The 57,671-nt window shown below is 33.8% G+C and carries 46 protein-coding genes and 5 tRNA genes (1 of these 51 running past the window's edge); 42 read left to right on the top strand and 9 right to left on the bottom strand.

Going from position 1 to position 57,671, the window contains the following annotated elements:
• On the top strand, window positions 1-681 hold the 3' portion of the coding sequence (locus tag LBV24_RS00255) for an O-antigen translocase (RefSeq protein ID WP_224476602.1). 612 nt of this gene lie to the left of the window's left edge; the window shows 681 of its 1,293 coding nt (coding positions 613-1,293); the start codon falls outside the window, past its left edge; its stop codon occupies window positions 679-681.
• Here the strand turns inward: LBV24_RS00255 and LBV24_RS00250 are convergent.
• Window positions 662-1,816, bottom strand: a complete 1,155-nt coding sequence (locus LBV24_RS00250) for a glycosyltransferase (protein ID WP_224476601.1) — start codon at window positions 1,814-1,816, stop codon at window positions 662-664. The two genes, LBV24_RS00255 and LBV24_RS00250, sit on opposite strands and share 20 nt — an antisense overlap.
• A gap of 25 nt (window positions 1,817-1,841) precedes the next feature.
• Here LBV24_RS00250 and LBV24_RS00245 point away from each other — a divergent pair, with 25 nt between their 5' ends.
• A complete protein-coding gene (locus tag LBV24_RS00245; protein ID WP_224476600.1) occupies window positions 1,842-2,936 on the top strand; it encodes a glycosyltransferase in 1,095 nt (364 codons plus the stop codon).
• Window positions 2,937-2,938: 2 nt separating this feature from the next.
• Window positions 2,939-3,349 carry a sugar 3,4-ketoisomerase gene (locus LBV24_RS00240; protein WP_224476599.1) on the top strand — a complete coding sequence of 137 codons (411 nt, stop codon included), beginning with the start codon at window positions 2,939-2,941 and terminating at the stop codon, window positions 3,347-3,349.
• Here the strand turns inward: LBV24_RS00240 and LBV24_RS00235 are convergent.
• A complete protein-coding gene (locus tag LBV24_RS00235; RefSeq protein ID WP_224476598.1) occupies window positions 3,329-4,270 on the bottom strand; it encodes a glycosyltransferase family 2 protein in 942 nt (313 codons plus the stop codon). The two genes, LBV24_RS00240 and LBV24_RS00235, sit on opposite strands and share 21 nt — an antisense overlap.
• Before the next feature lies 1 nt (window position 4,271).
• The gene (locus LBV24_RS00230; protein ID WP_224476597.1) at window positions 4,272-5,159 is read right to left on the bottom strand and encodes a capsular polysaccharide export protein, LipB/KpsS family; all 888 of its coding nucleotides are present in this window, start codon (window positions 5,157-5,159) and stop codon (window positions 4,272-4,274) included.
• Between the two features lie 452 nt (window positions 5,160-5,611).
• Between LBV24_RS00230 and LBV24_RS00225 the strand changes: the two genes are divergently transcribed.
• Entirely contained in the window at window positions 5,612-6,508 is an 897-nt protein-coding gene (locus LBV24_RS00225; RefSeq protein ID WP_224476596.1) for a 2OG-Fe(II) oxygenase, read from the top strand.
• On the opposite strand, the gene LBV24_RS00220 is transcribed toward LBV24_RS00225, so the two are convergent.
• Entirely contained in the window at window positions 6,505-7,188 is a 684-nt protein-coding gene (locus LBV24_RS00220; RefSeq protein WP_224476595.1) for a cell division ATP-binding protein FtsE, read from the bottom strand. The two genes, LBV24_RS00225 and LBV24_RS00220, sit on opposite strands and share 4 nt — an antisense overlap.
• Before the next feature lie 210 nt (window positions 7,189-7,398).
• Between LBV24_RS00220 and LBV24_RS00215 the strand changes: the two genes are divergently transcribed.
• From LBV24_RS00215 to LBV24_RS00205, 3 genes are read left to right on the top strand one after another with little or no spacing between them, the layout of a single operon-like run.
• Window positions 7,399-10,422 carry a tetratricopeptide repeat protein gene (locus LBV24_RS00215; RefSeq protein ID WP_224476594.1) on the top strand — a complete coding sequence of 1,008 codons (3,024 nt, stop codon included), beginning with the start codon at window positions 7,399-7,401 and terminating at the stop codon, window positions 10,420-10,422.
• 40 nt (window positions 10,423-10,462) lie between these two features.
• A complete protein-coding gene (locus LBV24_RS00210) occupies window positions 10,463-12,190 on the top strand; it encodes a TonB-dependent receptor (RefSeq protein ID WP_224476593.1) in 1,728 nt (575 codons plus the stop codon).
• A gap of 57 nt (window positions 12,191-12,247) precedes the next feature.
• Window positions 12,248-12,922: a hypothetical protein gene (locus tag LBV24_RS00205; RefSeq protein WP_224476592.1), complete on the top strand. Its 675-nt coding sequence runs from the start codon at window positions 12,248-12,250 to the stop codon at window positions 12,920-12,922.
• On the opposite strand, the gene LBV24_RS00200 is transcribed toward LBV24_RS00205, so the two are convergent.
• Complete coding sequence (locus tag LBV24_RS00200) at window positions 12,898-13,599, bottom strand: class I SAM-dependent methyltransferase (RefSeq protein ID WP_224476591.1); 702 nt, start codon at window positions 13,597-13,599, stop codon at window positions 12,898-12,900. The genes LBV24_RS00205 and LBV24_RS00200 overlap by 25 nt on opposite strands.
• Window positions 13,600-13,656: 57 nt before the next feature.
• On the opposite strand from LBV24_RS00200, the gene LBV24_RS00195 reads away from it, so the two are divergent.
• The 5 genes from LBV24_RS00195 (at window position 13,657) to LBV24_RS00175 (ending at window position 17,390) form a co-directional block, all read left to right on the top strand.
• The gene (locus LBV24_RS00195; RefSeq protein ID WP_224476590.1) at window positions 13,657-14,151 is read left to right on the top strand and encodes a YkgJ family cysteine cluster protein; all 495 of its coding nucleotides are present in this window, start codon (window positions 13,657-13,659) and stop codon (window positions 14,149-14,151) included.
• Between the two features lie 46 nt (window positions 14,152-14,197).
• A complete protein-coding gene (locus LBV24_RS00190) occupies window positions 14,198-15,097 on the top strand; it encodes a hypothetical protein (protein ID WP_224476589.1) in 900 nt (299 codons plus the stop codon).
• Between the two features lie 4 nt (window positions 15,098-15,101).
• The gene (locus LBV24_RS00185; RefSeq protein WP_224476588.1) at window positions 15,102-15,944 is read left to right on the top strand and encodes a sterol desaturase family protein; all 843 of its coding nucleotides are present in this window, start codon (window positions 15,102-15,104) and stop codon (window positions 15,942-15,944) included.
• Window positions 15,945-15,972: 28 nt separating this feature from the next.
• A complete protein-coding gene (locus tag LBV24_RS00180; RefSeq protein WP_224476587.1) occupies window positions 15,973-16,809 on the top strand; it encodes a glycerophosphodiester phosphodiesterase family protein in 837 nt (278 codons plus the stop codon).
• Between the two features lie 146 nt (window positions 16,810-16,955).
• Window positions 16,956-17,390: a hypothetical protein gene (locus LBV24_RS00175; RefSeq protein WP_224476586.1), complete on the top strand. Its 435-nt coding sequence runs from the start codon at window positions 16,956-16,958 to the stop codon at window positions 17,388-17,390.
• On the opposite strand, the gene LBV24_RS00170 is transcribed toward LBV24_RS00175, so the two are convergent.
• Complete coding sequence (locus LBV24_RS00170) at window positions 17,387-18,679, bottom strand: exo-beta-N-acetylmuramidase NamZ family protein (protein WP_224476585.1); 1,293 nt, start codon at window positions 18,677-18,679, stop codon at window positions 17,387-17,389. The two genes, LBV24_RS00175 and LBV24_RS00170, sit on opposite strands and share 4 nt — an antisense overlap.
• An 8-nt stretch (window positions 18,680-18,687) precedes the next feature.
• Between LBV24_RS00170 and LBV24_RS00165 the strand changes: the two genes are divergently transcribed.
• Both LBV24_RS00165 and LBV24_RS00160 read left to right on the top strand, forming a co-directional pair.
• Window positions 18,688-19,920, top strand: a complete 1,233-nt coding sequence (locus tag LBV24_RS00165) for an ABC transporter permease (protein WP_224476584.1) — start codon at window positions 18,688-18,690, stop codon at window positions 19,918-19,920.
• Between the two features lie 78 nt (window positions 19,921-19,998).
• Window positions 19,999-20,979 (top strand): PLP-dependent cysteine synthase family protein, encoded by a 981-nt coding sequence (locus LBV24_RS00160; protein WP_224476583.1) that lies wholly within the window; start codon window positions 19,999-20,001, stop codon window positions 20,977-20,979.
• 9 nt (window positions 20,980-20,988) lie between these two features.
• Here LBV24_RS00160 and LBV24_RS00155 read toward each other — a convergent pair whose 3' ends face one another.
• A complete protein-coding gene (locus LBV24_RS00155; protein ID WP_224476582.1) occupies window positions 20,989-21,402 on the bottom strand; it encodes a hypothetical protein in 414 nt (137 codons plus the stop codon).
• Between the two features lie 259 nt (window positions 21,403-21,661).
• On the opposite strand from LBV24_RS00155, the gene LBV24_RS00150 reads away from it, so the two are divergent.
• The 27 genes from LBV24_RS00150 (at window position 21,662) to LBV24_RS00020 (ending at window position 47,701) form a co-directional block, all read left to right on the top strand.
• A complete protein-coding gene (locus LBV24_RS00150; RefSeq protein ID WP_224476581.1) occupies window positions 21,662-22,789 on the top strand; it encodes an FIST signal transduction protein in 1,128 nt (375 codons plus the stop codon).
• Window positions 22,783-24,513, top strand: a complete 1,731-nt coding sequence (locus LBV24_RS00145) for a PAS domain-containing hybrid sensor histidine kinase/response regulator (protein WP_224476580.1) — start codon at window positions 22,783-22,785, stop codon at window positions 24,511-24,513. The genes LBV24_RS00150 and LBV24_RS00145 overlap by 7 nt, the downstream gene beginning before the upstream one ends.
• A 32-nt stretch (window positions 24,514-24,545) precedes the next feature.
• Window positions 24,546-25,817 (top strand): DUF2851 family protein, encoded by a 1,272-nt coding sequence (locus tag LBV24_RS00140; protein ID WP_224476579.1) that lies wholly within the window; start codon window positions 24,546-24,548, stop codon window positions 25,815-25,817.
• A gap of 12 nt (window positions 25,818-25,829) precedes the next feature.
• Window positions 25,830-26,057 carry a PspC domain-containing protein gene (locus LBV24_RS00135; RefSeq protein WP_114299334.1) on the top strand — a complete coding sequence of 76 codons (228 nt, stop codon included), beginning with the start codon at window positions 25,830-25,832 and terminating at the stop codon, window positions 26,055-26,057.
• Between the two features lie 2 nt (window positions 26,058-26,059).
• Window positions 26,060-27,082 (top strand): potassium channel family protein, encoded by a 1,023-nt coding sequence (locus tag LBV24_RS00130; RefSeq protein ID WP_224476578.1) that lies wholly within the window; start codon window positions 26,060-26,062, stop codon window positions 27,080-27,082.
• A 96-nt stretch (window positions 27,083-27,178) separates the two neighbouring features.
• Window positions 27,179-28,804: an alanine/glycine:cation symporter family protein gene (locus tag LBV24_RS00125; protein ID WP_224476577.1), complete on the top strand. Its 1,626-nt coding sequence runs from the start codon at window positions 27,179-27,181 to the stop codon at window positions 28,802-28,804.
• Window positions 28,805-28,817: 13 nt separating this feature from the next.
• Window positions 28,818-29,684 carry a ComEA family DNA-binding protein gene (locus tag LBV24_RS00120; RefSeq protein ID WP_224476576.1) on the top strand — a complete coding sequence of 289 codons (867 nt, stop codon included), beginning with the start codon at window positions 28,818-28,820 and terminating at the stop codon, window positions 29,682-29,684.
• 12 nt (window positions 29,685-29,696) lie between these two features.
• On the top strand, window positions 29,697-30,863 hold the full coding sequence (locus LBV24_RS00115; RefSeq protein ID WP_224476575.1) for an acyl-CoA dehydrogenase family protein: 1,167 nt from the start codon (window positions 29,697-29,699) through the stop codon (window positions 30,861-30,863).
• Window positions 30,864-30,903: 40 nt separating this feature from the next.
• Window positions 30,904-32,331: a carboxypeptidase-like regulatory domain-containing protein gene (locus LBV24_RS00110; RefSeq protein WP_224476574.1), complete on the top strand. Its 1,428-nt coding sequence runs from the start codon at window positions 30,904-30,906 to the stop codon at window positions 32,329-32,331.
• Between the two features lie 70 nt (window positions 32,332-32,401).
• Complete coding sequence (gene rpsU, locus LBV24_RS00105; protein ID WP_224476573.1) at window positions 32,402-32,596, top strand: 30S ribosomal protein S21; 195 nt, start codon at window positions 32,402-32,404, stop codon at window positions 32,594-32,596.
• Between the two features lie 98 nt (window positions 32,597-32,694).
• Complete coding sequence (locus LBV24_RS00100; RefSeq protein WP_224476572.1) at window positions 32,695-33,585, top strand: tyrosine-type recombinase/integrase; 891 nt, start codon at window positions 32,695-32,697, stop codon at window positions 33,583-33,585.
• 72 nt (window positions 33,586-33,657) lie between these two features.
• A complete protein-coding gene (gene hpf / locus LBV24_RS00095) occupies window positions 33,658-33,960 on the top strand; it encodes a ribosome hibernation-promoting factor, HPF/YfiA family (RefSeq protein WP_224476571.1) in 303 nt (100 codons plus the stop codon).
• Window positions 33,961-34,073: 113 nt separating this feature from the next.
• Window positions 34,074-34,147, top strand: a tRNA-Thr gene (locus tag LBV24_RS00090).
• Between the two features lie 45 nt (window positions 34,148-34,192).
• Window positions 34,193-34,275 (top strand) — tRNA-Tyr (locus LBV24_RS00085).
• Between the two features lie 113 nt (window positions 34,276-34,388).
• A tRNA-Gly gene (locus LBV24_RS00080) sits at window positions 34,389-34,461 on the top strand.
• Window positions 34,462-34,519: 58 nt separating this feature from the next.
• Window positions 34,520-34,591 (top strand) — tRNA-Thr (locus LBV24_RS00075).
• Between the two features lie 69 nt (window positions 34,592-34,660).
• Entirely contained in the window at window positions 34,661-35,848 is a 1,188-nt protein-coding gene (gene tuf, locus LBV24_RS00070; protein ID WP_224476570.1) for an elongation factor Tu, read from the top strand.
• Window positions 35,849-35,911: 63 nt separating this feature from the next.
• Window positions 35,912-35,984 (top strand) — tRNA-Trp (locus LBV24_RS00065).
• A gap of 45 nt (window positions 35,985-36,029) precedes the next feature.
• Complete coding sequence (gene secE / locus LBV24_RS00060) at window positions 36,030-36,224, top strand: preprotein translocase subunit SecE (protein ID WP_224476569.1); 195 nt, start codon at window positions 36,030-36,032, stop codon at window positions 36,222-36,224.
• 18 nt (window positions 36,225-36,242) lie between these two features.
• Entirely contained in the window at window positions 36,243-36,788 is a 546-nt protein-coding gene (nusG, locus tag LBV24_RS00055; RefSeq protein ID WP_114299322.1) for a transcription termination/antitermination protein NusG, read from the top strand.
• Between the two features lie 69 nt (window positions 36,789-36,857).
• Window positions 36,858-37,298, top strand: coding sequence for a 50S ribosomal protein L11 (gene rplK / locus LBV24_RS00050; protein WP_114299321.1), 441 nt, complete (start codon window positions 36,858-36,860; stop codon window positions 37,296-37,298).
• A gap of 10 nt (window positions 37,299-37,308) precedes the next feature.
• Window positions 37,309-37,998, top strand: a complete 690-nt coding sequence (rplA, locus tag LBV24_RS00045; RefSeq protein WP_224476568.1) for a 50S ribosomal protein L1 — start codon at window positions 37,309-37,311, stop codon at window positions 37,996-37,998.
• A 19-nt stretch (window positions 37,999-38,017) separates the two neighbouring features.
• A complete protein-coding gene (gene rplJ / locus LBV24_RS00040) occupies window positions 38,018-38,539 on the top strand; it encodes a 50S ribosomal protein L10 (RefSeq protein WP_224476567.1) in 522 nt (173 codons plus the stop codon).
• Window positions 38,540-38,591: 52 nt separating this feature from the next.
• Complete coding sequence (gene rplL, locus LBV24_RS00035) at window positions 38,592-38,972, top strand: 50S ribosomal protein L7/L12 (RefSeq protein ID WP_224476566.1); 381 nt, start codon at window positions 38,592-38,594, stop codon at window positions 38,970-38,972.
• 123 nt (window positions 38,973-39,095) lie between these two features.
• A complete protein-coding gene (gene rpoB / locus LBV24_RS00030) occupies window positions 39,096-42,908 on the top strand; it encodes a DNA-directed RNA polymerase subunit beta (protein WP_224476565.1) in 3,813 nt (1,270 codons plus the stop codon).
• A gap of 64 nt (window positions 42,909-42,972) precedes the next feature.
• Window positions 42,973-47,274, top strand: a complete 4,302-nt coding sequence (gene rpoC, locus LBV24_RS00025; RefSeq protein WP_224476564.1) for a DNA-directed RNA polymerase subunit beta' — start codon at window positions 42,973-42,975, stop codon at window positions 47,272-47,274.
• Between the two features lie 109 nt (window positions 47,275-47,383).
• Complete coding sequence (locus LBV24_RS00020; protein WP_114299425.1) at window positions 47,384-47,701, top strand: DUF3467 domain-containing protein; 318 nt, start codon at window positions 47,384-47,386, stop codon at window positions 47,699-47,701.
• Between the two features lie 295 nt (window positions 47,702-47,996).
• Here LBV24_RS00020 and LBV24_RS00015 read toward each other — a convergent pair whose 3' ends face one another.
• Window positions 47,997-48,227: a (4Fe-4S)-binding protein gene (locus LBV24_RS00015; protein WP_224476563.1), complete on the bottom strand. Its 231-nt coding sequence runs from the start codon at window positions 48,225-48,227 to the stop codon at window positions 47,997-47,999.
• A gap of 142 nt (window positions 48,228-48,369) precedes the next feature.
• Entirely contained in the window at window positions 48,370-49,959 is a 1,590-nt protein-coding gene (locus tag LBV24_RS00010; RefSeq protein ID WP_224476562.1) for a peptide chain release factor 3, read from the bottom strand.
• Window positions 49,960-50,442: 483 nt separating this feature from the next.
• Between LBV24_RS00010 and LBV24_RS00005 the strand changes: the two genes are divergently transcribed.
• Window positions 50,443-57,671: beta strand repeat-containing protein (locus tag LBV24_RS00005; RefSeq protein ID WP_394371104.1), on the top strand; the 7,229-nt coding region annotated here is incomplete at its 3' end.

The following is a 57,671-nucleotide window of genomic DNA, read 5'->3' as shown; positions in this document are numbered from 1 at the left end:
AAAACTCTAAATCGTTACGTGAAATTTAAGAATTTCAAGCTCAATTTGGGTTACAGAAATAGTCTTTTAGCCTTTACCTTAATGTCTTTTGTCTCGGCTTTTCTTATAAACTTTATCGAGTTAGAAATTAGAACAATTGTAACTGAAGATATAAATATTAATGAAGCAGGTTACTGGACAGCTATAAACTTTATATCAAAGAATTATATGGTTTTTGCGACAGGTTTATTTACGCTATATGTTTTACCAAGATTTGCAAGTATTAATAACCGTACAGATTTTAATAAAGAGGTGATTAATATTTATAAAACCATACTGCCAATTTTCTTTGCTGGTATGGTGTTGGTATATCTGTTACGTAATTATATTATTGAATTGATTTATCCAAATTTCTTAGGAATGGAACCCTTGTTTAAATGGCAACTTTTAGGTGATTTTATACGATTGTGTGCTTTGGTTTTAGCTTATCAGTTTTTGGCCAAGAAATTGGTGAAAAGTTTCGTGATTACAGAGTTAATTTCTCTGGTTTTATTTTACGTGCTTACCAAGATATTTATTGATACTTATGGTACCGAAGGAGTAGTTATTGCTCATTTTGTGAGGTATATAATATATCTAATCGTTGTAATTATTTTTGTTCAGATATACTACAAAAGACAGTCTAAGATTGATGCTTTATAGCATTAGACCAAATTTCAAGATATTGCTTGGCACAATCAATATAATTGTGATGTTTTTCTACAAATTTTCTAGCATTCTCTGAAATCTTTTCAATTTCGTTAGGATTGTTAATTAACCATTCTAATTTAGAAGCAATGCTTTGGGCATTTGGCAAGGCATTAATTGCGATCGTATCTTTTTCTAAATCAAAATATTCTTCCCATTCTTTTTCTGCACCTGTTAAAACAACTTTTCCTTTTGCCATAGCTTCAAGAGCGTTGAAGCCTTGATCATAAGCATATACTTGGTCCAATAGGATATGTGCTCTATCAAAGCTTTTAATATATTCTTTATACGGAAGGTTTCTAGTCACAATTATTTCAGCTTGATCCCTGAATTTACCTCTTATGAGGTCCAAAGCTTTATCAAAAATGTCATTGCCTTTTTTGTAATAATTGTAAGTGTTAATACCATGAAAAATGACGATTTTGCCATTAATTTTAGGTTTGGAATACTTGAGTTTAGAAGTATTAATCGCGTGAGGAATCATGCCTAAATACTTTTTATATCCAATTAAAGGAAGGTGATAGTCTAAATCATTTGAGATAACTCCCTTAATATATTTAAAAATATGTTTATGTAAGTTTATATGCTCTTCAGTTAAGTAACTTAACGCAGGTGAAAAGTCCTTTTTAGTTCCTTTATTTTCAAAGTAAGGGGTAAGAATTGAATACCTAAATTGTTTATCATAAGCAAACTTTACACTGGGATAGTCTAATCCGCATGATAATAGAAATACTTCCTTGTTCCAATCTTTTAACCAATCAAATATTTCTTTTTGGTGATGTCTCTTGAAATCAAATGGTGCTTCATTGATAAGTTGTACAATATCGAAGCCTGAAAGTTGTTTTTTCTTAGATTTAATTTGTTTTTTTATGCTATGTGCTGAAATATCAAACCCAAGTACTTTAATTAATAAATTTCTAAGTTTCTTAAGAGGGTAAGATGTATAAGGATCTTTAATTTCGACATCCACATCAACTTTTTTGAAACCGTCTCTCATACTCACAACAATGGCCTCATGGCCAAGTTTCTCAAGCCCTTTCTTAATATTCCATTGGGCTCTATTGTATTCTCCAAAAAGTAAAACTTTCATTTAATATCTTTACCATCCAATTAATATGCAAAGTAATCATAAAAAAAGAATATGTATTGTCACTCGTTCACTAAGTGAAGGTGGTGCAGACAGAGTAGCTTCGTTACAATCTATTATGTTAGATAAATTTGGTTATGAGGTGTTTATTGTTACGATTTTAAATGCTATCTCTTATCCTTATAAAGGGGAACTGTTCAATCTCGGAGAAATTAAAGAGAAGAATGATACCATTTTTGGTAGATTTAATCGTTTTCTGTTGTTAAACAAATTCTTGAAGGCGAAAAAAATAGACATTGTTATAGATCATAGAGTTAGGATAAAGCCATTTTCTGAATATATTATCTCCACTTTTATTTATCCAAAAGATACAATATACATAGTTCACAATCATACAATAAATCTATATTTCCCGCCATTTAAATGGTTAACAAAAATTGTTTACAGAAAATCTAAAGCCATTGTTTCTGTTTCCGATAAAATTGAAAAATTAATTTTGAAAAATTATAGATTTAAGAATTTAGCAACGATTTACAATCCGGTTGATTTTAATTATATAGAAAGATGTAAGGTTGAACCTGTAAACCTAAGTACTCCCTTTGTGTTTTGGTACGGAAGATTTGAGGATGAGCAAAAAAACTTATCACTCTTATTAGATGCTTATCATAAATCAAATTTAAGCTCGCGTGGAATTAAGTTAGTGCTAATGGGCAACGGTAAGGACAAGGATAAAATATTATCTAAAATGGAGAAATTAGGAATTGCAAAATCAGTAATTTTACTTCCATTTTCAAGTAATCCTTTTAATCATATTTATAACTCAAAATTTACTGTGTTAAGTAGTCGCTATGAGGGATTTCCAATGACAGTTTTGGAGTCATTGGCCTGTGGAAAACCTGTTGTAAGTGTAAAATATGATAATTATGAAGATGGTGTATTATTAGATAGGTATAATGGTGTTCTAGTCGAAAATCACAATTCAAAAGCATTAGCAGAAGGATTGGATTTACTTGTAGAGGATGAAAAGTTATATCTTAGCTGTTGTGATAAAGCAAGGAGCAGTGTTGAGTCATTTTCAATGGAAGCAATAGCATTGAAATGGCAGAATTTAATTGAATCTTAAATATGAATTCGAAAATAGAAGACGTAGAAATAATTGAAATTCCTAGAGTTCATGATGAAAGAGGGTTATTGGCCGTAATTGAGGGCGAGATTATTCCATTTGAAATTAAACGTGTTTATTACTTGTATGATGTTCCCACCGATGCTTTTCGTGGTGGTCATGCACACAAAGAATTAAATCAACTTATTATTCCGCTTTCTGGTAGTTTTGATGTGCATATAAAGGATGGTGACAATACAAGAATTATAAACCTAAATAAACCTCATAAAGGCTTATTAATTGTTCCTGGAATATGGAGGGAAATAGATAATTTTTCTTCTGGTTGTGTTTGCTTGGTGTTGGCTTCTGCAGAGTACGATGAAGAAGATTACATAAGAGAATATAGTGATTTCTTAGCTTTTAAAAATTCTTAAATACAAACTGTTTTTAATAATAACTGGTCTTATATTGTTAAGTAATTTGAGAAGAAAAGAAGGTGTGCCTAATAATATTTTCTGTTTTGTATTGAGATTTTCAAAATCAATAGTTTTTAGAGTATCCTTATAGATTTTATCTTCACCATTTATTTTTGTTCTCAATGCGAGACCATACCGTTTTAAATCTAAATAGGCTTTGAGGCTACAGTTGCTTTGTTCATATTCTTTAAAGGATTCGAGCAAAATAAATCTAGCGTCATTATCTTCAATTTTACCTAAACTATTTTCAATTGAATTGTTATAAATCATAGTCTTTTTTGGATGAAAAACAATTGGTTCTTTCAATGCAATTCTAATCCACATGTCTAAATCTTGACTACTTAAATAAATTGGATTGAACATGCCATAAGATTCGAATTTAGATTTTTCAATGGAACAAGCTGATGTCCAAACAACAGTTTCTTTAAGACTTGCTTCAAAAAAATCTTCAAGAATGAAGGGTGCATTATTATTTACCTTAATATTAAGCTCAGCTGGTGCTGTATATGTGTTGCTGTGCTTTATAAAATAATTATTGGCGTAAATTCCACTATTGGGAAATGTTGTAATACTTTCATTTAAGGATTCGAGGTGGTTTGGTTTCCATATGTCGTCCGCATCTAAAAATGCAAGGTATTGTCCTTTTGAAAGAGAAGCAGCTTTATTTCTGGCTTTGCTCGCACCTTGATTTTCCTGATGAAATAATCTAATTTTTTCAGAATTTATACGTTCAACAATTTGAACACTATTATCAGTAGAACCATCATTAACTATGACAATTTCATAATCATTAAAACTTTGATTCAAAGCACTTTCTAGACATTCAGCAATGTAGTCTTCCTTATTATAAAGTGGTATGATTACTGAAAAAAAAGGCATTTTAAAGATTTGAAATTAAATGATTGGCAATGGTTTTTGAGGATGTCAATTTTTTATCTGTGATACCTCCCTTAAGCATAACTGTACTATATAATAAATTAATAAATCTATCAATTTCAATTATATCAGGGTTGTTTGAAATTGCCAATTTTATTAAATTACCAAGTTCATGCTTGTTGTCAAGTTTAAAACACACTTTTTTATTATCGTAAAATGCATTTCCAAGAACTATGACAGGTTTGTATTTTGAAATTGCTTCAATGCCTACCGTGGAATTATTCACTACCACAACACTTGCGCTGTCAAGTGCTTTGTTTAAAGTTGAAGTATTGTCAATATAAATATTATGAGTATTTATATATTCATACAATTCATTATCATATTTGCCAATGTAAAGCGGATGTTCTCTAAGAATTAATTTGAATTTTTCAGGTAGATTTTCAAATATGTCTTTTACAATTTCTAAATGTGAATTATAATTAGGACTATGATAAATCATATTAACATCGAGAGGAATTTGCATTGGGAAAAGAATATAATTCATATTCTTAATATCGATTTTTGATTTTTTGCTTGAGTTTTTCTTTCTGTATGAATTTATGTCTGTAAATTTTAAATCTGGAGGATAAATTACTGTGTTTTCAAATAACTTCATTAATAGAATATCTAGACCACGATAAATCGGTGATCTGTTGTACTTTATTGCTTTTTGTTGATTCTGATTATTATGTTCAGTGATTGTGCGTATTAATTCAGTATTTTTTCTAATACTCAAATTTGCATTTACTCCTTGGTCATCAAAAAAGGTTGTGTTAAATGGACCTTGTTCTATGAAGAAAACTTTTATTTTTTTTTGTTTGGCTACTTCAACTGCTATTTCAACGCACATTCTTGAATCACTTATGGAGATTAAGAAATCAGGTTTTTGATTGTCAAAGAATTTATTGAAAAAATCAATATATGCGAGGGCCTGATATTGCAATCTCTTTTTTGAAATGTTTTTGTTTAAGCCTAAATGAAACTTTATAAAATCATTGTATTTTAACCCTTTGTAAGAATTGCTCTTGCCTATTATTTCTATATAAAATTTCTTTTTAAATAGAACTTTAATCCATAAATAAAAAGAAATAAAGTAAATGCCTTTAAATCTCAGTAGCGTGTATAAAAACCCACTAAAATGAATGCTGACAATTTTTAATGAACAATTTGTTTTAGATTTTAACGTATGATTTAGATCAAGGTAAAATCTAGAAAATTTATCCAGAGTACTAATGCAGACAATCTTCATTAATTAAAGAAAAAACAAATTTTAATTAGACGTACAATGTAACTATTTTATAAATGATTCTCAAAGGGATTCCTTTTAATGAATTTAACTTAAATTGCATTATTAAAATGGAAATGGAAAATATTAGTATAAAGGAGATAACAGATTTTATTTATAGGAGTATAGAAGCCCAGAAAGATGAGTTAAGCTTAGCCTATGAGAATTCAAAAAAAGAGATAGGATATTTCTATATAGATAATGTTTTACCAGATGAACTAGCAAAAATATGTTTTAAGGTCTTCCCCAAAAAAGAAGATATGAGATGCTTAAATAGTATCAGGGAATATAAATATGTTTCTGCGCAGATGGATAAGCATAATCCTCTTTTAGAAAAGGTAATTTATGCTTTTCAAGAGGATAAAATAGTTGAACTTATAGGCAAAATTTGCGGTATAAGTACACTTTATGCAGATAAGAGTTTATATGCAGGAGGTTTGTCTTTAATGGCAAACAACAATTTTTTAAATCCTCATCTTGATAATTCTCATGATGCTGAAAGGTCCAGATGGAGAGTCCTCAATTTACTCTATTATGTAACTCCAAATTGGAACCAAGAAAATGGGGGGCATTTGGAAATTTGGCCAAATGGTCCTAAAAAAGATCCGATACTTATAGAAAGTAAATTTAATCGATTAGCAGTTATGGCTACGCATGGTACATCATGGCATTCTGTTAATAAAGTAGTATCAGGTGAGGTGTCTAGATGCTGTATTTCAAATTATTATTTTAGTCCTGATCCATTGAAAGAAACAGATAAATTTCATGTCACGAAATTTAGGGGAAGGCCTGAGGAAAAATTAAAAAATATTCTGTTAGATGCAGATGCCAGTATTAGAATGCTAGTTAGAAAAATCTTCAAAAAAGGAATACGAAAGAATCCACATGTTTATCAAGAGAAAAAGGATATTTAATTCTTTCTTTGTACAACTTCAAACACCTTATTCTCATCACATTTAAGTGTTTTGCTCGGGTATTTTAAAAGGAGAGCATAATCATGTGTTGCCATTAATATAGTATTACCATTTTTGTTTATGTCTTGCAATACCTCCATAACTTCAATACTGGTCTGAGGATCTAAATTACCAGTTGGTTCATCAGCTAAAATAAGTTCTGGGTCGTTAAGTAAGGCTCGCGCAATGGCGATTCTTTGTTGTTCACCACCAGATAATTCGTGCGGAAACTTGAAGCCTTTTGTCTTCATACCAACTTTATTCAAAACACTTTCAATACGGTCCTTAATTTTATCTTTTTCTTTCCAGCCCGTGGCTTTTAAAACAAATTCCAGATTTCCGTTAATTGTTCTATCAGGTAAAAGTTTAAAATCCTGAAAAACTATACCAAGCTTACGTCTTAAAAAAGGAATGTCTTTTTCCTTCATTGACCTTAAATTAAAGTCAACAACAGAACCTTCACCCTCAGTAAGTTCTAAATCGCCATAAAGTGTTTTCATAAAACTACTTTTGCCACTTCCAGTTTTACCAATTAGATACACAAAATCACCTTTTTGCATTTCAAAATTGACATTAGAAAGTACCATGCTTTCACCTTGGTAAATTGTTGCATCTTTAAGTTGTAAGACCGTTTCGGACATAAATGGCTTGAAATTTGTTTAGTGTAAAAGTATTATTAATAAAATCAATTATCAAGTAAGATAAAATACAATAACGGTAATTTGAATTTTTTAATATGCCAGTTTAACATTTAATAAGTTAGTTTATAATTATAATAGAATTCTACCGTTATAGGTTTTGTATTAAATTATATTTATTCATCATAAATTATTAATCAAAAAACGAAATCAATGCTATTATCAATTAGACAATTATTTATTGTTTTTTTTGCATTTTCAATCTTTGGTTTTGCTCAAAAATCAGCAATATATACGAGTGATTTACAAGATTATCAGAAGGCACTTACACTATTCAACAATAAGCAGTACAAAGCGGCACAGTCATTATTTGATGACATAAAATATAACACTGATGACGCTGTTTTACAATCTGACTGTTCTTATTATATAGCTAATTGTGCAGTAAGGTTAAATCAACAAAATGCGGATGATTTAATCACAGAATTTGTTGAAGAATACCCAACAAGTACAAAGAAAAACACAGCGTTTCTAGATGTGGCTGATTATTATTTTGAAAACTCAAAATTCGCTTATGCTCGCAAATGGTACGAGAAGGTTGATGAACTAAGCATTGCGAGGTCTGAACGAAACAGGTACTATTTCAATTATGGATATTGTCTTTATTCAACGGGCAGCAGAAAACAAGCTACAAAATATTTAAATAGAGTTGTTGACTCCAAGGAATATGGTTCACAAGCCAAATATTACATAGGTTATATGGCCTATGAAGGTGATGATTACGATACTGCAAATGAGTATTTTGATCAGGTTAGCGATAATGAAAAGTACAAGGAGAAGCTATCTTACTATCAAGCCGATTTAAATTTTAAGCTAGGTAAGTTTGAACAGGCTATAGATCTCGCAACAGAACAACTGCCAAAGAGCAACTCTAATGAGAAGTCTGAATTATCTAAAATAATAGGTGAGAGTTATTTTAATCTTGAAAAATATCCTGAAGCTATTCCTTACCTCAAAGCCTACGAAGGAAAAAGAGGGCGTTGGAATAATACTGACTATTACCAATTAGGATATGCATATTATAAGCAGAACGACTTTGAAAGTGCAATTTCTGAATTCAATAAAATAATAGATGGAAATAATTCGGTTGCACAAAATGCCTATTATCATTTAGGTGAAAGCTATATTAACTTAGATAAAAAACCAGAAGCGCTAAATGCATTTAGAAATGCATCACAAATGGACTTTGACTTAAAAATTCAGGAAGATGCTTGGCTAAATTATGCCAAGATTAGTTATGAAATTGGAAATCCGTATCAGTCCGTTCCACAGGTATTGTCTGGATATATAGAAAAGTATCCTAAAACGCTTTATAAAGAAGAAATTGAAACGTTATTAATTGATTCTTACATCACATCAAAAAACTACAAAGAGGCTTTAGAATTGCTTAGGGGCAAAAATAGTTTTGAGAATAAGTTGGCTTATCAAAAAGTGGCTTTTTTCCGTGGCATTGAATTATATAATGAAACTAGATACAATGAAGCATTGGATATGTTTAATAATTCACTGAAGGAACCAAGAGATCCTGAATTTGTTGCTAAGGCTGCGTTTTGGAGGGCGGAATCAGAATATAACCTAGCAAATTTTAATGACGCTTTAATTGGTTTCAAACAATTTGCTGGTATGGATGAGGCATCGTCATTACCTGAGAACGATAACCTTAATTATAATCTGGCTTATACATATTTCAAATTGAAAGATTATAACAAGGCTTCTGACTATTTTAATAGATACATTAATTCAAGTTTAGATGATAGGTTAAGACGCAATGATGCCTATTTGAGATTGGGAGATGGATACTTTGTTTCAAGCAAATACCAAAATGCTATTAATGCTTATGATAAGGCAATACAAATCAATGAAATTGAAACAGATTATGCCTCTTTTCAGAAAGCAATGAGTCATGGGTATTTAGGAAAAAGCAAAACCAAAATAAATGAGTTAAAGTCTTTCATAAATGGCTATTCAAAATCGGCACTAAGAGATGACGCCATGTACGAGTTGGCTAATACGTATGTTAAGTCTGGCAATACTGATGCGGCGATGCGCATGTATGATCAATTGAACTCAGAATATAGACGAAGTGCTTTTACTTCTAAAGCACTATTAAGACAAGGATTGGTGTATTATAATGCAAATGATAATGAGCGAGCGCTTAACAAATTTAAAAGGGTAGCAAAGGACTTTCCTGGTTCTGGTGAGGCGGTGCAGGCGGTTTCTACTGCTCGTTTAATTTATATTGATTTGGGCAGAGTAGATGAATATGCAAATTGGGTTCGCTCATTAGATTACGTTGAGGTAACTGATGTGGAGTTAGATAATACCATGTATTTGGCTGCAGAAAAGCCATATCTAGAAAATGATACTGATAATGCAATTAGACAATTTAATAAATACTTAAATCAGTTTCCTAACGGGATTCATGCTTTAAAGTCGCACTTTTATCTGGCTCAATTATATTATCAAAAAGATTTATTTGAAAATGCAGAGCCACATTATACTTATGTTGTCGACGTCTCAAAAAGCGAATACACTGAGCAAGCGACAGTGAAATTATGTGAGATATACTTGAAAAATTCAAGTTGGAGTAAGGCTATTCCTGTTTTGGAACGTCTGGAAAATGAGGCAGACTATCCGCAAAATATACTTTATGCACAGTCTAATTTAATGAATGCTTATTATCAAATAGAAGAGTATGGTAAGGCAGAAAACTATGCTGATAAGGTATTATTGAAAGATCGATTGGACAATAAAATAAAAAGTGATGCGCAACTCATAATTGCTAGATCTGCGATTAAAATCGGTAATGAGGAAAAAGCGAGGGAAGCATATGCTCAAGTACAAAAAATTGCAAGTGGAAGTGTAGCTGCTGAAGCACTCTATTACAATGCCTATTTTAAACACAAGGATGGAAGTTTTGAAGCTTCAAATACAACCATTCAAAAATTGGCAAAAGATTATAGTAGTTATAAGTACTATAGTGCAAAAGGGTTGGTCGTTATGGCAAAAAATTACTATGCATTGAACGATGCTTTTCAGGCAACTTATATTTTAGAAAGTGTAATCTCTAATTTCACAGAATTTGAAGATGTTACAGAGGAGGCCAGAGAAGAGCTAAATAGAATTAAAACTGAAGAAGCAAAAACAAATTCATCAATCGACGCAGACGGAAATTAAGATTGAAATTTCTGTTGAATCAAAATCAAAGTATTAAAAAATGAAAATCAAGTTTATAATATTTATATTTTCCATAACATTAGTTTCTTCAGGTCTCTCTTCTCAAGAGCGTAAAAAGGACACCATTGATGACCAAGTTGTTAATGTTGTTAGACCATATCAACCAACAATATCAGATGCCTTTAAAATTAAAGATACACCTAAGCTTAGTGATTCTAACACAGTGAAGAAAAAGGATGTAAAATATAATATATTCTCAATTCCTGTGGTGTCTACATTTACGCCAGCAAAAGGAAAGGCAGCAAATGTAGATAAAGCTAAACCTGTTAAATTATATGATAATTATGCATCTTTAGGAGTTGGTACTTATACAACTGTTTTAGGTGAAGTCTATTTAAACCATGAATTAAACAGTAGTGAAAATGTGGGTGGTTATTTTAGTCATCATTCTTCTCAAGGCGGTATTGAAAATCTATTATTGGATGATGACTTTGCAAAAACTTCAATAAATGCGCATTATTCGCAAAAATTAAGAGATTTCTCTTGGAAGATAGATGGTGGATTTGATGTACAATCCTATAATTGGTACGGTTTACCACAAAATTATTTTGGTGCTACAGAGGCCAATTCTATAGACCCTGGCCATTCATTTAGTGGGTTTAATATCGGTGGAAAATTAAATTTTGAGGATGCTATTATTAACAATGGGAGCATAAGATTTAGACGTTTTACCGATAATCAAGATTCTGGGGAGAACAGATTTATTGCAAAGACTAGTTTTGATGTACCGATACAAGATGAGCAAATTTCTACAGAGTTTTATATTGATTATATCGGTGGAAGTTTTGATAAGACTTATACTACTGATGATGAGTTACGTTATGGGAATACAACATTTGGTTTGTCACCTTCTTATCAAATAAAAGAAGATGATCTTACAGTTGATTTAGGTGTGAGTTTAGTTTATTTAAATGATAATGAGTTTGACGATAACAAGTTTTTTATCTACCCAAATATTGAAGCATCCTATAGATTGGTTGACGAGATTTTAATTTCCTATGGTGGAATTAAAGGAGGGCTAAATCAGAATTCATATTACGATTTTGCCAATGAAAATCCATTTGTTTCACCAACATTATTGGTAACGCCAACCGATCAACGTTACAATGCCTATATAGGCTTAAAGGGTAAGTTGTCTAATAATGTTAGTTATAATATAAAGGGGAATTATTTTGCTGAAGAGAACAAAGCTTTATTTAAAAGCAATGATGCTCTTACATTTGCCACAAGAGATAACCAATATGGCAATTCCTTTAGAGTAGTTTATGACGATGTAACAACTTTTTCTGTTGCTGGTGAATTAAATATTGATGTTAATAGAAATTTCACATTGGGTATTAAGGGAGAGTATTTTAATTATTCGCTAGACAATCAGGAAGAGGCTTGGAACTTACCAGATATAACCGGTTCTATTTTTATGGATGTTCAAATTTCTGAAAAGTGGTATGCTGGTGCAAGTGCCTTTTATGTCGGAGAGCGAAAAGACCAATTACTATTGGTTGGCACTCTAATTTTCCCAGACCCAACTCCAATAACATTAGATAGTTATTTTGATGCTAATGCCCATTTAGGTTATAAAATCAATGACCAATTATCGGTTTTTGCGAAGGTGAATAATATTGCAAATCAAGATTACCAGAGGTATTTAAATTTCCCGGTTCAAGGTATTCAGGCATTGGCTGGTGCTACATATCAATTTGACTTCTAGCATAAGATTTATAAGTAATACTTTTCTTATATTTCGCCTTATTTCAAATCCCTAAAGATGATTAGAAAGTTACTCTTTTGCATTTTCTTAATTGTAATGGCTACAGAAGTTAATGCTCAATATGGTTGGACAAAGGCAGTTGTTCACCTAAAAAATGGCAAGGTGATAAATGGTCAAGCGAGTATACCAATGATGTCAGCAGGTATTAATTTAAAAAAGGAGTCATTAAAATTTAGAACAAACAAGAAAGCCAAAAAAATAAAATACGAACCAAAAGAAATTGATAGTGCAGTTTTCACCATTAAGTACAAGGAAAAAGTAGATGGTAAAAGAATTGAACAGACCAGAGTGGAAACGTACATACCAATTTTTTTGAACGAAAAGAAAACCAAATTAGGGTTTGCTGAGATTTTAGTTGAAGGTAAATTGAGGCTCGTAGGAAGAACAGTAATGGTTCAAAATGCTGGTTCATGGCAACATACTGGTGCACCAGGATCTGCACCTACATTTGTGCCTGGTTATATGGGAAGCCATAATCAGGTAATGTTGTTTAGAGAAGGCAGAAAAGCTGAGGTTTTTAATCAGGTGAGTTTGTCCAAATCTTTTAGAAAAAGGGCAATGGAGTATTTTTCAGATTGCCCATCATTAAGAGCAAAACTCGATAATAAAGAATTTAAAAAAGAAGATTTGCAAGCAATTGTTAAGTATTATAATTCTAATTGTGCCAAATAATCAAAATGATCGCCATCCATTATTTTAGTACATTTTAAACCAACCATATTACTGGCATTATTTAAAGTGTCAAAATCTAAGTAAAGCCATTCCATCGGTAATTCTTCTTCACCCTTATAGCTAATAAAATAATCGAGTTCACCGTAATAATTTTTGCTTAGTTCAATCCATGTACCTCCATCATCGTCATGGTACATATAGGATAAATCTGATGAATCTACCAGGATTTTACCGCCTGTATTGAGCAATGTTTTTAAATGTTTTAAATGGTTGAAGACTTCAGATAGTTTTTTAAAAATCCCAGTACCATTCATAAGTAGTAAGATAGTATCAAAGGTTTCACTCTCTTCTAATAAGGATTTTAGTTCAACATTTTTCACACCTCTCTTTTTTGCCACTTCAACTGCACCTTCAGAAATATCTATTCCTTTTACATTAAGTCCTTTTTGTTGTAGCCATAAGGAGTGACTACCAGCACCACAACCAACATCCAATATTTTCCCGCTAGCCAGGTTAAGTGCCTCTTGCTCTAATTTAGGCATTTCATTAAAGTCTCTAAATAAATAGGGTAGAGGCAGTACATCCTCATCTGAGATACTTGTCCAAGTGATAATATCTTCTGTATACTTATCATTGTGATAATCTAGTAATGCTATTCCAAATAGATCTTTATTCATTTTTTAGGAAAACAGTATGATTCATTTTTTCTGAATAACTTTAATTAAATTTGTGCTATGCAAGACCAAATCGAAAAGCTTCCAAGACTGGCCAAAGATAAGCATAACGAAAACAAATCTTTTTTTAAGAAATTAAAGAAGAAACCACCAAAACAACTCGACTATTTAATGCAAGAATTGCATGTAGATGAGTTTGAACGCACCGATTGTCTAGAATGTGCTAATTGTTGCAAAACCACAGGACCATTATTTACGGACAAGGATATTCAGCGCATTTCAAAACATTTTAAATTAAAGGAGCAAAAGTTTATTGAAACTTATTTGAAGATTGATGAAGAAAATGATTATGTTTTGCAATCTGTTCCTTGCATATTCTTAGGAGCAGATAACTATTGTTCCATTTACGAAGTTAGACCAAAGGCATGTCGTGAATTTCCGCACACAGATAGAAAGAAGTTTCATCAGATTTCTAATCTTACGTTAAAGAATGTTGCCATTTGCCCTGCAGCGTATAATATTGTCGAAGAAATGAAGAAGCGGATTAAAATTTAAATCTATGGTATTGGAATAATTTTTGATTCTCTGAACATTAAAAACTATGAAAAAACATATTCTTTTAGTCTTATTTATTTTGAGTTGTGTTGGCCAATTAACTGCTCAGCAGTGGATGAGGTCTTTAGATATTGCCCAGAAATTGGCATTGGTTCAAAATAAGATGGTCTTAATGGTATGGGAAGAATCTACCTATTATGATTATCCTGTGGTTGTTCAGGATAATAGAGGTAGATATTTAGTTATACCAAATCTATTTTCAGATGAAAAATTAAGCCCATTAATTTGGCAGAATTTTGTGCCTGTTATTGTGAATGAAGACGAATATGCTGATTTATATTTAAAAATAAAAGGCAAAAGAAAACAAAGCTATATTGATAAATTTAATGATGACTCAATTAAAATTATGGATATAAATGGTAATATCCTTAATGTTAATAATTACACAGAAGAGCTTCAGGATATTACAAAAATAATAGAGGCCTACGCTTTAAACACCCAGTTTATTTCAAGTGAACTGACTAATTATTACAAGCAACAATCATTTTATTCTGCCTACTTTTTGGCATCAAAATACCTTGAATTAACACTATATACAAGAGAAGACACGCGATCTAAAATTGTTGATTTATCTAATATTTACTTAGAAGAAGCAATCCAGTTTGCTCAAAATGCTAAATCAGATGGTAAGGCTTCTTTGTTGTATCGTTGCGAATTATTAAGCATTCAGCAATATTTATATTTAAAACGTCCTAAAAAAGTGTTGCGGATGCTAAAGAAGCTCGAAAAAAGTGAGGTCACAGAAAATAATGAGGCCTTATTAGCTTTCCTTTATTATACAGCAAATAAATGTCTAAAGGATGATGAAAGTGCTGAGGTATGGAAAAGTAAAGTATCTTCATTAAATTTGAAAAAAGCAGAAAAAATTATAAATATAAATCTCTAAATTATTGGAAACGATAATAAACTATTTTGAAACTATACCATCTTCACACAGAAGTATAATTTTGGTTGGTGGATTAGCCTTCTTCTGGATCTTAGAAAGTGGCGTCCCTTTATTTAAATTTCGTTATAAGAAATGGCAACACGCAATACCAAATTTGTTTTTCACTTTGACTACTGTGATTATAAATTTCAGTTTAGCTTGGTTACTACTCGGTACTGCTGATTGGGTAGTTGCAAACGACTTTGGAATCTTAAATTGGATTCCTGAAATACCATTATGGTTATATGCATTATTGGGCGTGTTACTCTTAGACTTTTTCGGTGCATACTTAGCACATTATGTTGAGCATAAGGTAAAACCATTATGGATGGTTCACTTGGTGCATCATACAGACCATAAGGTTGATACAACCACTGCAAATAGACATCATCCAATTGAAAGCGTTATTAGATTTACGTTCACATTGTTTGGTGTATTTGTCATAGGAACACCAATAGCATTGGTATTTTTATACCAATCAATGTCTTTGGTCTTTACTCAGTTTACACATGCCAACATTAAAATGTCAAAGGGTTTTGATAAGGTATTAAGCTATGTGATTGTGTCTCCAGATATGCACAAAACGCATCATCATTATCGCTTACCATATACAGATTCTAATTATGGCAACATTTTTAGTATTTGGGATCGGTTATTTGGCACTTATCTGTATTTAGATAGAGAAAAACTGGTTTATGGTGTAGATGTTTTTCCCGATGAAGCTAAGAATAGTAACATCAAAGATCTTCTAAAACAACCATTTCAGAAGTACGAAAAACCGACGCTCTCTACAGATGTTGAGGAATAGTTGTTTTCTCATTACCTTTTGTGTTTTTATGAGTTGTACAAAACATCCTGAAATTGATATTCAAGGCCATAGAGGTTGGCGTGGTTTGTTTCCAGAAAATTCAATGCCAGCTTTTAAAAAGGCTACTGAATTGGGTGTTAATACCCTAGAATTAGATATTGTCGTATCTAAAGATAAAAAGGTTGTTGTCTCACACGAGCCTTTTATGAATCCACTTATTTGTTTAGATCCAAAAGGTGAAGAAATCGTAAATGATGAAGTCTTGGGCTACAACCTCTATAATATGGATTACGCACAGATTAAGGAATTTGATTGTGGTACAAAGTTTCATCCAGATTTTCCAGACCAGACTAAAATTAAAATCTATAAACCACTATTGAGTGATGTCTTTAAACTAGTAAAATCTAACAATTCGGAGGTCAAATTTAATATCGAAATTAAATCTGAAGTCGAATATTATGGTGAGTACACACCACATCCAAAAGAGTACGTTTCAATTGTTATAGAGGAATTAAAGAAATCAGGATTAATAACCAGAGTCAATTTGCAATCCTTTGATTTAAATATACTGGAAGAAATTAAGGTTCAGTACCCGAAAATGGTGGTTGCTTTGCTTGTGGATGAAGATGAAATTATCAATGATAAATTATCAATACTGACTTATAAACCACAAATTCTTAGCCCATACTACAAACTGTTAAATCCAAAAAATGTATCAAAGTTTCAATCAGAAGGTTTTGACATTATTCCTTGGACAATTAACGAAGAAGAAGATTTGAAATATATGATTAAGCTAAAGGTTGATGGCATTATAACAGACTATCCAGATCGACTGATAAAAATCCTTGAAGCCCAAAGTTATTAACAGGGTTATTAACAAATTTGGTCGTTCTTCTATTTTTTTTGTATTTGGTAGGATTTTTTGTACAATTAATCTGAATAAAACTATGTTTGGCTCGGATTGATTAATTACTGTTGAGTGAACGATAATGTTTAACTTAATAATTTACCTTGAAAAATTTAATACGAATTTGCATCGTAGTAGTACTCGTTTTTTTATTGAGCTTTACACTTCAGGCTCAAGAAAATTACGTTAAGCTAGAGAAAAATAGAAATATCCAGGCAAAAAATTTAATCCACGAGTTAAATTCAACTAAGGATACTTTATTACTTAGAAGTAATAAAAAAATTAACTCTCTTTATTCCATTAATAAAGATTACTCAAGAGAATTAGATTTTTACATCAATGATACCATTTACAAACTTCCATTACACAAATTAAGTGTTGGCAAGCATGTAATGGTTGCAGTACAATCACCTAAACGATTTGTATTTGTAATAAAAATTTTGAAAGAAATTCCTAAGCCAGAACCTGTAAATTTAATTACTGAGAAACGTATTGTGGCAACTGAACCTGCCAAAACAATATCCGTCAATAATGACTAATCGTAAATTAGATATCTCGATCTTTTGCTTTCATATATTTCAAGACCCTGTTTCCAAGTAGATTTAATTTCAGCTTCACTCATACCAGACTCTATTTGTTTTTGTAGTTTTTCTGTCCCTGCATGTTTAGTAAAGTTATCGGTCACGAAAAACTTAGTTTTGTCCATGGAATTATTGTAGGCATCCATAATGTATTCTAAGGAGAAAAGTCTATCAGCTTTTACATGAGCCAAGTCTGCACCATAGCAAAGCTTACCTTTGTGTTTTGGGTATTTTGCACCAAAATTTGAAATTGGTGTGTAACTAAATTGATAATGATTCCTATCTAAATTTGGTGCACCGTAACGTTGAAATTGAAATTCTGTTCCTCTACCAGCATTAATCGTTGTACCTTCAAATAAACCCAAACTAGGGTATAGTTTTATTGCATGGTCGTTAGGTAAATTAGGCGAAGGACGTATGGGTAAACTGTATGTGCTATCATGCGAGTAGTTCTCTATGGTAATTACTTTAATATCGCAGGTATTACCATTAGCTAACCAGCCTTCGCCATTAATCATTTGCGCATATTCTCCAATAGTCATTCCATGAATTAAGGGAATTGGGTGCATACCTAAAAAGCTACTATGTTCTTTTTCCAATACTGGGCCATCAACATAATTGCCATTTGGGTTGGGACGATCTAAGATTAAAACTGGAATTCCATTTTCGGCACAGGCCTCCATGATATAATGCAATGTTGAAATGTAAGTGTAAAACCTAACACCTACATCTTGTATGTCAAAAATCAAAAAATCTAAATCTTTTAACTGTGAATTGGTTGGTTTTTTGTGTTTTCCATGAAGAGAAAAAATAGGCAATCCTGTTTTTGTATCTAAACCGTCTTTTACCAATTCACCTGCATCTGAAGTGCCTCTAAAACCATGTTCAGGTGCAAATACTTTTTTAACATCAATTTCTAGACTTAAGAGAGAATCAACTAAATGTGTATAGCTAAGAATGGTTTTTTCAAAACCAGTTTCATTAGTTTCGGGATCTACCCAAAAAACTGAATCCTCGTCTTTATGAAAAATTACACTGGTTTGATTGGCAACAATCCCAATTCGCTTTCCTTCAATAACAGGTAAATATAAATCGGTTCTATTTGCACCGACAATTATAGTAGAGTCTCTTTGCTTGGAATCAGAATTCGTTTCTGTTAAACCAGAATTATTCTTCATTTTATTACTGCAAGAAATGGCTACTATAACAAATAATAAAACTGTATTTTTGATTACCTTAAAATGCATATATAGGTTTGAATTTCGAGTTGTTTATAGCCAAACGTATAATTGGCAATAAAACGTATAAAAGTAGTGTTTCGGCTCCAATAATTAAAATTGGAATTGCCGCTATAGCTATTGGTATAATTGTTATGTTAATTGCCATAGCCACTGGTTTAGGTCTACAACAGAAAATTAGAGACAAGGTCGTTGCATTTAATGGTCATATAGAAATTACCAATTATGATTCTAATGCATCTGATGAATCTCAGGTGCCAATTTCATTGAATCAAGACTTTTATCCAGAGTTTAAATCCATTGAAGGAATAAGTCATGTACAAGGTGTAGCAACAAAATTTGCAGTTATAAGAACGGAAACTGATTTTGAGGGCGTTGTTGTTAAAGGGGTAGGTGCTGACTATGATTGGCAATATTTTAGGGAGTTTTTGATTGAAGGTAGGCTTCCGGATTTTACTGGAAAACGAAACGAGGAAATATTAATCTCTCAATACCTAGCAAATAGATTAGGCTTCAAAGTTGGAGACAAATTTCAAACTCTTTTTAGCGAAAACCTCAATAAACTTCCACGTACTATTAATTACGAAATTGTTGGTATTTATAATTCAGGTTTCCAAGAATTAGATGAGAAGTTTTGCATTGCTGATATACGGCACATACAAAGACTTAATAAATGGGATGCCAATCAAGTTGGTAATTTTGAAGTATTCATAGATGATTATCGCTTGTTAGAAGATAAAACAAAAGCGGTTTATCAAGAAATTCCTTCGTTGTTAAATGCAACTGCTGTAGACCAAAAATATTACACGGTTTTTGAGTGGATTAAAATTTTTGATAATAATACATATGGGATTATTGTGATAATGATAATTGTAGCTGGCATTAACATGATTACGGCCTTGCTAGTATTAATTCTTGAGCGTACTACGATGATTGGTATTTTGAAAGCTTTAGGTTCTTCTAATTGGAGTATAAGAAAAGTATTCCTCTATAATGCATCTTACTTGATTGGTCTTGGATTGATATGGGGTAATTTAATTGGTTTAGGGCTTTTAATGGCTCAAAAGTATTTTAAACTTTTCCCTCTAGATCCAGATACCTACTATGTTACTGAAGCACCTGTTTACTTAAGCTTGGATTATATATTGTATCTCAATCTGGGAACCTTTATTGCGTGTTTGTTAATGCTAATGATACCGTCAATAATAGTTGCTAAAATATCGCCCATTAAAGCTATCAGGTTTGATTAATTGTAAATTAAAAACATAACCAAGTTTTAACTATTAACTTCTCATATTTACCTTAAATTTGCACCGCAAAAGAAAATTATGGATTACGTTGAAAATATATTAGGAACCATTGGTAACACACCACTTGTTAAGATGAACAAATTGGTAGAGGAGTTGCCCTGTCTGGTTTTAGCAAAATATGAAACATTTAATCCTGGTAATTCTGTAAAAGACAGAATGGCATTACAGATGATTGAAGATGCCGAAGCTGATGGAAGATTAAAACCTGGCGGAACCATTATTGAAGGTACTTCGGGTAATACAGGAATGGGATTAGCCTTGGCTGCTATAGTTAAAGGGTATAAATGTATTTTCGTAATTAGTGACAAACAGTCTAAAGAAAAAATGGATGTTTTAAGAGCCGTTGGAGCTGAGGTTATAGTTTGCCCGACAGATGTTGAGCCAGAGGATCCTAGAAGCTATTATTCAGTTTCAAAACGACTGGGTGAAGAAACACCAAACTCTTGGTATGTCAACCAATATGATAATCCTAGTAATTGTAAGGCACATTTTAAAACAACAGGTCCAGAAATTTGGGAACAAACAGATGGAAAGGTGACCCATTTTGTTGTAGGTGTAGGAACAGGTGGTACCATTTCTGGTGTAGGGAGTTATTTAAAGATGAAGAATCCTAACGTTAAGGTTTGGGGTGTTGATACCTACGGTTCTGTGTTTAAGAAATATCATGAAACTGGTGTTTTTGATGAGAATGAAATTTATCCATATGTTACGGAAGGTATTGGCGAAGATATACTACCAGCAAATGTAAATTTTGAAATCATAGATGGGTTTACAAAGGTTACTGATAAGGATGCAGCAGTCTATACTCAGAAATTAGCAAAGGAGGAAGGAATGTTTTTAGGTAATTCAGCAGGTGCAGCTATCAAAGGTGTATTGCAACTTAAAGAGCATTTTAAACCAGAAGATGTAGTAGTGGTTTTATTTCACGATCATGGTAGTCGTTATGTTGGTAAGATGTTTAATGACGACTGGATGCGCGAAATGGGTTATATAGAATAAACCTAATTTCTATTCGGTCTCGTAGTAATAATTTTTGCGCCAGACTTCTCGAACGAGTTGTCCATCGTTATTTATATATTCAAGCGTGAGAATGCCATTATAAATATTAAAGTCTGTAGTTAATATTTCACCAATAGAATTTTCAAAATTCAGATCATAACTGGGTGTGCTGATAAAGAAATGGCCTGTGGATTCTGTTTCACCAGACAAAGTATAACGACCAACTAAGTCTTCAAAATTATTATCTTCAGAGAATACAAGAGACTCATCAACAATTTCCGCTGGTAAACCATCATCAAGTGTGCGTCCTTCAATTTCCCATTCTCCAATAAAATCTGCAATAGCAGAGTATTCTGTGTCGTCATCATTATTACAACTAAAAAGGGCAAAAAGGGCCAATAATGTTAAAATTGAATATTTCATTGCTAATTTTTTATTACAAAATATAAAATTAAACATAAACTTTCAAGGTAATTTTTTAATATGTTTAATTACAATAAGTTATAATTTTATTCTTGTAAGAAAAAACCTTAAAATTATTTTGAATTTGTGCTGATTTAGTGGCTTTTACAATTATTTTCAATCAAAAAATTTGGATTTTAGATGATTTATGCCATATCTTCGCTAAAATGCATATTTATTCGATAAAGTGTATTTTGCCCTAAATTTAAACTAATGAGCGATGAAAGTAGAGCAACTGTCTTTAACAGATGCGTCCTGGCATGATGTGGTACCTACAATTAAAATAAAGGCAAGTATATTCCTGCTTTTTATCTCACCAACATTCAAAGGAAAGAAGAAATTATTAACAACACTGCGCAAGTTACACCCAGACGCAACCATTATGGGATGTTCAACTGCTGGAGAAATTTCTGGAGTAAAAGTCAATGACGATAGCGTTTCATTAACAGCTATTGAGCTTGAAAAAACTGCACACACCATTGAACAGGTTCATATTAACTCCATGGATGAAAGTTTTAATGCTGGCGCAACATTAGCTAGTAAATTAAAATCTGGTGGACTTAAACATGTACTAGTACTTAGCGATGGATTAAATGTAAACGGTGCTGAGTTAGTTGATGGTTTAAAAAATGTATTACCAAATACTAGTATTACAGGTGGTTTAGCTGGTGATTCAGGTAATTTCCAAGATACTTTTATTGTTGCCAATGATACTATATCAAACAAAATAATTGTTGGTATTGGATTTTACGGTAACGATTTAAAAGTTGGCTTCAGTTCTAAGGGTGGCTGGGATAGTTTTGGAATAGACAGACTTGTAACCAAATCAGATAAGAACGTACTTTATGAATTAGATGGCTTACCAGCCTTAGAACTTTATAAGTCCTTTTTGGGAGATAATGCTAAGAACCTACCAAGTTCAGGATTGTTGTTTCCATTAAGTATGAGAGTGAATGATCATGATATACCTGTAGTAAGGACTATTTTAGGTGTAAATGAAGAAGACCAAAGTTTAACTTTTGCTGGTAACATACCAACTGGTTCATATGTTAGACTTATGAAGGCTAATATAGATAGACTTATCGATGGTGCAGAAGATTCTGCAAAAGGAGCCTTTAAAATTTCTAAGGAAAATGCTGAGCTTTCTATTTTAATAAGTTGTGTAGGCAGGCGATTTGTACTTAAACAACTTGTTGAAGAAGAAGTAGAAGTTGTTCAGGACATTGTAGGTAAAAAATCGAAAATAACTGGATTTTATTCTTATGGCGAAATAGCACCATTTGGTAAATTCTCGCCATGTGAGTTGCATAATCAAACCATGACCATTACTACCTTGTCCGAATGCTAGAAAAGAATCTACATAGATTATTACGCAGGCAGATTAAGAATGCGAATTTTGAGAAAGAAGATCTCAAAAAATTCAAGGAATTTTTTAATGTGGTCAATGATGCATATAATAGTTTCGACGACGATGTTAAGCATATTGAAATTATTCTAGAGCAAAGTTCGCATGAGCAATTCAAGTTAAATCAAGCATTAAGATCAACAGTTATTGATGTAAGAAATGATCTTGAAACAATTGTCAATACTATAGAAGGTGTCATATTTAAGACCGATATGGAGGGCAATTACAAATATTTAAATAAGGCTTGGGAAGATTTAACAGGAATACCTGTTCAAAAAGCCTTAAATCATAAGTATAGGGATTTTTTATTTGGTAAAAATGAGGCGGAAAAGAAGAGAATCAGGAGATTTTTAAAAGAGGGGAAAGATGATTATAGTACTCTATTTAAATATATTAGACCAAATGGCGAGAAAGTTTGGATTCAACTAAAACTAGAATTAATACAGGATTCTGAGGGTAAAAATATTGGCACCATTGGTACAATGATTGATGTTACTCAGTTAAAAGAAACTGAAATACAGTTAAACCAAGCAAACAAAACCAAGGATGCATTTTTATCTACAATGTCTCACGAAATTAGAACACCGTTAAATGCTGTAATTGGTATGTCTGACATATTGTTGATGGAGAAATTTTTACCGGAACAATTGGAGAATTTGCAGGTTTTAAAATATTCTAGTGAGCATTTATTGGCATTAATAAATGATTTGTTAGATCTTAACAAGTTTAAGTCGGAAGAAATCAAACTTGTTGAAGAAGATTTTAATATTACGGAATTGGTTCAAAACATTCAATTACACTTTAAGCAGACCGCACAGAAAAAAGAACTTGTTTTTGAAACGATTGTAGATAGTGAACTGCCATCTATATTAAGAGGCGATAGCTTAAAGTTATCTCAAGTATTAAAGAACCTACTGAGTAATGCATTTAAATTTACGCACGAAGGTGGTGTGGCATTTTATATAAAATTAATTGAGAATAATCAAGACAATTGTGTTGTGCGTTTTACCGTAGAGGATACAGGTATTGGAGTGTCTTACAATAAACAAAAGGATATTTTCAAAAGTTTTGTTCAAGCTAATAACGACACCTCAAAGCTGTATGGAGGTTCTGGCTTAGGATTATATATTAGCAAAGAACTCCTTAAAATCCAAGGAAGTGAACTTCATTTACAGAGCCAAATAGGTAATGGGTCAACATTTTGGTTCGATGTACCTTTTAAACATTCTGGTGAAAAAACCATATCTAAAAAGAACTTAATGGCTAACACAGATGCCATTGATTTAAAGGTTTTGGTTGCAGAGGACAACAATCTCAATGTTTTATTATTGAAAAAACTCCTAACAAAGTGGTCGGTTGATTTTACAATTACAAATGATGGCCAAGAGTTATTGGATGTATATGAGAATAATGATTTCGATTTAATTTTAATGGATCTTCAAATGCCAGTTTTAGATGGTTATCAAACCACAAGAGAAATCAGAAATTTAACTGACGAAAGTAAAGCGTCAATACCAATTATTGCTTTAACTGCATTTACACAGTCTGAAGTAAATGAAAAGATTGAACGTTTTAAAATGAATGGTTATTTGAGCAAACCTTTCGATGTTAACCAATTGCATAGTCTACTAAGTTTTTATAGCAAAGAAAATCAGGAGGTAGTATAGTTTAAGAGCTTTTCTTTTACTATTTTCGGATTATGCAAGAAGACTTTCTTCATTACATTTGGAAATACAAGGCCTTTGATTCTGCAAATTTAAAAACTACTAATGGGCAACCTATTGTCATTAAGAATCTTGGACAGCACAATTTTAATTCTGGCCCTGATTTCTTTAATTCTCAACTTATAATTGCTGAACAGCTCTGGGCTGGCAATGTTGAAATTCATTTAAAATCTTCAGATTGGTATGTACATAATCACGAACGTGATAAGGCGTATGACAATGTTATTCTCCATGTAGTATGGGAGCATGATAGTGATATATTTAGAAAAGACAATACTTTGATACCTACACTGGAGCTAAAACCGTATGTAGATGTAAGTCTATTATATAATTATAAGAGTTTGATCAAGTCAAAATCATGGATAAACTGCGAAAAAGATTTCGGAGACGTTGATGATTTCACACTCAATAATTGGTTAGAAAGACTTTATTTTGAAAGACTTCAACGAAAATCTAATAGCATAAATGAGCTACTTAGGCAATCTCAGAACAACTGGGAATCTGTGCTATTCAAGTTATTGTTAAAAAACTTTGGCCTTAATGTCAATTCAGAGGCAATGTTAAGTTTAGGCAAATCAATTGATTATTCGATAATAAGAAAAGTGAGGAATAATTGCCAAGATTTTGAGGCTCTGTTATTTGGTCAAGCAGGATTATTAGAAGTTGATTCAGAAGAATTGTATGTTGCTAACCTAAAGGAACGATATACTTTTTTAAAGCATAAATATCAACTAACTAATCAAGGAGTAATTCCTTTACAGTTTTTTAGACTAAGACCTCCAAATTTTCCGACAATAAGATTATCACAAGTAGTAAATCTATATAATATTGAAGACAACCTGTTTTCAAAAATTATAAGTCTACAGAAAAAAGATGATTTTTATTGCTTATTCAAAGTGGGTGTAACCGATTATTGGAAGAGTCATTATACCTTTTCAAAAGAATCCACAAGTAGTAACAAATTGTTAACTAAATCATTCATTGATCTATTAATAATCAATACCATAATTCCTATAAAATTTGCCTATGCTAATTCACAAGGAAAATTTATTGAAGAAGAACTGTTGTCAATAATAAAATCACTTAATGTTGAAAAAAATAGCGTAGTTGATAAATTTTTTAAATTAAGAACGTTTGACCATAATGCTTGTAATTCTCAATCTTTGTTGCAATTAAAGCAGGAATATTGTGATAAAAATAAATGCTTGCAATGTGCCATAGGAAACAACCTAATCACTAAAAATTAAGTAAATTGCAATATGAATATATTTTATGCATTACTGCTTTATTTTCAAAAACATGGTTACTATGTTTGTCAACGTATTGCCGACCGATTAGGAATAAGAGCTAAGATTGTAAGAACGTCTTTTATGTACCTTACATTTGTTACTGTAGGTTTTGGTTTTGCATTATATTTGTTTTTAGCTTTTTGGATGAGAATTAAAGATATTATTTACACAAAACGGTCGTCGGTATTTGATTTATAACTATGCACAATCCTTTACTTAAATTTTTTCGATCTAAAATATATACAGCACTTTTATTATTAATACTGGTGCTTTTTATAGGTATTTTAGGATTTAAAATAATTGCAGATTACACCTGGATTGACGCAATTTACATGACTGTTATAACCATTACAACAGTTGGTTTTGAGGAGGTTAATCCATTGGATAATACGGCCAAAATCTTTACTGTATTTTTGATACTTTCAAGTGTGGTAATTGTAGGTTATGCAATATCAATTATAACAGAATATATTCTTAGTAGAAACAATTTAGAGGACATAAAACAAAGAAAGATGCAAAAGGAAATTGAAGCAATGAAAAACCACATAATTATCTGTGGATTTGGTCGCAATGGAAAACAAGCTGCCAGTAAATTGAGAACTTATAATAAGCCTTTTGTAATAATAGAAAAGGACAAGGAGATTATTGAGCGCTTGCAAGAGGAAAGTGTACCATTTGTATTAGGAAATGCTAATGAAGATGAAACGCTGATTGAAGCTGGAATAGAACGAGCAAGTACATTAATATCTGCTTTGCCTAGTGATGCAGATAATCTATTTGTTGTATTATCTGCCAGACAGATAAATAGTAAGATGACAATTATTAGTAGAGCTTCTCAAGAAACTTCATATAATAAGTTAAAATTGGCAGGTGCAAACAACGTTATACTACCAGATAAAATAGGTGGAGACCATATGGCGTCACTTGTTGTTATACCAGATTTAATTGAATTTATTGATAATTTAGGTATTGTTGGTGAGCAAAATATTAACGTAGAGGAAGTTAAAGTCGAACAACTTTACAATGCTAAAATCGTAAAAACCATTAGGGAATTAGATTTAAGAAAAAAAACTGGTTGTACAGTAATAGGGTTCAAAGATACCAATGGAGAATACATAGTAAATCCAGAAGCGGACACAAGATTGGTGCCTGGCTCTAAAATTGTTGTTCTTGGCAGGCCAGAACAAATTGAGACCCTAAATTCTGAATATAATATTGCCTAGATTTTAAGCCCATTTTAACGACTAAGTCTTTAAAAACTCGTTTTTTTTAGCATCTTCACGCCCTAAAAAGCAATAAACTAACTAATAACTATTCCTATGAAGAAATATTTTCTTTCAATTTTTGCACTTGTGTTTCCTTTGCTAAACTTTGCCCAAGAAACGACCTCAGAAAAAATAGATAAAATATTTAAAGACTATACAGGGTGGTTTGTAGACGGTATTTTTTATGAAATTCCATTTTCTGAAACCTATAAAATTCCATGGGTTCTGATTGTTTTAGTTGGTGGTGCAATTTTTTTCACACTTTATTTTAAATTTATAAATGTCACAGGGTTTAGAACCGCTATAAAGGTGGTAAGAGGTCAATATGAAGATATTGAAAAACATGGAGCGGACACTCTATATGGAGATGTTACGCCAAATGAGCAAGAAAATATAATTGAAACAATACGTGATGAAAGTGCAGATGGTGAGGTGTCACATTTTCAAGCGTTAACAGCTGCTTTATCGGCGACTGTTGGTTTAGGGAATATTGCAGGTGTTGCAGTTGCACTTTCAATAGGAGGTCCAGGGGCTACATTTTGGATGATAATAGCTGGTCTCTTAGGTATGGCATCAAAATTTGCAGAATGTACATTAGGTGTAAAATATAGAGATGTTGCAGAGGATGGAACAGTATATGGTGGTCCAATGTATTATTTAACCAAAGGGTTAAAATCTAAGGGAATGGGTGGTTTTGGTAAAGTACTCGCCGTTCTTTTTGCAATATTTGTTATTGGTGGTTCTTTTGGAGGCGGTAATATGTTTCAAGCTAATCAGGCTGCAGCGCAATTTGTGAAGTTGTTCAATCTAGAAAATTCTGACAACGCAGGTCTATATTTTGGACTAGTAATGGCTGTTTTGGTTGCTGTGGTAATAATTGGGGGAATAAAAAGAATAGCTAAAGTAACTGAGAAAATTGTTCCTTTTATGGCAGGTGTCTATGTTTTAGCGGCACTTATAATTCTTGGGGCTAACTTTAGTTTAATAGATGATGCTTTCGGTTTGATTTTTGACGGCGCTTTTACAGGTCTTGGCATAGCAGGTGGTCTTGTTGGTGTTATGATACAAGGTATTAGAAGGGGGGCGTTTTCAAATGAAGCTGGTGTAGGATCAGCGGCAATTGCGCATTCTGCGGTTAGAACAAAATATCCGGCGTCAGAAGGTATTGTGGCTTTATTAGAACCATTTGTAGATACCGTGGTTATTTGTACAATGACAGCGTTAGTTATTGTAATTACTAATTTTGATGGTGGTTTTATGCAATATGGTGTTGAAATAAAAGAAGGTGTAGAAATTACAGCAACAGCTTTTGATTCTGTTATACCACACTTCTCTATTATACTTACAATTGCTGTAATTTTATTTGCATTTTCAACTATGATTTCATGGTCGTACTATGGTATGCAAGGTTGGGTATTCTTATTCGGTAAAGGAAAACTTATCGATTTAGCCTATAAAATCCTGTTTTTGTTTTTTGTGGTTGTAGGAGCTTCAATTAGTTTAGGCGCGGTTATCGATTTTTCAGATGCCATGATTTTTGCAATGGTTGTACCTAACATAATTGGTGTTATATTATTATCACCAATAATTAAAAAAGAACTGAATAAGTATTATAAAGCTATCAATGTGAAAGAGGAAGCTATTGATGATGGAGCGATTGACCTAAATGAGAAGCTTTAAATAATTTGACAATATGAAATCCCATTTCCAGTTTTCAAACCAACAGCGAAATGGGATTTTTTTATTGCTATTTATTATTACAGTAATTCAATGTGTTTATATGTTCGTGGATTTTGGTAATGAAAATAATTACTCTAATAATCCGGATATTGAGGAGCTCAGAAAAGAAATAGATTCCCTGTGCGCAGTAGAAATTGAGAACAATAAACCAAAGATTTATCCATTCAATCCAAATTATATAACTGATTATAAAGGGTATACTTTAGGGATGAGTAATGAAGAAATTGATAGACTTCATCAATTTAGATCAAATAATCAATGGGTCAACTCTGCAAAAGACTTTCAAAAAGTAACTCAGGTTTCCGATTCTCTTTTAGCAACAATTTCACCATATTTTAAGTTTCCAGAGTGGGTTACAAATCCAAAGACAAAATCAAAATATTCAAGTTACGCTTCTGATATAGACAAGACTTTTGATCAAAAACAAGATTTGAATACAGCTTCAGAATTACAGTTACAAAAAACTTATGGTATTGGTGAAAAACTAGCAAAGCGAATAACTCAATATCGTAGTAGGTATAAAGGTGGTTTTCATTCTATGATTGAATTGACAGAGGTTTATGGTTTATCTCCAGAGGTGATCGAAAATATTGAAAAAGAGTTTGCGGTAAAAACGCCTAGGGAAATAACCACTTACAACCTAAATACTGCCACTAGAGATGAGTTAGTATTAATCAAATATGTTGATTACGAAGTTGCAAATAATATTATTGAAGAAAGAACCTTAAGGGATGGCTTTAAATCTTTAGAAGAATTAACAAAAGTTGAAGATTTCCCAATGAATAAGTATGAGATAATTAAGTTATATTTGCATCTTTAAAAATTGCAAAGAATGTCGACCTTATATTTTACCGAAGAGCATAATTTATTTAGAGAAAGTCTTAGGGATTTTTTACATAAAGAAGTTGTTCCTCATATTGAGAAATGGGAGGAGCATGGGAATTTGGATAGATTTATTTGGAAGAAATTCGGTGAAATGGGTTACTTTGGTTTAGCCTATCCTGAAGCCTATGGTGGGTTGGATTTAGACTTGTTCTACACAATTATTTTACTTGAAGAATTACAAAAAATTAATTCTGGTGGATTTGCAGCTGCGATTTGGGCTCATGTTTATTTAGCAATGACGCATATTAATAAAGAAGGTGATGACGCTATAAAAGAGAAGTATCTAACATCTAGTATTACAGGTGATAAAATAGGATGCTTATGTATTACAGAACCTTTTGGAGGAAGTGATGTCGCAGGTATGCGAACTACAGCAGTAAAAACAGGTGATAAATATGTTCTTAACGGGTCTAAGACTTTTATAACAAACGGAGTTTACAGTGACTATCTCGTAGTTGCAGCAAAAACGAGTCCGGAGTTAGGTAATAAAGGAATTAGCATATTTGTAATGGATAGAGAAACACCTGGTATTTCTGCCACAAAATTAGATAAGCTCGGTTGGCGAGCTTCTGATACTGGTGAAATTGCTTTTGACAATGTTGAAATTCCTGCTTCCAATTTAATGGGAGAAGAAAATCAAGGATTTGGTTATATTATGCAACATTTTGCATTAGAACGTTTAATAATGGGCGTGAATGCACATGCTAGAGCGGAGTATGCATTAGAGTATGCGAAGCAATATATGAGTGAGCGAACAGCTTTTGGAAAAACCATAGATAGATTTCAGTCTTTAAGACATACTTACGCAGAATGTGAGACACAAATGGAAATTTGTAAGCAATTCAATTATTATGTAGCCAAACGGATGGATATGGGAGACTATGTTGTTAAAGAAGCTACGATGTCTAAGTTACAATCAACCAAAATGGCAGATGATGTTATTTATCAATGTCTCCAATTCTTGGGTGGATATGGTTATATGGAAGAATATCCAATGGCAAGATTAGCAAGAGATAGTCGTTTAGGACCAATTGGTGGAGGTACTTCAGAAATACTCAAAGAAATCATTGCAAAAATGAGTATTGATAATAAAGACTATAAACCAGCTACATAATTTATTAGTACATTTGATTAGTCTTTTACTCAAATGTCTTATGATTAATAACCTACAACTAAAATTATTTTTCTGCATTTTTTTCTTGATTGCATTAAATGCAAATGCACAGATCGAGTTAAAAAACAAAGTAGTAGATTTTACATCACTTTTACCATTAGAAAATGCTAGTATTTATATTCAAAATACTACTATAGGTACTGTAAGCAATTCTGATGGAAGATTTTTATTGCTGGTGCCAAATGAGTTTAAGAAAGACACTCTAGTAATTTCTTCTATTGGTTTTAAGACGTATAAGGTTCAAGTAGAAGAATTCGATAATACCATTGATATCTTTTTAGAGGAAGACGTTGCAACCTTAGATGAGGTGGTAGTATTGGCCGAACCAAGACCAACCACTGGGAATGGTATTGTTTTAAAAGCACTAGAAAAATTAGAAATTAATCTTCCAGATTCTTCCTACATCCAAAAAGGATTTCTACGTCACAAAGAACGAAATAAAGTAGAGTTTAAATGGCTTATTGAAAGTGCAATTACACTATACGATTCAGGATATACGGTTTCGTCCAATAAACATTTAAAAATTAATGTAGACCAAGTACGTAAAAGCTACGACTTACGTGATATAGATAGTATCTTTTCTTATGTGTCGTATAGTAATCAAAAAAATTCAGGCCAGAGACTAAAGGTTAATGATGTCAATAGAGATGATCTTTCTACGGATCAATTAATCCAAGCTATAAAATGGAATGATACTAGAGTAAATGGGTTACAAAATTTATTCAAAGGGAAATTAAATTTGCTTCGAAATTCAAAAAATGAAAATGCTCTATTTGGAGAAGAGGTTCTACAAAAACACCAGTTCAAACTCGATACAATTTTGGTAGATAATGAACGCAAGATTTACAAGATAAAGATTGAAAAAAGTTTTGATTTTGTAGGACTCCAAACCAAAGGGATTTATAACGAAGGCTATATCGCTAATGGTTGGCTTTATATTTACTACGATAATTATGCAATAAAGAGAATTGAGTACGATTTAATTGCAGCATCAGATGCTCAAAAAATTAGAAGTAAAAGACTGTTTGATACACAGGTAAATCATAAACTCGTAATCAATTATATGGAATATGAAGATAAAATGTATCCAAACTATGTTTATTATGAAACGCCAAAATTGGTAACTGTAGGTTTAAAGTCAAATACAGAAATGACCGAGAGTCAGAAGAATCGTTATAATAAAAATGAAAGGTTTTATTATACCGTGCAAGAAGTATTGTTTTCTGAAATTATCCTGGACAATGAAACGGTGCAATTAGAATTACAAAAAGATTGGGATGCAGATATCTTTTCACCTAAACCTTACAATAAGGACTTTTGGCATAATTACAATGTCCTTTTAGAAAGTGAAGAGGATGAGAAGTTGATAAAAGACTTAACTAAAAAAGCGTCCTTATTTAAAGAATAAATTTATTCTAGAAATTAAAAATCACTTTATATTTGCAGCGCAAAATTTAAAAGAGAGGAGGTTAAGACCTATGTTGAGAATTCAGGTAAACGAAAAAGAAAATATAGAGAGGGCTTTAAAACGCTATAAGCGCAAGTTTGATAAAACAGGTACTAAGCGTCAGCTTCAGTCACGTAAACATTATATGAAGCCTTCAGAAGTATTGAGAAGACAGCTTCAAAAGGCAGAATATATTCAAATCTTAAAAGACCAAGAGGCATTTTAGACTTATTCAATGAATTTATTAAATCCTGCGAAATGCAGGATTTTTTATTTATCAATATTTGCTTCTAATTGGTTATATTTAATCACCTACAAATTGGTATGAGTTTAAAATCGTTTTCTGATTATATGTTGCTTGAGAAAAATTATTCTCAACATACTGTGTTAGCTTATATTAGAGATATAGAGTCACTTCAAGAATATTTGAAAGAACACTATGATGTTAATGATATAAATGACGTTGAATATTCCCTCATAAGACAGTGGATTGTAGAATTAGTGAATAAGGGAATTTCCAATCGGAGTATCAATAGGAAAGTATCATCTCTTAATGCTTATTACAAGTTTTTACAAAAAACCAAGATAATTGAAAATAACCCATTAAAGAAGCATAAGGCATTAAAAGTTGGTAAGAAAGTCAATTTACCTTTTTCACAAGAAGAACTTAGGGAGGTTCTTGATAATACAATTGATGTCAATGATTTTGAAAGTGCCAGAGACAGTCTAATTGTTGAATTGTTCTACTCAACAGGAATAAGAAGAATTGAGCTCGTAAACTTAAATTTAAAGGATGTAAATTTTTCTCAAAAGCAATTAAAAGTACTCGGTAAACGCAATAAGGAGAGGTATATCCCAATTATTGATTCGCTTTTACAGTCTTTTGATACTTACATTATATATCGTAATCAACTTCCTACTATTATAGATAAGGAGGTCCTTTTTTTAACAAAAAAGGGTATTAAAATTTACGAAATGCTTGTTTACAGAATAATAAATAAGTATTTTAGTATAGCATCTTCAAAAGCAAAATGTAGCCCACATGTACTAAGACATTCTTTTGCTACTCACTTATTAAATGAAGGTGCAGATTTAAATGCAGTAAAAGAACTTCTTGGACACACTAGTTTGGCAGCTACACAAGTTTATACTCATAATAGTATAGCAGAGTTAAAAAAGGTCTATGCCAAATCTCATCCGAGAAATAAAAAATAATTCTGCATTTAAGAAAATAGCAGGTGATGAATTTTCGGATTTTTCACTAATGTATAATTTAAAACTACGCCTATGAAAGTAAACACTCAATCTGTAAACTTTACTGCTGATCGTAAACTAATTGATTTCATACAAAAACGAATGGATAAATTAGATATGTTTTATGATAAAATAATATCTTCGGATGTGTATTTAAAAGTCGAAAATACTAGCGACAAAGAGAACAAAGTGTTTGAAGCTAAGGTAAGTGTTCCGGGAGACAGCTTTGTAGTTAAAAAACAATGTAAGTCATTTGAAGAAGGGGCTGATATTGCCATTGCATCTTTAGAAAGACAGATAAAAAAGAGAAAGCAAAAATTGAGAGCTCATAGTTGAGTAAAATTTTTTTAAAAATGTTTTGAATAAAAAAAATAAACACTACATTTGCAGTCCGTTAGAAATAGCGGACTTTTTTATGGTCTTAAAAGGGCATTTTGAAGTAAGAAAAAGCCGATATAGCTCAGCTGGCTAGAGCAGCTGATTTGTAATCAGCAGGTCGTGGGTTCGAGTCCCTCTATCGGCTCTTAAGGATTTAAAAATCAGTTCTTTAAAATATTGAAAACACAAAGGGAAGATACTCAAGCGGCCAACGAGGACAGACTGTAAATCTGTTGGTTTTCACCTTCGCAGGTTCGAATCCTGCTCTTCCCACAAATAATTTAAATTCATTAATTTTGAATTATTTGAATTGATTTCCAACCAGGATCTTCGAGAAACCCGAGAAAATTCTGATTAAATCAAGCAAGATTTAAGGCTTGCAAAAAGCGGGAGTAGCTCAGTTGGTAGAGCGTCAGCCTTCCAAGCTGAATGTCGCCGGTTCGAACCCGGTCTCCCGCTCAAAAATTCCTCCGAAGGCAGGAATCTCATTAGATTAATGAGGAAGTAAACACTTTACGCCGGTGTAGCTCAGGGGTAGAGCGTTTCCTTGGTAAGGAAGAGGTCACGAGTTCAAATCTCGTCATTGGCTCTTTTTTCTAAGATAGATTTAGAATTAAAATTGAACACTAATATTAAATAAGATTAAAATAAATTAAACATGGCAAAGGCAACTTTCGATCGTTCAAAACCACATTTAAACATTGGTACAATTGGACACGTAGATCACGGTAAAACAACTTTAACTGCTGCTATTACTAAAGTATTAGCTGATGCAGGTTTATCTGAAGCAAAAGATTTCGATCAAATCGACAACGCACCAGAAGAGAAGGAAAGAGGTATTACAATTAATACTTCTCACGTAGAGTATCAAACAGCAAATCGTCACTATGCACACGTTGACTGTCCAGGTCACGCGGATTACGTTAAGAACATGGTAACTGGTGCTGCTCAAATGGATGGTGCTATCTTAGTTGTTGCTGCAACAGATGGTCCTATGCCACAAACTCGTGAGCACATCTTATTAGGTCGTCAGGTAGGTATTCCACGTATCGTTGTTTTCTTAAACAAAGTAGATATGGTTGATGACGAAGAGCTTTTAGAATTAGTAGATATGGAAGTTAGAGATTTATTAAACTTCTATGAGTACGATGGTGACAATGGTCCTGTTGTATCTGGTTCTGCTTTAGGAGCACTTAACGGTGAGCAAAAATGGGTAGATACTGTAATGGAATTAATGGAAGCTGTTGACACTTGGATTGAAGAGCCAGTGCGTGACATGGACAAGCCATTCTTAATGCCAATTGAAGATGTATTCTCAATTACTGGTCGTGGTACTGTTGCAACAGGTCGTATTGAAACTGGTGTTGCTAACACAGGTGATCCTGTTGAGATCATTGGTATGGGTGCTGAGAAATTAACTTCAACAATTACGGGTATCGAAATGTTCCGTCAAATCCTTGATAGAGGAGAGGCTGGAGATAACGCTGGTATCTTATTAAGAGGTATAGAAAAAACTCAGATTTCTAGAGGTATGGTTATTACTAAGCCTGGATCTGTAACACCACATGCTAAATTTAAGGCTGAGGTTTATATCCTTAAAAAAGAAGAAGGTGGTCGTCACACACCATTCCATAACAATTATCGTCCACAGTTCTACGTACGTACAACTGACGTTACAGGAAACATTGAGCTTCCAAGTGGTGTAGAGATGGTGATGCCTGGTGATAACTTAACTATTACTGTTGAGTTAATCCAACCAATTGCAATGAACGTAGGTTTACGTTTCGCTATCCGTGAAGGTGGTAGAACAGTTGGTGCTGGTCAGGTAACTGAAATTTTAGACTAAACACTATACAGTTAAATAGTTAATTAAGGTGTCCTGTATTACAGGACGCCTTGATTATTATTTACGGGTTTAGCTCAGTTGGTAGAGCACTGGTCTCCAAAACCAGGTGTCGTGAGTTCGAGTCTCGCAACCCGTGCTAAGCAGAATTCAGTCATAATTATGACTACTAAATAAATAACAAATGACAGGAATAATAACATATATAAAAGAATCATTTGAGGAATTAAAGAATAATGTGTCTTGGACACCTTGGCCTGAAGCTCAAAGATTAACAGTTTTAGTAGCTGTGTTTTCTATTATTTTTTCATTAGCTATTTGGGGTGTAGATACTGTTTTTAGTAGAGCAGTAAAGGCATATTTTCAATTTATAAACTAACAATTATACACTAAGAAAATGTCAGAGAAAAAATGGTATGTTGTTAGAGCTGTAAGCGGTCAAGAAAATAAAATCAAGACCTATATAGAAAATGAAATTTCTAGATTAGGTTTAGAGGATTATGTTGATCAGGTTTTAGTACCAACGGAAAAAGTAATTCAGATTCGTAACGGGAAAAAAATAAACAAAGAAAAAGTTTATTTTCCAGGTTACATTATGATCCAAGCTAACCTAAGTGGTGAAATTCCTCATATTATTAAATCCATTACAAATGTAATCGGGTTTTTAGGAGAAACTAAGGGTGGAGATCCTGTTCCATTAAGACAATCTGAAGTTAACAGAATGTTAGGTAAAGTAGATGAGTTAGCTATAGAAGCAGATGCATTAGTTGCAATTCCATTTACAAAAGGTGAAACTGTAAAAGTAATCGATGGTCCTTTCAATGGATTTGATGGTACAATCGAAAAGATTAATGAAGAAAAGCGTAAGCTTGAGGTAATGGTAAAGATTTTTGGTAGAAAAACACCATTGGAATTAAGCTATATGCAAGTAGAAAAGTTATAATAATTGTTACAATAAAGATAGCGTTAAATCTTGCTTCCAATTAAGATTAAGCGCACTAAACATTTAAAAATGGCAAAAGAATTAGACAAAGTAGTTAAGCTACAAGTTCGGGGAGGTGCTGCGAATCCATCGCCACCGGTTGGACCCGCTTTAGGTGCTGCTGGAGTTAATATCATGGAGTTCTGTAAGCAGTTTAATGCTAGAACCCAAGATAAACCGGGTAAAGTTTTACCTGTGGTCATTTCTGTTTACAAAGACAAATCATTTGAATTTGTAATCAAGACACCACCAGCTGCAGTACAATTATTAGAAGCGGCCAAAGTAAAGAAAGGATCTGGAGAACCAAACCGACGTAAAGTAGCAAAAGTAACTTGGGATCAAGTTAGAGCTATTGCAGAAGATAAGATGGTAGATTTAAATGCCTTCGAAATCGGTTCGGCAATGAAGATGGTAGCTGGTACAGCTAGATCTATGGGAATCACTGTTAAAGGAGGTGAGGCTCCAAACTAAAATTTTTGAAATGGCAAGATTAACAAAAAAGCAAAAAGAAGCGAGAGCAAAGGTTGATAAGAACAAACTTTACTCTTTAGAAGAAGCTTCAGCTTTACTTAAAGAAATTACATACACAAAGTTTGATGCTTCAGTAGATTTAGCAGTAAGATTAGGTGTGGATCCACGTAAAGCCAATCAAATGGTACGTGGCGTGGTTTCTTTACCACATGGTACAGGTAAAGATATGAAGGTTCTTGCATTAGTAACTCCAGATAAAGAAGCAGAAGCTAAAGAGGCTGGTGCTGATTATGTTGGGTTAGATGAATACTTACAAAAAATAAAAGATGGTTGGACAGATGTTGACGTTATCGTTACAATGCCAAGCATTATGGGTAAGTTAGGACCATTAGGTAGAGTATTAGGACCAAGAGGTCTTATGCCAAATCCAAAAACAGGTACGGTTACTATGGACGTAGCTAAAGCTGTAAGTGAAGTTAAAGCTGGTAAGATTGATTTCAAAGTTGATAAAACAGGAATTGTACATGCTCCAATTGGAAAGGCATCTTTTAGTGCTGAAAAATTGGTAGGTAATGCAAATGAACTTTTAACAACTTTAATGAAGTTAAAACCAACAGCATCAAAAGGTACTTACATGAAGAGTATTTACATGTCAAGTACTATGAGTCCAAGTATAGCAATTGATACAAAAATAGGATAGTAGTTAAACTTAGAATATTATGACAAGAGAAGAAAAATCCCAAGTAATTGATGAGTTGACTGCTCAATTAGCTGAAAACACAAATATCTATTTAACTGATATTTCTGGATTGGATGCAGCAACAACTTCAAACTTAAGAAGAGCTTGTTTTAAATCAAATGTAAAACTAGCTGTAGTAAAGAATACATTACTAGAAAAGGCTATGGAGGCCTCTGATAAAGATTTTGGTGAATTACCAACAACTTTAAAAGGAAATACCTCTGTAATGTATTCAGAAGCTGGTAATGCACCAGCAAAGGTTATCAAGGCATTTCGTAAGAAATCTGAGAAGCCTTTATTAAAAGGTGCTTTCATTGAAGAAGCAATTTATATTGGTGATGATTTACTAGACACATTAGTAGACATTAAGTCGCGTGAAGAATTAATTGGCGAGATCGTTACATTGTTACAATCTCCTGCTAAAAATGTTATTTCAGCACTTAAGTCTAGTGGAGGAACTATCGCTGGTATAGTAAAAACCCTATCTGAAAGAGAAGGTTAAAAAAGAACACACAAAAATTATATAAAAAACACACACATTAAACAATAGAAAAATGGCAGATTTAAAAGATTTCGCAGAACAATTAGTTAATTTAACTGTAAAAGAAGTTAACGAATTAGCTACAATATTAAAAGAAGAGTATGGTATCGAGCCTGCTGCTGCTGCAGTTGCAGTTGCTGCTGGTGGTGGTGCTGCAGGTGGTGGTGACGCTGCTGAAGAGCAAACTGAATTCGACGTAATATTAAAAGCAGCTGGTGGTTCTAAATTGGCAGTAGTTAAATTAGTTAAGGAATTAACTGGTTTAGGTTTAAAAGACGCTAAAGGTTTAGTTGACGATGCACCAAGTACAATTAAAGAAGCTGTTTCTAAAGACGAAGCAGAAGGCTTAAAATCTTCTTTAGAAGAAGCAGGAGCTGAGGTTGAGCTTAAGTAAGCTCACCTTAACCTACAACATATGGTTTAGGTCTGGAGTTGCCCTCTAAGACCTAAACCCTTTTGTGTATATAAAGGATATGCACATATTTTAGTTTTTATTTAATAAAAATCTCGTTCATCAATGTTAGCAAAAAAGGCTGAAAGAATTAATTTCTCTTCTATTGTAAATAGAACAGATTACCCAGACTTTTTGGATATCCAAATTAAATCCTTCCAGGATTTTTTCCAATTAGAAACAAAGTCAGAAGAAAGAGGAAACGAAGGGTTGTACAATACCTTCATGGAGAACTTCCCAATTACAGACACACGTAATCAATTCGTCTTAGAATTTTTAGATTACTTTATTGATCCACCTCGATATACTATCGAAGAATGTATTGAAAGAGGATTAACATACAGTGTGCCTTTAAAAGCAAGATTGAAATTATATTGTACAGATCCAGAGCACGAAGATTTCGAAACTATTGTACAGGATGTATATTTAGGTACTATTCCTTACATGACTCCAAGTGGTACTTTTTGTATCAATGGTGCTGAGCGTGTAGTTGTATCTCAGTTACACCGTTCACCTGGTGTTTTCTTTAGTCAATCATTTCATGCTAATGGTACAAAGTTATATTCTGCAAGAGTAATTCCTTTTAAAGGGTCTTGGATAGAATTCGCTACAGATATCAATAGTGTAATGTATGCTTACATTGACAGAAAGAAAAAGTTGCCTGTTACAACATTATTCCGTGCAATTGGTTTTGAACGCGATAAAGATATTTTAGAAATATTTGATCTAGCAGAAGAGGTAAAAGTTTCTAAATCTGGATTAAAGAAAGTTATAGGTCGTAAACTTGCAGCACGTGTTCTTAATACATGGCACGAGGATTTCGTTGATGAGGATACAGGTGAAGTTGTATCTATTGAACGTAACGAGATTGTATTAGACCGTGACACTATAGTAGATAAAGAAAATATTGAAGAAATTCTTGAGGCTCAAGTAAAAACAATTCTTTTACACAAAGAAAGTGCGCAACAAGGAGATTACGCAATTATTCATAATACATTACAAAAAGACCCAACAAACTCTGAAAAAGAAGCTGTTGAGCACATTTACCGTCAGTTACGTAATGCAGAACCGCCAGATGAGGAAACTGCACGTGGTATAATTGACAAATTATTCTTCTCTGATCAACGTTACTCTTTAGGTGAAGTAGGTCGTTACAGAATGAATAAGAAATTAGGTTTAGATATCGGAATGGATAAGCAAGTACTTACCAAAGAAGATATTATTACCATTATAAAATATTTAATTGAGCTAATTAACTCTAAAGCAGAGATTGATGATATCGATCACTTATCTAACCGTCGTGTACGTACAGTAGGTGAGCAATTATCATCTCAATTTGGTGTTGGTTTAGCAAGAATGGCACGTACGATTCGTGAAAGAATGAATGTTCGTGATAACGAAGTGTTTACTCCAATCGATTTGATTAATGCTAAGACATTGTCTTCTGTAATTAATTCATTCTTTGGTACAAACCAGTTATCTCAGTTTATGGATCAAACTAACCCATTAGCAGAGATTACTCACAAACGTCGTTTATCAGCATTAGGACCTGGTGGTCTATCTAGAGAAAGAGCTGGTTTCGAGGTTCGTGATGTTCATTACACGCATTACGGACGATTATGTCCAATTGAAACACCAGAAGGACCAAACATTGGTTTGATTTCTTCACTTTCGGTATTTGCTAAGGTAAATTCAATGGGATTCATTGAGACACCATACAGAAAAGTTGAAAAAGGGGTTGTTGATATTAAAAATGCACCAACATATTTGAGTGCAGAGGAAGAGGAAGAGCAAATGATCGCTCAGGCAACTGTAGAAGTAGATGGAAAAGGTAAGATTCAACATGATAAAGTAATTGCACGTCAAGAAGGTGATTTCCCAGTGATTGACCCAATGAATGTTAATTACACAGATGTTGCACCTAATCAAATCGCTTCAATTTCGGCTTCTTTGATTCCTTTCTTGGAGCATGATGATGCAAACCGTGCATTGATGGGATCTAACATGATGCGTCAGGCTGTACCATTATTACGTCCTGAATCACCAATTGTTGGTACCGGATTAGAACGTCAAGTAGCATCAGATTCAAGAGTATTAATAAATGCTGAAGGAGATGGAGTTGTTGAATATGTAGATGCAGATAAGATTGTAATTAAATACAAGCGTACTGAAGAAGAAGCTATGGTAAGCTTTGATAGCGATGTCAAAGAATACCCATTAGTAAAATTCAGAAAAACTAATCAGGGAACTTCAATAAACTTAAAACCTATCGTTCAGAAAGGTGATAAAGTAACTAAAGGTCAAGTACTTTGTGAGGGTTATGCAACTCAAAATGGAGAACTTGCTTTAGGTAGAAATATGAAGGTAGCCTTCATGCCTTGGAAAGGATATAACTTCGAGGATGCAATTGTAATTTCAGAAAAAGTTGTTCGTGATGATATCTTTACTTCAATTCATATTGATGAATATTCATTAGAAGTTAGAGATACTAAATTAGGTAACGAGGAACTTACAAACGACATACCAAATGTTTCAGAAGAGGCGACAAAAGACCTTGATGAAAATGGTATGATTCGTATTGGTGCTGAAATTAGGCCAGGTGATATTTTAATTGGTAAGATTACACCGAAAGGAGAATCTGACCCAACACCAGAAGAGAAACTATTAAGAGCAATCTTTGGTGATAAAGCTGGTGATGTTAAGGATGCTTCTCTTAAAGCTTCTCCATCATTAAATGGTGTTGTAATAGATAAGAAGTTATTCGCGAGAGCGGTAAAAGATAAGCGTAAGAGAGCTCAAGATAAAGAAGATATCGAGAAGTTAGAAGACGCTTACGATAACAGATTTGATGATCTTAAAAATGTTTTGGTTGAAAAACTATTTGCAATTGTGAATGGTAAAACAGCTCAAGGTATTTATAATGATCTTGGAGAAGAAATCATTCCAAAAGGTAAGAAGTACACTTTAAAAATGTTAAATGCCGTTGATGATTATACGCATTTAACTTCTGGTAAGTGGACTACTGATAACCATACAAATGAATTGGTAGCTGATTTAATCCACAATTATAAGATTAAGGAAAATGACCTTCAGGGATCATTGAGACGCGAGAAGTTTACAATTTCTGTTGGTGACGAATTACCTTCAGGTATTATTAAACTGGCTAAAGTTTACATTGCTAAAAAGCGTAAACTTAAAGTTGGTGATAAGATGGCAGGTCGTCACGGAAACAAAGGTATTGTTGCGCGTATTGTACGTCAGGAAGATATGCCTTTCTTAGAAGATGGAACTCCTGTTGATATTGTATTGAATCCACTTGGTGTACCTTCTCGTATGAATATCGGTCAGATTTATGAAACGGTATTAGGTTGGGCAGGTCAAAACTTAGGTCGTAAATATGCGACTCCAATTTTTGATGGTGCAACTTTAGATCAGATAAATGAATTTACTGATGAAGCTGGTGTACCTAGATTCGGGCACACACATCTTTATGATGGTGGTACTGGAGAAAGATTTGACCAGGCAGCAACAGTTGGTGTGATTTATATGATAAAGTTAGGTCACATGATTGATGATAAGATGCACGCACGTTCAATCGGACCATACTCATTAATTACACAACAGCCATTAGGTGGTAAAGCACAGTTTGGTGGTCAGCGTTTTGGTGAGATGGAAGTATGGGCACTTGAAGCTTATGGAGCATCTAGTACTTTACGTGAAATCTTAACTGTTAAATCAGATGACGTTATAGGTAGAGCAAAAACTTACGAGGCAATCGTTAAGGGTGAGCCAATGCCAGAACCAGGACTACCAGAATCTTTCAACGTACTTATGCACGAATTGAAAGGATTAGGATTAGATATTAGATTAGAAGAGTAAAACTTAGGTGTATAACTTCAGTCTGAAAAAGACTGAAGTTATGTGCTGAATACCATAAATAAAAATGGCAAGAAAACAAGATAAGAATACAGTACAGAAGTTTAACAAAATTTCTATTGGTTTAGCATCACCTGAGTCTGTTTTAGCAGCATCTCGTGGTGAGGTATTAAAGCCAGAAACTATTAATTATCGAACTCACAAACCAGAACGTGATGGTTTGTTCTGTGAGCGTATTTTTGGTCCTGTAAAGGATTATGAGTGTGCTTGTGGTAAATATAAAAGAATACGTTACAAGGGTATTGTTTGTGACCGTTGTGGTGTAGAAGTTACTGAAAAGAAAGTGCGTAGAGATAGAGTAGGACACATAAACCTTGTGGTACCTGTTGCGCACATCTGGTACTTCCGTTCTTTACCAAATAAAATTGGATACCTTTTAGGATTACCGTCTAAGAAATTAGATATGATAATCTATTACGAGCGTTACGTGGTTATTCAACCAGGTACTGCTGTAAATGCTGAAGGTGAGCCAGTACAAAAAATGGATTTCTTAACAGAAGAAGAGTATTTAAATATTCTAGAAACCCTTCCGCAAGAAAACCAATATTTAGAAGATTCAGATCCAAACAAATTTATTGCTAAGATGGGTGCAGAGTGCCTTATTGATTTATTAGCAAGAATTGACTTAGATGAATTATCATACGATTTAAGACATAAGGCTAACAACGAAACGTCTAAGCAACGTAAAACTGAAGCTTTAAAACGTTTGCAAGTTGTTGAAGCTTTTAGAGATTCAAATAAAAACAGAGAGAACAGACCAGAGTGGATGATTATGAAGGCTGTGCCTGTAATTCCACCAGAATTAAGACCTTTAGTTCCTCTAGATGGTGGTCGTTTTGCGACCTCAGATTTAAATGATCTTTACCGTCGTGTGATAATCCGTAACAATCGTCTTAAGAGACTTGTAGAGATTAAAGCACCAGAGGTAATCTTACGTAATGAAAAGCGTATGTTGCAAGAATCTGTTGATTCGTTATTTGATAACACACGTAAGTCATCAGCAGTAAAAACGGATTCTAATAGACCATTAAAATCATTATCAGATTCGCTTAAAGGTAAGCAAGGACGTTTCCGTCAAAACTTATTGGGTAAGCGTGTTGATTATTCTGCACGTTCGGTTATTGTTGTAGGACCAGAATTAAAATTATTTGAATGTGGATTGCCAAAGAATATGGCAGCAGAATTATACAAGCCTTTCATCATTAGAAAATTAATTGAAAGAGGTATTGTAAAAACTGTAAAATCTGCAAAGAAAATTATAGATAGAAAAGAGCCTGTAGTTTGGGATATCTTAGAAAATGTTCTTAAGGGACATCCAGTATTACTGAACCGTGCTCCTACATTACACAGACTTGGTATACAAGCATTCCAGCCAAAGCTTATCGAAGGAAAGGCAATTCAGTTACACCCATTAGTGTGTACTGCATTTAATGCCGATTTCGATGGTGATCAGATGGCTGTACATTTACCTTTAGGGCCAGAGGCAATATTAGAAGCGCAACTATTAATGCTAGCGTCTCATAATATATTGAATCCAGCTAATGGTTCTCCTGTAACGGTACCTTCTCAAGATATGGTACTTGGTCTTTATTATATGACCAAGTTACGTAAAACAGATAAGGACTATACTGTTAAAGGTGAAGGCTTAACATTCTACTCGCCAGAGGAAGTAACTATTGCTTATAATGAGAAGAAGGTTGACTTAAATGCTGGTATCAAAGTAAGAACTAAGGATTTTAATGAAGAGGGTGAATTAACAACTCAAATAATTGAGACCACAGTAGGTAGAGTACTTTTTAATGAAAAAGTACCTGAGGCTGCAGGTTATATAAATGAGGTATTAACCAAGAAATCTTTAAGAGATATTATTCACGGTATATTAAAGGTAACGTCAGTGCCAGAAACAGCAGAATTCCTTGATGAAATTAAAACATTAGGATATCTGTTTGCATTCCAAGGCGGACTATCATTTAGTTTAGGTGATATTATTATACCTCAAGAAAAGCATACAATGATTGACGCTGCTAATAAGCAAGTTGATGGTATTATGGGCAACTATAATATGGGTCTTATTACCAACAATGAGCGTTATAATCAGGTAATTGATATTTGGACATCTACTAATGCCGAATTAACGGAACTTTCTATGAAGCGTATCCGTGAAGATCAGCAAGGATTTAACTCAGTATTTATGATGTTAGATTCTGGTGCTCGTGGATCTAAAGAGCAGATTCGTCAGTTAACAGGTATGCGTGGATTAATGGCAAAACCTAAAAAATCTAACGCAGGTGGTGGTGAAATTATTGAGAATCCAATTCTTTCTAACTTTAAAGAAGGATTATCAATTTTAGAATACTTTATCTCTACTCACGGTGCACGTAAGGGACTTGCAGATACCGCTCTTAAAACAGCTGATGCTGGTTACTTAACACGTCGTTTGGTTGATGTATCTCAAGATGTAATTGTTTATCAAGAAGATTGTGGTACGTTAAGAGGTATTGAAGTTTCTCCATTAAAGAAGAACGAAGAAGTTGTTGAAAAACTTGAAGAAAGAATTGTGGGTAGAACATCATTAAATGATGTGTTTGATCCTATGACAGAAGAACTTCTTGTTGAAGCTGGTGGCCATATTGGTGATGCTATTGCAAAACGCATTGAAGATTCAGCTATAGAATCAATTGAGGTTCGTTCACCATTAACATGTGAAGCCAAAAAAGGTATTTGTGTTAAATGTTACGGACGAAATCTTGCAACAGGTAAGATGGTACAACGAGGCGAAGCTGTTGGTGTTGTTGCGGCACAATCAATTGGTGAGCCTGGTACACAGCTTACGCTACGTACATTCCACGTAGGTGGTATTGCAGGTAACATTTCTGAAGAGAATAAATTAACTGTTAAGTTTGATGGAGTTGCTGAAATTGAAGATTTAAAGACAGTTAAATCTAAAGATAATGAAGGTAATGACGTTGATGTGGTTATTTCAAGAACTTCAGAATTGAAATTAGTTGATGCTAAAACAGGTATTGTTTTAAGTACTAACAATATTCCTTACGGTTCTCACATATTTGTTAAGCCAGGTAAGAAAGTGAAGAAAGGCGATGTAATTTGTCAATGGGATCCTTACAATGGTGTAATTATTTCAGAATTTGCTGGTAAAGTGAAGTATGAAAATATCGAACAAGGTGTTACTTATCAAGTAGAGATTGACGAACAGACAGGTTTCCAAGAAAAGGTTATTTCAGAATCTAGAAATAAGAAGTTGATTCCAACATTATTAATCGAGGATTCTAAAGGTGAAACGATCCGTTCTTATAACTTACCAGTAGGTGCACACATTATGATTGACGATGGAGATAAGATTGAAATCGGTAAGATTTTAGTTAAGATACCACGTAAGTCTGCTAAGGCAGGTGATATTACTGGTGGTCTTCCTCGTGTAACTGAATTGTTTGAAGCACGTAATCCATCTAATCCTGCTGTTGTAAGTGAGATTGATGGTGTTGTATCATTCGGAAAGATTAAGCGTGGAAACCGTGAGATTATTATAGAATCTAAATTAGGAGAGATTAAAAAGTACCTAGTTAAATTATCTAATCAAATCCTTGTACAGGAGAATGATTATGTAAAAGCTGGTATGCCATTATCTGATGGTTCTGTAACACCTAATGATATCTTAAATATTAAAGGCCCATCTGCAGTACAACAATACTTGGTAAATGAAGTACAAGAAGTATATCGTTTACAAGGTGTGAAGATTAACGATAAGCATTTTGAAGTTGTTGTTAGACAGATGATGCGTAAAGTTAAGATTATAGATTCTGGTGATACGATTTTCTTAGAAAACCAATTAGTTCATAAGTCAGATTTCATTGAAGAAAATGATAAGATATTCGGAATGAAAGTGGTTGAAGAAGCAGGTGATTCTGAGAATTTAAAATCAGGACAGATTGTAACTGTTAGACAATTGCGAGATGAAAATTCAATCTTAAGAAGAGAGGATAAAAATATTGCAACGGCTAGAGATGCACAACCTGCCACTGCTACACCAATTTTACAAGGTATCACGAGAGCATCATTACAGACTAAGTCGTTTATATCTGCAGCATCGTTCCAGGAAACTACAAAAGTTCTTAACGAAGCAGCTGTAAATGGTAAAGTTGATACATTAGAAGGACTCAAAGAGAATGTAATTGTTGGTCACAGAATACCAGCAGGTACAGGCGTTAGAGATTACGAGAGTATTATTGTAGGTTCTAAGGAAGAGTTTGATGAAATGATGAAAGCTAAAGAAGAAATGAACTTCAATTAGTGATTAAGATTCCTGCGAAGGCAGGAATATAATATACAAAAGCCTTCATTCTATTTTAGATTGGAGGCTTTTTAATAAACGATAAAATAACTATAGATATAATTAAGATATGGCAGACGAAAAAAAGAATCCTAAAAAAGGACAGATTAATATTGAGCTAGACGAGAAAGTAGCAGAAGGGATTTATTCTAACTTGGCAATAATTAACCATTCTGTTTCAGAATTTGTGGTTGATTTTGTTAGTATAATGCCTGGTTCTCCAAAAAGTAAGGTTAAGTCTAGAATTATCTTAACACCACAACATGCGAAACGTTTGGTTAAGGCTTTAGGTGATAATGTGGCAAGATTTGAAAAAGCACATGGAGAAATCAAGGATTACGAGCAACCGCCAATTCCATTGAATTTCGGCCCAACTGGTCAGGCATAAATTCAAAATTAAGGTTGCCCGAAATGGTTTCCATGTTGCAACCGCCTATTCCATTGAATTTTGGACCAACGGGTCAAACATAAATAAAATCTATTAAAAAAAATAATACATAGATAAAACAAATTAAACATGAGTTGTTTTAATTCGTTTTAAGACATTTATAGATTATTTGTTAGTATTTGGATGTCTTTTAACTAAATATGTAGTAAAAATCGCTTAAAATGCATTTTAAATAAAAATACCCTTTAATGAAAATTAAAGGGTATTTTTTTTGGCAGTTCAGTTTCAAAATGAGTTATGCTACATCTTTTTGATTAAAATAATATTTTAATGCACCCGATGGGCACTTGTTAATTTGTTTAATAATTTTTTTGGTTTTGGCGCCGTCTAAATCTATCCAAGGAATTACAGAATGTCTAAAGACTTCAGAAAGCTGTCTTGCACATAATTCGGCATTTATACAACAGCGTGGCTCGTAGGTTACAGTAATTTTATCATTACTGAAAACGTTGTGGTTTGTTTCCATAATAAGTAGATCAATTTGGGGTTAATCTTAAATCAATTTAAAAAATTTGCCCTAAAATATACGATAAAAAATCGTTCAATAGCAAATATTATCGTTAAAGGACCACTTTTAATAACTAGTTTCGATGAAATGCACAGTGGATTTAGTCAAATTCAGAAGTCATATGGAAAGTAATACTCGGGTATTTCTGCTGTGTCATCTGTAATGAGAACATAGAGTCTGCTAAAAATACCAATTGACCTTGTTTATCTTTTGCTAAATACCGTTGCTTAACTCTTAAGAACTCTTTAAACTCCTCACTTTTTTCGTCATTGGTTTGCACCCAACAGGCTTTATGAACATTGAGGTTTTCGTATGTACATTTTGCACCATACTCGTGTTCTAACCTATATTGAATTACTTCATATTGTAACGCGCCAACGGTACCAATAACTTTTCTACCATTATAATCTAGTGTGAACAACTGCGCTACACCTTCATCCATAAGCTGATCAATTCCTTTAAATAATTGCTTTGCCTTCATAGGATCAGCGTTATTAATATATCTAAAATGTTCTGGTGAAAAACTCGGGATTCCCTTATAGTTAATTATCTCACCTTCTGTAAGGGTATCACCAATTTTAAAATTTCCGGTGTCTTGTAAACCAACTATATCACCAGGGTAGGAGATATCTACAATCTCTTTTTTCTCTGCAAAAAAAGCATTAGGACTTGAGAATTTCAATTTCTTATTATGTCTTACATGTAAATAAGGTGTATTACGCTTAAACTCACCCGAGACAATCTTTACAAAGGCCAAACGATTTCTATGGTTTGGATCCATATTGGCATGTATTTTAAAAACAAAACCAGTAAATTTATTTTCGTCTGGTTTTACCAATCGTTCCTCACTATGCTTTGGTCTAGGTTTAGGTGCAATCTCAACAAAACAATCAAGTAATTCCCTTACACCAAAATTATTTAAGGCAGAACCAAAGAATACGGGTTGCAAATCGCCATTGAGATAGTCGTCCTTGTTAAATTCAGGATAAATACCTTCAACCAATTCCACCTCTTCACGCAAAGTCTTTGCGGCAGATTCACCTACTAGCTTTTCCAGCGCTTCAGATTTTAAATCAGAGATTTCTAAAGTATCGTTAATATGTTGTTTGCTGTCGTCTGTAAAAAGATTGATATTCTTTTCCCAAATATTATAGATACCCTTAAAGTCGTATCCCATACCAATAGGGAAACTTAGAGGTGTCACCCTCAGACCTAATTTCTGTTCTACTTCATCTAAAAGGTCAAAGGCATCTTTTCCCTCACGGTCTAGCTTATTAATAAAAACAATCATCGGGATATTCCGCATTCTGCAAACTTCAACCAATTTTTCAGTTTGTTCCTCAACCCCTTTTGCAACATCTATGACTACTATGACACTATCTACCGCGGTTAAAGTTCTAAATGTGTCTTCTGCAAAATCTTTGTGACCTGGAGTATCTAAAATATTAATCTTTATACCGTTATATTCAAAAGCCAAAACTGAAGTAGCCACAGAGATACCACGTTGGCGCTCAATCTCCATAAAATCACTGGTTGCCCCCTTCTTTATTTTGTTACTTTTTACGGCACCCGCTTCTTGGATGGCACCACCGAATAACAGCAGTTTTTCCGTTAGTGTAGTTTTACCAGCATCTGGGTGAGAAATTATCCCAAAAGTTCGACGTCTATTAATTTCAGATTGAAAACTCATTGTTATTTTTTACAAGAATGGCAAAATTAATAGTTTCATCCGGTTTTATTTCGTTTAAAAGGATAAATCTTGGGAATTGTGTAAGAGAAGAAAAACCTGTATTTCAACCGTTTAATTTATAATTTCAACGAATATTTACGGAAATCCCGTAATCATAGGTTACTTTGCCCTTGAATTTTTAAAGTATTTTTAACAAATTGAAATTTACCTTAAATATTTGTCCCAAAATAACAACTTTAATTACCTACATCTTCTTTTGTGGATTGAGACGTTGCTCTAGTGGCCTTTAGTAGTAATTTTCTGTTTTTTAGCGACTTATATTTAATAACGATTTCTTTTAAAAAAGAAAAATGTTAAAATATTTAATGCAATTTTTCTTACTGAAATATTTGTATTTTGCATTTAAACGAATATATTTGCGTATTATCGATAAAATTTATATCGATAATATTGCTATGAAAAATACATCAACCGCATAGAAATATGAAAAAAATTACCCCAATCGTTTCTACACATAGATCGTTAAGACATTTACCGTTACGCGGTATACACAATACATTTCAAAAGAACATAACAACCAACAGTAATATGAAAATCTTTACCCGATTCATGTTTTCTCTAAAGCAAATCAAAATCGCAACACTATTTGGGATTTTAACCCTAATAGGGTCACAAGGTTTAACAGCACAAAATTTAATAACCAATCCAGGTTTATTAGAATCTAGTGTAGATTGTACAGCTACAGATTCTACAGAAGATCTTGCTCCAGATAGTTGGGGTAAAATTGGAGCGCCAGATTTATCTACATCGGTAGAAAGAAGATGGGATGGTAGTAATCAAAACAGAGGTGCTTCACCAGATGGCACTTGTTATATAGGGTTGACGGTTGACAGTGGTACAACCGTTGAAGGAATTACTCAAAATGTAACGGTTGTTGGTGGAGAATTATATTCTTTTTCCTTAGATTATTTAATAGAAACAGATAATGGTGAAACTCCTTGTACACCAGGGTTAGAAGTGCTTTTAGATGGATCTGTAATTGGTACCTTTGCGGCACCGGCTTCAGAAGATGTATGGACGCGTCCAAGATTTACGTTTACGCCTTCTACTTCAGGTTCTTTTCTTTTAGAAATAAAGTCTACTGGGACTTGTGATAAAACTTGGAATTTTATAGATGGCGTAGATTTATCTTTAAATTGTGATATTACTGCCATAGATGAATCCGATGTACAAGCATGTTCTGATAACGGAACACCAGAATATACAGGAGATGATACATTTACTGCAGATATCACTGTAACATATGCTAACCCAAAAACAACAGGTACACTAAACTTGTCGGGTAGTGCAAATGTTTCGGTTCCGGTTGGATCTATTGGAGCGACTTCCTATACGTTTCAAGACGTGGTATTTACAGCAGATGGGTCTGCTATTTCACTAACAGCTAATTTTTCTGCAGACGGAGGTTGTAGTATAACAGATACTAATATAATGACCGCTCCTAGCGAGTGTAGTGATATAACCTGTCCTTCAGGATCTTATATAGTGAATGCAACAGAATCTGGGACTTATAATGCATTCGATGCACTTACCTGTGTAATATCAGGAACAACAGAGACAGATTGTGATGATGAAGCACTCGGTGGATCAGATGGGAGTGGAACTGGTGATTTTCAACTAATTAATGACGGTGCTATCTTTCAAATGGCGGGACTCTCTCCAGGAGGTTCAACACTGACAACCTATTTTTCTAAATTTGAGAATGACCTAACGGTAAATTTACTTGCTTCAAGAGATGGTGTAAATTATATACAAGTTGCAGCCATAACATCGGCTGATTTAAATGCAAATGATGAGTTTATTGTAGCAGTTCCATTTTTCTTTGAATATGTGCAATATGTTCATGCCGGAGATGATGGCAAAAAATTTGGATTAGATGCTCTTGGTTCTGACTATACAAGAACCATCCAAGAATGTTTCTTTGATATCGATAATGACGGTGTTCAAGATCGTGACGATCAAGATGATGATAATGATGGTATTTTAGATTTAGAAGAATGTGGTATTCCAAGACCACAGCCATTTACGGCTACGGCAGTTCATGGTTATGCACAAACAAAAACAGGTGGACGCGCTGCGCATTACGATCCTAGTTTTGCTTTAACAACAAGTCCTCCATATGCTGCTGATGATCCAAGAAATATAATTGATGGGACACCACAGCCGTTAAGGATGCACGTAGATGATTTCATGGAGATTAATCTAGGGCAAGAGGTGGCTGCCGGTACGGTAATTACACTGCAGGCAAATACTAGTGGTGAGGATACCCCTGTACAAGTATATGTAAGTTATGATAGTACAGATCCTTCTGGCGATGCTAATACCGATGGACAAAACGGTGGTGTGGGATATTTAAATGCTGTTACTAATGGACAATCAACCTTAGTAGTACCTTTTGGTACCGACACTGCAACCGATGTTACCTTTACAGCACCTATTACCTTCAGATATATGCAATTTGAAGGTCATACAACACAACACGGTGGCTGGGATGAAATTGCGTTCCCAGGAGGTGACCTTATTGTAGGTACCGTTGCAGATTGCGATACAGACGGTGATGGTTTTGCAGATTATTTAGATACAGATAGTGATAATGATGGGTGTCCAGATGTACTAGAATCTGGAGGAACAGATGTAGTGCCTGCTGGTGGTGATGGTATTTTAGATGGAGATGGTTTCAATTCATTTGGCCAAGTAACTACTGGAGGCGCAATAGCTGTAGGTAGTTATGATGGAGTAACAGGAGACGAGATAGTGCCTTTACAATACATTGCAGGTGCAAATCCACCAGCAACTTTAACTTTAAATAGTGGAGATGCATTAACATTAACCTCAGATGCAACCGCACAAAGCACAATAGCTTGGGATTTAGCAGCACCATTTGATCCAGACTATTCGGTACCTGGAAATGTATCAGACGAATCTGCAAATTTACAATATGCATGGACATTTGATGATGGTACGGGAGCGATTTCAGTAGGAGGTAATAACGCTACGTTTAACATTGCATCTGCTTCAACAACAGATTCAGGGACATATACGGTGACGATTACGCATCTAAATAATCCTTGTATAATTGAAACTCAAAGTTCAGTAGTTACAGTTAATCCTGTGGGATCCGTAATTACAGCATCGGATGATGTAGGTCAAGTTGTGGAAAATGTAGGAGGAGTAGTCGTACCTAATGTATTGGCAAATGATGATTTAAATGGTAGCGTACCTACCACGTCAACAGTAGATATTACCCAAATAAGTACATCTGATCCAGGAGTACAACTTAATGTAACTAACGGAGAAGTTACTGTTAATCCAACAGTTCCTCCCGGAATTTATACAATTATATACGAAATATGTGAGGTGCCGCCAAATGCTTCAAATTGTTCAACAACGACAGCACAGGTAAGAGTATTTGTGCTTGGAGATATTGATGGTGATGGCATCGAAGATATAGCAGATCTTGATGATGATAATGATGGTATTTTAGACACCATTGAATGTACTGCTTTCAATAGCCCTCAATTGTTAAATGGAGATTTTGAGGATAATGATATTTTATTGTTAGATAATGATGGTTCAACAGATGTAGTTCCAACTTTAGGTATATGGAAGGGTGATGCTTCTAACATACCAAATTGGGAAAGTGCAGATGCAGTAAACAACCATTTAGAAGTATGGCATAATACACAAGCGGCTGGAAATGATGTTGGTGGCGTGGCCTACACAGGCACGCAATGGGCTGAAATTAATGCTACAACAAATGATGGATTATATCAAGATGTAGTTACAACTCCTGGAGATGTGTTACAATGGTCTTTTGCGCATCGTAAACGAACCGGTTTTGCTGGTAGTGCCGTAGAAGATGTTATGACGCTATTAATTGGTGATGCCACTGGTGCATTAGTAAGCCAAGGAAATTTCACATCGGCAGCAGATGCATCTTGGACAGCACATTCTGGTACTTATACAGTACCTGCAGGTCAAACAACAACGAGATTAAGTTTTGCATGGGTTTCTAGTGCATCGGGATCTTCAAGTACAGGAAACTTTATAGATAATATTCAATTATTTGTTATTTCGGATTGTGAAGATACTGATGGTGATGGTATTGATGACTATTTAGATTTAGATTCTGATAATGATGGTATATATGATGTAGACGAAGCTGGAAATGGTGCTTTAGATGACAATAATGATGGTGTAATAGATAGTAATGATACTGGTTTTACCGATACAAATACTAATGGTACAGATGATGATGCAGAAGTAACAACACCTGTAGATACCTTAACTGATGGTAGTTACGATTTCCAAAATACAGATAGTGATGGTGACGGATGTCCAGATGCAAATGAAGCATATTCAAGTGGAGCCGCAGCAGGATCAGATGATGGTCAATTTGGTGAACCAGATCCGGCATCTATAAATCCTTTAAATGGATTGGTAACAGAAGTAGGAGTAGATTATACATTAGGTACAAATAGTGCCGTAACGGATGCGGGAGATACATCAGCTTGTGCTGCTCTAACAATCACAGCTAACAACGACGACTTTAGTGCAACTACGTTCGGTAGCGCCGGTGGAACAACTTCTACCGTATTCACCAATGACGATGCAAATGGAACGACGCCAGCAACAAATGCATTGATTGACAATAATATTAATATTTCAAATGATGATGGTTTAATAGGAGTTGTTATTAATAATAACGGAACAATTGATGTGCCGTTTGGCGCGACTCCGGGAACTTATAATGTAGAATATCAGATTTGTTTAACCGCAGATAATACAATTTGTGATACAGCAATTGCAACAATTGTTATTGTTGATGATTGTGACGCTATTGCTTCCGGAAATGTAGACACAGATGGTGATGGTATTTCTGATGTCTGTGATGAAGATGATGATAATGATGGTATCTTAGACACAGTTGATCTTAATTGTGCTCCTGGTCCATTGGCTTTAGGCCAAACTTTTTCTGATAACACTGGTTCTAATTTTAATGCAGAATTTATTCCAAATGTATATGCCTATGGTGGCGCAAGTGTAACGTTTGGTTACGAACCTTATGGAGGTTCAGCTTGGAGTCTTAGTGGTATAACAAATCAGAATAATCCTGTAATATTACCAGATGGTGAGTACATAAATACAATAGCAGACGGTACCACATTCCCAGAAAATGAACATGTACGTTATTATTTTATCTTCTCTGAACCTGTATACAATGTTAATTTTAAAGTTGGCGGACTTGATAATGCTGATAGAGCAGATTTCTCTGCAACTAATGGGACGGATAACGTTCCGGTTAATATTTCAGATATAAATGTTGGAGCAAACCTAACAATAAACGGACAAAGTGCAGTTACTGCTGCATCAGCTATTGCAAATGCTCCGTCAAACAGTATAGCAATTCAGGTAGATGGTCCAGTAACTCAAATAATTATAGATGTAGGAAACCAAGATGGCAACGAATTTGAAAATGTAGAAGTACAATTCTATGAAATGGAATATTGCCTTCCTCTAGATACAGACGGTGATGGAGTTATAGATATATTAGATTTAGATTCTGATAATGATGGAATTTATGACGTTGATGAGGTAGGTGGTGCAGATGCAAACAATGATGGTCAGGCTGACGGTGCTGTTGGCCCAAGTGGAATTCCTGGGTCAGCAGGTACAGGAATTACACCGATTGATACTTTATCCGATGGAAGTTTTGATTATCAAAATACGGATAGTGATGGTGACGGTTGTCCTGATGCAAATGAAGCTTATGGTAATGTGACCGCCGCAGGAATTGATGATGGGCAGTTTAATTTTCCAGATCCCGCAAACGTTGATGCCTCAGGATTAGTAGATCTAGGCTTACTAGTGGATTATGATATAGGTACCAATGCAGCAGTAACAGATCCTTCCATATCTGCAGTTTGTGATCCATGTAATGCTCTTGTCTCAGGAAATACTGACACAGATGGAGATGGTGTATCAGACATATGTGATGAAGATAACGACAATGACGGTATATTAGATATTTATGAACAAAATTGTTCATCAGGCCCAATTCCATTAGGTCAAACATTTTCAGATAATACTGGATCAAATTTCAATGCCGAATTTATACCTAATGTATATTCCTATGGTGGAGCTAGTGTAACATTTGGTTATGAGCCCTATGGTGGGTCTGCTTGGAGTTTAAGCGGTATAACAAATCAGAATAATCCAGCAATTTTGCCAGATGGTGAGTATATAAACACAATAGCAGACGGTACAACATTTCCTGAAGGTGAAGTCGTAAGATATTTATTTATATTCTCAGAGCCTGTCTATAATGTCAACTTTAAAGTAGGTGGACTTGATAATTTCGATAGAGCGGATTTTATTGCAGTTAATGGTACAGAAAATATTCCTGTTAATTTATCTGACATTAATGTAGGAGCAAACCTTACAATTGCGAATCAATCTGCGGTTACAGGTGCCTCAGCTAATGCAAATGCACCTTCAAATAGTATTGCCGTTGAAGTTCTTGGACCTGTTACCCAGATAACTGTTTATGTAGGTAATCAAGCTGGTAATGAATTTGCTAATGTTGAATTACAGTTCTATGAAATGCAATATTGCTTGAGTAATGATACTGACGGTGACGGAATTGACGATGCTTTTGATTTAGATGCTGACAATGATGGTATATATGATATTGATGAAGCTGGAAACGGATCTTTAGATACTAATGGAGATGGTATTATTGATAGTAATGATGCAGTGTTTAACGATGGTAATGGTAACGGTGTTGACGATGCAACTGAAGTAACCATACCTATTGATACAGGAGGTGATGGAAGTTTTGATTTTCAAAATACTGATAGTGATGGCGATAGCTGTCCTGATGCTAACGAGGCTTATGCTAGTCCATTTGCTTCAGGTACTGACGGTGGACAATTTGGTGAACCAGATCCAGCATCAGTAGATGGCAACGGACTCGTTACTGAAACAGGAGTAGACTATTCTCTTGGCTCAAATATAGCAACTGTTGATCCTTTGGATAATTCAGCTTGTATTATTACTCCAAGTATATCAACTGTCAAAACTTTTGTTGATATCGATGGTGGTGCATTAACGGAATATAACACTGTAGGCCAGGTGATTAATTATACAATCACTCTTACCAACAACGGTAATGTTACGGTATACAATCCAACTGTGGTTGATGCTACGGCCACAACTGGGCCTACTCTGGTTGCGGCAAGTGACATTGATTCTGACGGTATTTTATCAGTTGGTGAGGTATGGACCTATACTGCAACGCACACCGTGACGCAGGCCGACATTGATAACGGTTCTTATACAAATACAGCTGAGGGTGAGGGTTTAGCAGATACTGATAATGACGGTACTGGTGATGCAACTGTTGAAAGCGACGAGAGCGAGACATTAAATGCAAGCCAGAACCCGTCGATTGAACTGACCAAGACCTCAGCGATCACTACGGACGTAGGCCCAGCAGGAGCGAGCTTAGGTGACGAGATCACGTATACGTTCAGCGTTGACAACACTGGTAACGTTACGATCAGCAACATAGCAATAGATGATGCGTTAACGGGCAGTGTAGATCTAGCGATCAGCCCATCGACCTTGGCACCAGGTGCTACGGGTACGGT

It is taken from the genome of Winogradskyella vincentii (assembly GCF_020166345.1).
Taxonomy (GTDB): domain Bacteria; phylum Bacteroidota; class Bacteroidia; order Flavobacteriales; family Flavobacteriaceae; genus Winogradskyella; species Winogradskyella vincentii.
Note: the sequence above shows the minus strand (reverse complement) of the source record. Positions and strands in the feature narration are given on the sequence as shown.

Excerpts from the sequence above, each read along its gene's own strand:
- LBV24_RS00250 (WP_224476601.1), bottom strand. The coding sequence starts at position 1,816 with ATGAAAGTTTTACTTTTTGGAGAATACAATAGAGCCCAATGGAATATT.
- LBV24_RS00245 (WP_224476600.1), top strand. The coding sequence starts at position 1,842 with ATGCAAAGTAATCATAAAAAAAGAATATGTATTGTCACTCGTTCACTA.
- LBV24_RS00240 (WP_224476599.1), top strand. The coding sequence starts at position 2,939 with ATGAATTCGAAAATAGAAGACGTAGAAATAATTGAAATTCCTAGAGTT.
- LBV24_RS00235 (WP_224476598.1), bottom strand. The coding sequence starts at position 4,270 with ATGCCTTTTTTTTCAGTAATCATACCACTTTATAATAAGGAAGACTAC.
- LBV24_RS00230 (WP_224476597.1), bottom strand. The coding sequence starts at position 5,159 with ATGTGCGTTGAAATAGCAGTTGAAGTAGCCAAACAAAAAAAAATAAAA.
- LBV24_RS00225 (WP_224476596.1), top strand. The coding sequence starts at position 5,612 with ATGATTCTCAAAGGGATTCCTTTTAATGAATTTAACTTAAATTGCATT.
- LBV24_RS00220 (WP_224476595.1), bottom strand. The coding sequence starts at position 7,188 with ATGTCCGAAACGGTCTTACAACTTAAAGATGCAACAATTTACCAAGGT.
- LBV24_RS00215 (WP_224476594.1), top strand. The coding sequence starts at position 7,399 with ATGCTATTATCAATTAGACAATTATTTATTGTTTTTTTTGCATTTTCA.
- LBV24_RS00210 (WP_224476593.1), top strand. The coding sequence starts at position 10,463 with ATGAAAATCAAGTTTATAATATTTATATTTTCCATAACATTAGTTTCT.
- LBV24_RS00205 (WP_224476592.1), top strand. The coding sequence starts at position 12,248 with ATGATTAGAAAGTTACTCTTTTGCATTTTCTTAATTGTAATGGCTACA.
- LBV24_RS00200 (WP_224476591.1), bottom strand. The coding sequence starts at position 13,599 with ATGAATAAAGATCTATTTGGAATAGCATTACTAGATTATCACAATGAT.
- LBV24_RS00195 (WP_224476590.1), top strand. The coding sequence starts at position 13,657 with ATGCAAGACCAAATCGAAAAGCTTCCAAGACTGGCCAAAGATAAGCAT.
- LBV24_RS00190 (WP_224476589.1), top strand. The coding sequence starts at position 14,198 with ATGAAAAAACATATTCTTTTAGTCTTATTTATTTTGAGTTGTGTTGGC.
- LBV24_RS00180 (WP_224476587.1), top strand. The coding sequence starts at position 15,973 with ATGAGTTGTACAAAACATCCTGAAATTGATATTCAAGGCCATAGAGGT.
- LBV24_RS00170 (WP_224476585.1), bottom strand. The coding sequence starts at position 18,679 with ATGCATTTTAAGGTAATCAAAAATACAGTTTTATTATTTGTTATAGTA.
- LBV24_RS00160 (WP_224476583.1), top strand. The coding sequence starts at position 19,999 with ATGGATTACGTTGAAAATATATTAGGAACCATTGGTAACACACCACTT.
- LBV24_RS00155 (WP_224476582.1), bottom strand. The coding sequence starts at position 21,402 with ATGAAATATTCAATTTTAACATTATTGGCCCTTTTTGCCCTTTTTAGT.
- LBV24_RS00150 (WP_224476581.1), top strand. The coding sequence starts at position 21,662 with ATGAAAGTAGAGCAACTGTCTTTAACAGATGCGTCCTGGCATGATGTG.
- LBV24_RS00145 (WP_224476580.1), top strand. The coding sequence starts at position 22,783 with ATGCTAGAAAAGAATCTACATAGATTATTACGCAGGCAGATTAAGAAT.
- LBV24_RS00140 (WP_224476579.1), top strand. The coding sequence starts at position 24,546 with ATGCAAGAAGACTTTCTTCATTACATTTGGAAATACAAGGCCTTTGAT.
- LBV24_RS00135 (WP_114299334.1), top strand. The coding sequence starts at position 25,830 with ATGAATATATTTTATGCATTACTGCTTTATTTTCAAAAACATGGTTAC.
- LBV24_RS00130 (WP_224476578.1), top strand. The coding sequence starts at position 26,060 with ATGCACAATCCTTTACTTAAATTTTTTCGATCTAAAATATATACAGCA.
- LBV24_RS00125 (WP_224476577.1), top strand. The coding sequence starts at position 27,179 with ATGAAGAAATATTTTCTTTCAATTTTTGCACTTGTGTTTCCTTTGCTA.
- LBV24_RS00120 (WP_224476576.1), top strand. The coding sequence starts at position 28,818 with ATGAAATCCCATTTCCAGTTTTCAAACCAACAGCGAAATGGGATTTTT.
- LBV24_RS00115 (WP_224476575.1), top strand. The coding sequence starts at position 29,697 with ATGTCGACCTTATATTTTACCGAAGAGCATAATTTATTTAGAGAAAGT.
- LBV24_RS00110 (WP_224476574.1), top strand. The coding sequence starts at position 30,904 with ATGATTAATAACCTACAACTAAAATTATTTTTCTGCATTTTTTTCTTG.
- rpsU (WP_224476573.1), top strand. The coding sequence starts at position 32,402 with ATGTTGAGAATTCAGGTAAACGAAAAAGAAAATATAGAGAGGGCTTTA.
- LBV24_RS00100 (WP_224476572.1), top strand. The coding sequence starts at position 32,695 with ATGAGTTTAAAATCGTTTTCTGATTATATGTTGCTTGAGAAAAATTAT.
- hpf (WP_224476571.1), top strand. The coding sequence starts at position 33,658 with ATGAAAGTAAACACTCAATCTGTAAACTTTACTGCTGATCGTAAACTA.
- tuf (WP_224476570.1), top strand. The coding sequence starts at position 34,661 with ATGGCAAAGGCAACTTTCGATCGTTCAAAACCACATTTAAACATTGGT.
- secE (WP_224476569.1), top strand. The coding sequence starts at position 36,030 with ATGACAGGAATAATAACATATATAAAAGAATCATTTGAGGAATTAAAG.
- nusG (WP_114299322.1), top strand. The coding sequence starts at position 36,243 with ATGTCAGAGAAAAAATGGTATGTTGTTAGAGCTGTAAGCGGTCAAGAA.
- rplK (WP_114299321.1), top strand. The coding sequence starts at position 36,858 with ATGGCAAAAGAATTAGACAAAGTAGTTAAGCTACAAGTTCGGGGAGGT.
- rplA (WP_224476568.1), top strand. The coding sequence starts at position 37,309 with ATGGCAAGATTAACAAAAAAGCAAAAAGAAGCGAGAGCAAAGGTTGAT.
- rplJ (WP_224476567.1), top strand. The coding sequence starts at position 38,018 with ATGACAAGAGAAGAAAAATCCCAAGTAATTGATGAGTTGACTGCTCAA.
- rplL (WP_224476566.1), top strand. The coding sequence starts at position 38,592 with ATGGCAGATTTAAAAGATTTCGCAGAACAATTAGTTAATTTAACTGTA.
- rpoB (WP_224476565.1), top strand. The coding sequence starts at position 39,096 with ATGTTAGCAAAAAAGGCTGAAAGAATTAATTTCTCTTCTATTGTAAAT.
- rpoC (WP_224476564.1), top strand. The coding sequence starts at position 42,973 with ATGGCAAGAAAACAAGATAAGAATACAGTACAGAAGTTTAACAAAATT.
- LBV24_RS00020 (WP_114299425.1), top strand. The coding sequence starts at position 47,384 with ATGGCAGACGAAAAAAAGAATCCTAAAAAAGGACAGATTAATATTGAG.
- LBV24_RS00015 (WP_224476563.1), bottom strand. The coding sequence starts at position 48,227 with ATGGAAACAAACCACAACGTTTTCAGTAATGATAAAATTACTGTAACC.
- LBV24_RS00010 (WP_224476562.1), bottom strand. The coding sequence starts at position 49,959 with ATGAGTTTTCAATCTGAAATTAATAGACGTCGAACTTTTGGGATAATT.